This window comes from Streptomyces sp. NPDC089919 (assembly GCF_040684615.1).
Lineage (GTDB): Bacteria > Actinomycetota > Actinomycetes > Streptomycetales > Streptomycetaceae > Streptomyces.
Genome location: NZ_JBFBGK010000079.1, coordinates 1 through 42,209, shown reverse-complemented (window position 1 = coordinate 42,209; position 42,209 = coordinate 1). Strand labels below are relative to the sequence as shown.

Here is a 42,209-nt window from a genome sequence, read left to right as displayed (position 1 = left end):
CAGCGGCCGGGCGCGGGCCCGGATGCCGCGCCTCAATCGCCGGCGGGGCTGGAATTGCCCGGCGGGGCCGCGGCAAAGGGTGGCCGGGCCCAGGTTTCGGGGCGCTGCCCCGGGCCCCGCGCCTCAATCGCCGGCGGGGCTGGATTTGCCTGGCGGGGCTGGAGTTGCCCGGCAGGGGTGGATGGGCGGGTCGCCGCTCGGGCGGATGCAGAGGACGGGCCGGGTCCAGGTTTCGGGGCGCTGCCCCGGACCCTGCGCCTCAAGCGCCGGCGAGGCTGGAATTGCCCGGCGGGGCTGGATTGGCCCGGCGGGGCGGAGTTCGGAGGGTGGGGGGCATCCGGTCAGCGGGAGGTGTCGAAGACTTCTTCTTGGGTGGTGGCTAGGGCCGTCTCCAGGGCACCTCGGAGGACGGGGCGGTCCAGGACCTCCGCGAGGACCAGCGGCGGCTGCGCCGCGGAGAGTTCGGCCAGCTCCGCCGCGAGCAGCGCCCGCAGCGGCTCGCCGCCGGCGGTGAGCAGGCCGCCCGCCAGGACCACCAGTTCGGGATCGAGCGTGGCGGCCACCGACGCCAGCCCCGTCGCCAGCGCGGTCGCGAAGCGTTCCAGGAGCAGTCGGTAGGGGCCCCCGCCGTGCGCCGCCGCACCCGCCCGCAGCAGCGCGGTGGCCACCTCGAGGACCGCCCCGTCCGCCTCGTCCGCCCCCCGCAGGTGCGCCAGCTCCGGCAGCTCGGACAGGTAGTCGATGCCCAGCGAACGGGCCAGCTCGGGCACCGCCTGACACCCCGCCAGCTGCTGGTAGCCGCCGGTCTGGGCCTCGTCGATGCCCCGGATCAGCTCGGTGCCCGGTACCGGCATGAAGCCGACCTCCCCGGCGCCCCCGGTGCGGCCCCGGAAGAGCCGGCCGCCGAACATCAGGGCCCCGCCGATCCCCTCCTCGTTCCAGAGCAGGAAGAAGTCGGAGAGCCCGCGGGCCGCGCCGAGCCGGTGCTCGGCCACCGCGACCAGGTTGACGTCGTTCTCGCACTCCACCGGCACCGGCAGCCCCGCCGTCAACTCCCGCAGCAGGTCGGGCGTCTGCCAGCCGACCAGATGGCTCGGGTACCGCAGCCGCCCCGCCCGCAGGTCGAAGGCGAGCGGCGCGCCGATGACCACCCGGTGCAGCCGGTCCGTGGTGAGTCCGGCCGCCGCGGTGGCGCCGTCGAGGACCGCGGTGACCTGCTGGAGCCCGGCCTCGGCCCCCGCGGCCGGCAGCGCCAGCTCGTAGCTGCCCAGGACGCCGCCGGTCAGGTCGGCCACCGCGGCGGTGATCAGCCCGGGGGTGACGTCCACCCCCGCCACGTACGCGGCGGCCGGGTTGACGGCGTACAGCTGCGCCCCCGGTCCCGGGCTGCCCTCGGAGGTGCCGCCGGCGATCACCAGGCCCGCCTCCTCCAGCCGCGCCAGCACCTGGGAGGCGGTGGGCTTGGAGAGGCCGGTGAGCTGCCCGATCCGGGCGCGCGAGAGCGGGCCGTGGGCCAGCAGGAGGTCCAGGGCGGCCCGGTCGTTCATGGTCCGCAGCACCCGGGGTGTCCCCGGAGTCGTTCCCCTGTTCACACCGACCCGAGCTTCCTTCCGGCAACGTTGCAGACAGGGTAACCGCCCGTGGCGCCGTGGTGACGGGCGGCCCGGTCGGAGGGAGTCGGGGCCCCGGCGTGCTCGAACCTGCGCGCAAGGAGCGTGTTTCGAGCATCTATTGACATGTCAGCGCCAGTTGCGCTGCACTGGTGCGCGCCCGGACCCAGGGGGAGGCTCAGATGCGCGTCCGCTCCGTGCTCGTCGCCGTGCTGTACGCACTCGGTGCCGCGGTCACCGCCGCACCGCCCGCCTCGGCGGCCGGCTCCGCCCACTACCTGGACTGCGCGGCCGGCAGCGACGCCGCCGCCGGCACCTCGCCGGGTACCGCCTGGCGCACCCTCGCCAAGGTCTCGGCCACCACCTTCCTGCCCGGCGACACGATCCTGCTCAAGCGCGGCACCACCTGCACCGGGACCCTCGCCCCCCAGGGGTCCGGCGTCGCCGGCGCCCCGATCGCCGTCGACGCGTACGGCACCGGCCCGGCGCCCCTGGTGGCCGGCGGCGGTGCGCCCCGCGCCGTGCTGCTGCGCAACCAGCAGCAGTGGGAGATCCGCAATCTGGAGATCACCAACACCGGGGGCGCCCGCGGCAACCGGCGGGGCGTCTCCATCGAGCTCGCCGACTTCGGCACCGCCCGCCACTTCGTGCTGGCCGGCCTGGACGTGCACGACGTCAACGGCGACGACACCAAGGACCTCGGCGGCAGCGGCGGGATCTACCTCACCGTCGACGGGGTGGCCGTGCCGACCGCCTTCGACGACGTGATCATCCGGGACAACTCCGTGCGGAGCGTGGACCGGGAGGGCGTCTTCTTCGTCTCCACCTGGAACCGCTCCGGCTTCGAGGCGCACAGCGCCGGCGCGTTCGTCCCCTGGACCGGGGTGGTGGTCTCCGGCAACCGGCTCGCCGACCTCGGCGGCGACGGCATCGTGGCGGGCAACACCGCCGGGGCGCTGGTCGAGCACAACACGGTGACCGGCTTCCAGCGCCGCTCGGCCGGCTACAACGCCGGTGTCTGGACCTACGACTCCGACGACGCGCTCTTCCAGTACAACGACGTCTCCGGCGGCGCGAGCACCCGCGACGGCATGGCCTACGACGTGGACCAGGGCACCGTCGGCACCGTCTTCCAGTACAACCACAGCCACGACAACGCCGGCGGCTTCCTGCTGCTGTGCAACGCCACCGGCATCCTGCGCGGCGCCGTGGTCCGGTACAACATCAGCGAGAACGACTCCTACCGCGGGGTCGAGAACTGCTCCGGGCCCATCGAGTCCGCGCTGGTCCACAACAACACCCTGTACATCGGCCCGGGCGTCAGCCAGTCGGTGGTCCAGGAGAACAACACCACCGCCCGGCACGTCGTCTTCCGCAACAACGCCGTGGTCAAGACCGGGACCGGCACCGCCTCGATGACCCTGCGCGGCGGCGGCTACCAGCTGGACCACAACGCCCTGGCCGGGGTGACCGGCGTGCCGGCCGGCGCCGGGACCACCGCCGACCCGCGGTTCGAGGCCCCCGGGACCGTCACCGGCTACCGGCTCTGCGCCGGCTCGCCCGCGCTGGGCGCCGGTACCCCGGTGCCGGACAACGGCGGCTCCGACTACTACGGCAACCCGGTCCCCGCCACCGGCGCCCCCGCCATCGGCGCGTACGAGGGCCCGGGCGTGGCCTGCGCCGCGCCGCCCGTGACCTCCGGCGGCACCTACGGCATCGGCCGGGCCGGCACCGCGCAGGCCGTGGACGTACCCGGGTCCGCGACCACCCCCGGCACCCAGCTCATCCAGTGGACCTGGCACGCCACCGACAACCAGCGCTGGACCCTCACCGCCACCGCCGACGGCTCCTACACCGCCCGCAACCTCCGCTCCGGCCTGTGCATGGACGTCAACGGCGGATCCACCGCCGCCGGCGCCGCGGTCATCCAGTGGACCTGCACCGGGAACGACAACCAGCGGTGGCGGATCGCCGCGGCGGCCGGCGGCGGCTGGACCCTCGCCTCGGCCCGCAGCGGCCTGCTGCTGACCGCCGCCGGCGCCGCCGACGGCGACCGGCTCGTCCAGCAGCCCGCCACCGGCGCGGCCGCCCAGCGCTGGACCTTCATCCTCGGCTGACCGGGGCGCCCGCTCCGGCCGGTCCACCGCTCCCGCCCCGCCGACCGCCCTCCCGATCCGTCTGGGGACCCCATGCGACCGATCAGGCTCCTGCTCGCCGCGGTGTGCACCGCCACCGCGCTCGCCCTGCCCGCCCAGGGCGCCGCCGCCCAGGCGGCACCGAGGGCCGCGCCCGCGGCCGTCGCGGCCGCCGCGCCGCAGACCGTGCCCGCGCTGCGGCAGTGGACCGCGGGCAGCGGCTCGTACGGCTTCGGCGCCGGCTCCCGCATCGTCGTGGACCCGGCGTACGCGGACCGGCTGACCGGCGAGGCCGCCACCTTCGCCGAGGACCTCGGCGCCCTGGCCGGCCGGACCGTGCCGGTGGTCACCGGTACCCCGGCCACCGGGGACATCGCCCTGACGCTCGGGGACGCGACCCTGCCCGCCGAGGGCTACCGGATGACCGTCGGCGGCGCGCTCACCGTGCAGGCCGGCACCCCCGCGGGCGCCTTCTACGGCACCCGGACCGTCCTCCAACTCCTGCACCAGTCCACCACGGTGCCCGCCGGCACCGCGGTGGACTGGCCCGCCAAGCCCGAACGCGGCCTGATGATCGACCAGGGCCGGAAGTTCTTCACGGTCGACTGGATCCGCAAGCACATCAAGGAACTGGCCTACCTCAAGCTCAACTACTTCCACTTCCACCTCTCGGACACCTTCGGCTTCCGCCTGGAGAGCAGCACCCACCCCGAGGTCGTCTCCACCGACCACTACTCCAAGCAGCAGATCGCCGACCTGGTCGCGCTGGCCGCCCGCTACCACGTCACCGTGGTCCCCGAGATCGACACCCCCGGCCACATGAACGCCGTGCTCGCCGCCCATCCCGAGCTCCGGCTCAAGAACAAGTCCGGCACCGCCAGCGCCGAGTTCGTCGACCTCGCGCTGCCCGGCACGTACACGCTGATCAAGGACCTGGTCACCGAGTACCTGCCGCTCTTCCCCGCCCCCTACTGGCACATCGGGGCCGACGAGTACGTCACCGACTACAGCCAGTACCCCCAACTCCTCAGCTACGCCCGCGCCCACTACGGCGCGAACGCCACCGCCAAGGACACCTACTACGGCTTCGTCAACTGGGCCGACTCCCTGGTCACCGCGGCCGGCAAGACCACCCGCATGTGGAACGACGGCATCAAGTCCGGCGACGGCACCCTCGCCCCGAACCCGGACATCCTCGTCGAGTACTGGTACAACTACGGCCTCACCCCGCAGCAGTTGACCGCCGCCGGGCACACCGTCGCCAACGAGTCCTGGACCCCGACCTACTACGTGCTGGGCGGCGCCAAGCCCGACACCAAGTGGATGTACGAGTCCTGGAACCCGGACCTCTTCCAGGGCGGCACCACCCTCACCGACCCCTCGCGCAACCGCGGTTCGCTGATCCACGTCTGGTGCGACAACCCGGCCGCCGAGACCGAGGACCAGATCGCGGCCGGCATCATGTACCCGCTGCGCGGACTGGCCCAGCAGACCTGGGGCTCGCCCAAGCCGGCGGCCACGTACGCCGCCTTCACCCCGATCGTCACCGCGGTGGGCCACAACCCGGCCTGGCCCGGCGGCGGCACCGCCGGCGACCTGGCGCAGAACCGCCCCACCACCGCCTCCAGCACCGAGACCGCCGACTTCCCGGCCGCCGCGGCCACCGACGGCGACCCGGGCACCCGCTGGTCCAGCGGCTACGCCGACCCGCAGTGGCTCCAGGTGGACCTCGGCACCGCCCGGGCCGTCAGCCGGGTGGTGCTCCGCTGGGAGGCCGCGTACGGCAGGGCGTACCAGATCCAGCTCTCGGACGACGGGGCCGCCTGGCGCGCCGTCCGGTCCGTCACGGCCGGCACCGGCGGCACCGAGACGCTGACCGGCCTGGCCGGCTCCGGCCGGTACGTGCGCCTGTACGGCACCCAGCGCGGCACGAGCTACGGCTACTCGCTCTACGCCTTCGAGGTCTACGGCGACCAGCTCGGCGGCCCGCACACGCTGACCGCCGCCGGCAAGGCCCTGGATGACCCGGGCAGTTCGCGCACCGCCGGCACCCAGCTCATCACCTGGACCCCGCACGGCGGCGCCAACCAGCAGTGGACCCTGGGCGCCAACGCCGACGGCAGCTACACCCTGACCAACGGCGTCTCGGGGCTGTGCGCCGACGTCTCCGGCGGCTCCACGGCCGCCGGCGCCGCGGTGGTCCAGTGGACCTGCACCGGCGGCGCCAACCAGCGCTGGCTGCTGACCCGGCTGGCCGGCGGGGACTACACCCTCGCCGCCCAGGGCAGCGGCCTGCTGCTCACCACCGCCTCGGCCCAGGACGGCGCCCAGGTCACCCAGCAGCCCGACACCGGCTCGGCGCTCCAGCACTGGCAGCTCGGCTAGCCACCCGCGGCCCGCGCCTCAGCCCAGCGCGCGGGCCGTGCGCAGCAGACCGGCGCGCAGCCGGTCGACGCCCAGCTCCGGGAGGAGTGCGGCGACGTGGTCGGCGGCCAGGCCCGCGAGCAGCGCATGGGCGGCCTGGTCGGGATCGGGGGTCCCGGCGAGCTGGAGGGCCACGTGCCGGTGCCAGAAGCGGTAGGCGCCGATCCGGTACCGGGCGCCGGGCGTGGCCGTCTCCGACATCCGCACCACCGGCAGGTGCGCCAGCAGGTAGTCGAGGTACGCCTCGAGGAAGGCGGCCAGCCGCTCGGCGGGCGGGACGCCCGGGCCCAGCGGCGGCGGCCCGTGCAGCACGGCCTCCTGGAGCAGCCGCTCGCGGGCGTCCAGCAGGGCGGCGGCCAGCCCCGCCTTGTCGCCGAAGCGGCGGAAGAGCGTGCCCTTGCCGACCCCGGCGGCCGCGGCCACCTGGTCCATGGACACCGCCTCGACACCGTGCTCGGCGAACAGGGCGGCAGCGGCCTCCAGTACCGCGGCCCGGTTGCGGGCCGCGTCCGCGCGCTCCTTGGGCGGCGGCGTACGAAGGATCTCCAAGGTCTCCACGGCTTCCGACGGCACCGGGGGCGCCGACGGCGTTGCGAAACCGGACTGCGGTCCGTTAATGTCCTGAGCCATAAGTGGACTCTAGTCCGTTTCTCTGGTTCGGAGGTAGTGGCATGACCCTACTCATCACCCGCGACGAGCTGGCCTCGGCGATCGAAGCCGGCGCCGTCACCGTCCTGGACACCCTCGGCGGCGCGTACTACGCGCAGCAGCACCTGCCCGGCGCCCTGGAGCTGGTCCGCGCCGACGTGGACGCCCTGGCACCGGCGCTGCTGCCGGACCGGGAGGCCGCGATCGTCACCTACTGCTCCAACCCCGCCTGCCCCAACAGCGGACAGGTCGCCGACCGGCTGACCGCCCTGGGCTACACCGACGTGCGCAAGTACCGCGAGGGCATCCAGGACTGGGTCGAGGCGGGCCTGCCCGTCGAGACCGGGGCGACCGCCCCGGCCGTCTGACCCCGGAGCCCGGGGGTCCCGCACGGCCCGGGGCCCGGCCGGTGCGGGACCCCGCGCCGGTCAGGCCCCGGCCCGCCAGACGGTGGTGATGTTGCAGAACTCGCGGATCCCGTGGCCCGACAGCTCCCGCCCGTAGCCCGAGCGCTTCACCCCGCCGAAGGGCAGCGCCGGATGGGAGGCGGTCATGCCGTTGAAGAAGATCCCGCCGGCCTCCAGGTCCCGGACGAAACGCTCCACCTCCGCTTCGTCCCGCGTCCACACGTTGGAACTGAGCCCGAAGGGCGTGTGGTTAGCCCGCCGCACCGCCTCGTCCAGGTCCGCCACCCGGTACAGCGTGGCCACCGGGCCGAAGGCCTCCTCCTGGTCGATCCGCATCCGGTCGGTCAGCCCGGCCAGCACCGTCGGCTCGTAGAACCAGCCGCGCTCCAGCCCGGGGGGCCGCCGGCCGCCGCACCGCACCTCGGCGCCCTGCGCCACCGCGTCGTCGACCAGCTCCTCCAGGTCCGCCCGGCCCTGCTCGGTGGCGAGCGGCCCCACGTCGGTGTCCGCCAGCATCGGGTCGCCCACCCGCAGCGCCGCCATGCCCTCGGTGAACGCGCGGGCGAACTCCTCGTACACGTCGGTGTGGACGATGAACCGCTTGGCCGCGATGCAGGACTGCCCGTTGTTCTGCACGCGCGCGGTGACCGCGGTCCGCGCGGCCTGCGCCAGGTCGGCCGAGGGCATCACCACGAAGGGGTCGCTGCCGCCCAGCTCCAGCACCGTCTTCTTGACCTCGTCGCCCGCGGCCGCGGCCACCGCCCGCCCGGCCGGCTCGCTGCCGGTCAGCGTCGCCGCCGCCACCCGCGGGTCCCGCAGCACCGCCTCCACCGCCCCGGAGCCGATCAGCAGGGTCTGGAAGCAGCCCCGCGGGAAGCCCGCCCGGTGGAAGAGCTCGCCCAGGTACAGGGCGGTCTGCGGGACGTTGGACGCGTGCTTGAGCAGGCCCGTGTTGCCCGCCATCAGCGCGGGCGCGGCGAACCGCACCACCTGCCACAGCGGGAAGTTCCACGGCATCACCGCGAGCACCACGCCCAGCGGCCGGTAGCGGACCCGCACGCCCGCCGCACCGCTGTCCCGCACGTCCGCCTCGGCCGGGTGCTCGTCCGCCAGCAGGGACTCGGCCCGCTCCGCGTACCAGCGCATCGCCTTCACGCACTTCAGCGCCTCGGCCCGGGCCGCCGCCAGGGGCTTGCCCATCTCCAGGGTCATGGTCCGCGCGATGTCCTCGGCATCGGCCTCCAGCAGCTCCGCGGCCCGCAGCAGCAGCCGGGACCGCTCGGCGAAGCCGGTGGTGCGGTAGTCGGCGAAGGTCTCCGCCGCCTCCGCCAGGCAGCGCTCCACCGCCTCCGGGCCCATCGCGTCGAAGGTGCGGACGGTCTCTCCCGTCGCGGGATTCACCGTGGCCAGGGACATGGTCTCGCCTCCAGGGGGAGTCGGACACCGGAATTCGGACACCGTCTCGAGCCTGCGCCCCCGGGCCGCCCCGCGCAAACGCGGACCGGCCGGCCGCGGGGGGACGCGGCCGGCCGGTGGGTGGGGGGCGGGGGAGCGGCTACCAGGTGCCCGCCGGGGCGGTCCAGCTCTTGATGACGCTGTCCTTGCTGTACTTGCCGTTCGCGCCGGCCAGGAAGGTGAAGGTGGCGTAGGAGCCGTTGCCGTAGTCGTAGACCGTGGACATGTCGGCCCGGCCGTCGCCGTTCTCGTCACCGCTGACCGGCCAGGCGGCGTTGACGTCCCAGGCGCCGTAGCCGGTGTCGACCGTCATCTCGGGGGTGCCCATGCTGCCGTCGGCGCCTCCGGGGAACTGGTAGACCCCCATCCGGCCGCTCTGGTACCGGTACTGGGCGGTCAGGTCCACCCGGCCGTCGCCGTTGGTGTCGCCCGCGGTGAGCTTGACCGGGTCGAGCTGCCAGGAGCCGGCCGGCGCCGACCAGCCGGACTGGTTGAAGCCCGGGTGGCTGCCGTCGGGCCGGGCCATACCGGTGAAGACCCGCACCGAGTTGTCGCCGTACACGTACAGGGCGATGATGTCGGTCCGGCCGTCGCCGTTGACGTCCCCCGCCGCGTACTTGGCGTTCTCGTACCACCACCAGCCCGGGTGGGTCTCCTCGAAGCCCTTGACCGGGGCGTCGAAGCCGGTGGCGTCGCGGAACTTCCAGGTGTAGTTCGCCATCCGGCCGTCGCCGTAGCCGTAGACGCCGATCAGCTCGGCGCGGTGGTCGCCGTCGGTGTCACCGGCCATCAAGGTGGTGCGGCCCCAGTCCCAGTTCGCGGCCTGGGACCAGCCCTCCGGAGCCGCCGCGAAGCCGCCGTCGGGCCGGGCCAGCCACTCCATCACCTTCACGGACTGGTCGGCGTACACGTAGAGCGCGGCGATGTCGGTGCGGCCGTCGCCGTTGAAGTCGCCCGCGGCGTACTTCGCCCGGGTCACGCACCACCAGCCCTGCGGGACGCGGCCGGACTCGAAGGGCGCGGCCAGCCCGGCGTTGCGGGAGCCGAGGTGGGTCCACCAGGCCGCGCCGCAGCTGCCGTAGTCCACGATGGTGGCCAGGTCCGAGAGCCCGTCGCCGTTGAAGTCGCCGGCCAGCGAGACGCGCGCGGTGCCCTCGCCCTGGCCGTACGGGTAGTCGGCGATCTTGTAGTCGGTGCTGCTCCAGCGGATGTACCCGCCCTCGAAGTCGGAGCGGGCGCCGTTGGTCTGCCCGTACTCGTCGGAGGACGGGAAGCCCAGGTAGCCGTTCTCCCAGCCCATGCCGGCCCACTTGGTGCGGATCGCGCCCCACACCACGTGCGCTCCGGTGTCCGGGCTCCAGTAGATCGAGGAGTAGCTGTCCTGCCCGGGGACCTTGAAGTGGCCGTACCAGCCGTAGCGGTCGGGGGTCGGGGTGGTGTCGGTGGACGGGTAGCCCAGGTCGGTGCCGCCGACCGAGAGGTACTTGGCCAGGATCGGCCCGCAGACCTTGTGGGCGCCGGTGTCGGCGTGGGTGAAGGTCCGGCAGGTGTTCCAGTCGGTGGTGGAGGCGTCGCGCAGGACCTTGGCCGGGCCGAAGCGCATCCCCTCGGCGTCGGCGGCCTTGCCGTCCCAGGTGGTGATCCGGCCGTCGTTGCCGAGGCTCCAGAGGTCCGGCCTGCCGTCGCCGTTGCCGTCGCCGTCACTGGAGACCCGGTGGTGCCGGGCGTCGGTCAGACCGGTCTGGATCGCAGTGCCGGAACGGGACCCGTACGCCTCGAACACCGGCTTGCCGTCCCCGTCGCGCCGGGACAGGTACTGGTAGAGGCGGCCGTCGCGGCTGTCGCGGACCCACAGGTCGGGCAGCCCGTCGGCCGGTCCGGCCACGCTGCCGGTGTCTCCGGGGGCGGCCAGCGTCACGCCCGTCCAGCCGCCCTTGCCGATCAGGCGCGGCGAGGCGAGCGCACCGGTGCCGGGCGTGCCCTTGAAGAGCCACAGGTTCGCGCTGCCGGCGCCGTCGTCCTCGACGGTGAGCAGGTCGTAGCGGGGGGTGCCCGGGGTGGTGCCGTCCACGTCGCCGATCGCGAGCACCTGGCGGACCTTGGACCAGTCGTCGGCGTACGAGGCGCCGCAGGTCTGGTCGACGGTGTTGAAGGGGTCGGTGCAGCTCGCGGCGGACGGCCGGGTCGCCGAGTAGCGCTGGGAGCCGGCCGGCGTGAAGAACTGGCCGTCGTTGGCCGTCGGCCCGCCGTTGTTGGCGGTGTTCATGTACAGGTACAGCTCGGCGGCCCCGGACCGGTGGGCCCAGAGGTCGTCCGCGTACGAGCCGTTGCCGCCGCGGTGGGTGGTGTCGACGTCGGTCCAGCCGCCGCCGGGGCCGTTGGCCGCGTCGGAGGCGAGCACACCGCCCAGAGCCGGGTCGTTCTTCTTCGAGTACAGCCGCAGGTTCCCGGTCGCGTCCGGCACCAGCAGGTCGGGGTAGCCGTCCTTGTCGATGTCGCCGAGGACGGTCTTGCGCTGCGGGTCGTCGGGCGCGTAGAAGACGTAGCTGTACTCGCGGGAGCGGTTGCCGGCCCGGTCCACGCCCCGGACGCGCAGGACGTTGGTGCCCCAGGCGTCCACCGGCAGGTTCAGGGTGGCGCCACCGGAGGCGTTGGCGGCGACGGTCTGCGCGCCGTTGGCGGGCAGCGGGCCGTTGAGGGACCACTCGAAGTTCAGCAGGCCCGAGGCGCCGGCGCCGCCCGGGTCGGTGGCGGAGAGGGCGAAGGCGCCGGTGGCGCCCACGGTCTTCTGACCGGCGCCGGTGGTACCGGTGGCCGGGAAGTCGGCGGAGGTCACGGACGGGGCGGACGGCGCCGTCAGGTCCACGGTGAAGCTGCAACCACGGGCCCAGCCACCGCTGGTGAGGCCGTCACCGGCCCGCACGTACCAGTCGTACTGGTGGCCGTCGATCAGGCTGCCGGCCGAGACGTCGATCTGCGAGCCGCCCGGGACCCGGGGGTTGGGCACCCAGCCCCATTCCCTCAGCGTGGTGCCCGCGGTGATGTCCCACAGGTTGAAGTCGGCGTCCAGGCTGTCCCCGGCGTCCGGGTCGGTGACCGTGGCGTGCAGCCCGACGCCGCCGGTGGCGCCGTTGGTCTGGCCGATCCAGCCGCAGTCGCCCTTGGTCGGGTTCTTGGGGGCGGGGGTCACGTAGGCGTTGCCCGGGATGTTCGGGGCGGTGTTGTACTCGATGTACACGAAGGGCAGTTGGTGCGGGGCGGGGCTGGTCTTGCGCGTGTAGCGCTTGAAGCCGTTGCTGGTGCCGCTGGTCTCGGTGCCGCCGTACATGCCGAAGGTGAGGTTCGGGGCCGTGCCGATGTCGCGGATCGTCTGGGTGATGTCCCAGCCGATCTGGTTGGTGCCGCCGGAACAGCCCGCGCCACCGGCGCTGTTGGAGGAGGACCGGCCCAGGCTGCGGACGTTGCCCGGCTGGTTGGTCCAGTTGGTGCCGCTGTTGATGACGGCCGTCCAGTACAGGTCCACCGGGTGCGTGTTGGCGCAGGTGTTGTCCGCTGCGTAGGACTGGATGGCGTTGAAGCTCGCGTAGTTGACCGTCTTGCCGGTCATGTCGAAGCCCGCGGTCTGCACGAAGGTGTGTTCCCGGCCCCGGCAGTTGGTGGCCCAGCGCTGGTTGCCCACGCCCATGTCGTACTGGCCGGCGTAGTCGTTCCAGTGGGTGGCGCCGGGGCAGCCCTCCTGGACCCAGGTCCACCCCTCGGTGCCCTTGCGGTCCGGCTTCCAGGCCGGGTCGATGAAGACCGGGAACACCGTCTTGGGATCGGTCAGCAGGCGGGTGTCGGCCGCGATCGTGAGCCGGTCGCCGGACGGGGTGGCGGCGACCTTCGCGGTGCGCGCCGCGGCGCCGGGGCCCTCGGTGTCCGAGGCCACCCGCACCAGGCCGGCGGGCGGGGCGTCCGCCGCGCGGACGCCGGCCTTGGGGGCCGCGGGCCGGGAGGAGTCCCACATCGTCGCGGCGGGGGCGGAGAAGACCCGGCGGCCCTTGGCGTCGGTGGCGGCCAGCGTGCCGTCCTTGCGGGCCCGGACGGTGACGCCGGTGGCGGACATCCGCAGCCGGTAGCGGGCGACGGCCGGGTTCTTCGCGGCCTCGCGGGTCTTGACGACCAGGACCTGCGTGAACCCGCCGTCCACCACGGCCGTCACGGCCAGGTCGACGCCCGGCAGCACCTCGCGGTACGTGGCGGTGGCCCCGCGGACCACCGGGCGGGGCAGGGCGGTGGGCCAGCTCAGCGCCAGCCGGCCGCCCCCGCGGGCCGTCATCCGCGCCATCGGCGCCGTGCCGCCGGGGGACAGCGCCAGCCCGGCGAGCGCGGCCCGGGGGGCCCAGGTGCCGTCGGCGGCCCGGACCAGCGTCGCGTCCAGCGGGACCCACCGGCCGTGCTGCTTGACGCGCACCGGTCCGGCGCTGCGGGTCAGCGCGTACCCGCCGGCCGGCCGGGCCACGACCGTGTCGGTCTCGGTCGTCAGGGACGGGATCGGCACCGGCTTGCCGGTCCGTCGTGCCTCGGCCGCGGCGGCCTCCTCCGCGGAGGGCGCCTTGCGGGAGCGGGTCGGCTTGACGTGCTGGGACGTCGGGGCCGTCAGCTTCGACGCCTTCGACGGCGTGGGCGGGGCGGGCCGCCCGGCGGCGCCGGCGGGCGGCGCGGCCGGCAGTGCCACGGCCAGCGCCAGGCCGGCCGTGGCGGCCCACCGGACGGCCCGGCGCGCGGTGAGGGCTCTCATACGGGGTCTCTCCAGCAGGAAGACGGTGTGGCGGCGGGGCCGTGACACACCCCCGATGCCAGGACGGCTGGAGTGTCACACGGAGCCCCACCGTCCAGGCGCCCGCACGAGCCCGCACCGGCGGCGGCCCAGTCGGGCGTCTAGCCCGGCTTGAGGGGGGTGTGCGGTGGGGTGGGCTCGCGCCACGTCGAGGGAACTGCCCCACCCGCACGTGCCTTTGGCTGATGATGGAGACGAGATCGGGAGCTGGGGGACGCCCAGGTCTCCTGCACGGGGGAGGGTTTCGGTGACTGCTCGGCCACGGCGGTTCATCTGGTTGTGCGTTGCCGCCGGAGCATGTGCGGTCGGGCTGCTGACCAGTTCACTCATAGGCCTGGTGGTGGATCCCGACGGGCCTCCGCTCGCCGTCAGCGACGTGGCAGGGGTCTGGTCGGCCGCAGACGGCGGGCGTCTGACGGTTCGGGCGGACGGGTCCGCGGAGCTGAAGGAAGTGCCTGCGCCAGGCGCGGGCTGCGGACGGACGGACGCCGGCGTGCACACCGGTCCGGCAACCTGGGTCTTCGACACCTTCCCCGACGAGTCACCGGGTATCAGGCTCGACTACCACGGTGCCGCCACCGGCGCGATGTGCAGCGTGTACCTCGCCGTCTTCATCTCTGACGAGCACGACGCCGAGGGGTTCCTCACTCACCGGGAGAACCCTTGGTACGTACGCGAGACCGGGTACCGGGGCTGACCGAGACGGGGGGCTCGACGGTTTCGGCGGCGTCGGAGAAGACGACTAGGGGTCGGCGGGGGCGTAGGTGGGCGGCTGCGGGGGCCGTCCGTGGTGTGTGGGGCCCCTCGCCCCTTGAGGGGGTGCGGCTGTCAGGCCCTGCGGCAGGCCCAACCCGGGGACGAGCGGGCTTCGCCCGTGACCTTCGGTCATCCCCGGCCCGGGCCTGCCTCCGGACCAGCCTGCCACACCCCCTCAAGGGGCTGCCCCACACACCACGGACGGCCTCGGGGGGGTGTACGAGGTGGGGCTCGGGGTCGGCGGGAGTAGGGTCCGGGGGTGTGATGGGTGAGGGTTTGGCGCCGGTGTTGCTGATCGTGGACGGCGCGAACGTGGTCGGGTCGGTGCCGGACGGGTGGTGGCGCGATCGGCGGGGCGCGGCCGAGCGGCTGCGGGACTCGCTCGCGGGCCGCGGCCGGGGCGAGGAGATCGTGCTGGTCGTCGAGGGCGCGGCCCGGGACGTGGCCTCCTTGCCCGGGGTCCGGGTGGAGGCGGCGGACGGCAGCGGGGACGACCGGATCGTCGAGCTCGTGGCGGGACTGGCCGGCCGTCCCTGCACCGTGGTCACCGCCGACCGGGAACTGCGCACCCGGGTCCGCGCGTACGGCGCCGACTGCGCCGGCCCCCGCAGCGTGCGGGCGCCCTGACCGCCCGCGACCGTGACATTCGTACTGGTCGAGACCGTACGGGCGGATCTGCCGGTCGCCCCGTCGCACTCCGTAGCGTGAGTCGTGCGACGCTGACGCGGACGAGACGAGGAGTACGGGGACATGGGGAACAGGATCGCCCAGTGGCGGGCGGCACGCCGGGAGTGGAAGGCCCAGTGGCCGGCGCAGAAGGCCGAGTGGCGGGCCTCCGAGGCCGCGCGCAAGAAGCGCGGCGAGCCGCGGGAGGTGCTGGGGCCGCCCAACGGCTTCGCCCTGCTGCCCTGGCTCCTGATGGGCATGGGCGCGGTGTCCAACCTCTTCCAGGGGGACACGCCCAACCCGTGGATCGGCGGCATCGGCGTGCTGGTCTTCAACTCCCTCTACGTCTCGGTGGTCTTCCGGGCCTTCGACGCGCGGTCCCGGCAGTCGGCCGGCACCCGCTGGTCGTTGGTGGCGCTGGGCGCGGTGACCTGCGCCTTGGCCGTCGGCTACGGCGGCAGCTGGCTGCTCTTCTTCCCGCTGCTGGCGCTGGCCACCGGGTCCGTGGTGCGGGGCCGGGCCCTGGGGCCGGTGATCGGCGGGCTGAGCGTGCTGGCCGGCGCGGTGAGCATCTGGAAGCAGGGCTGGGACGGCATCGGCATCGGCTACGGCACCTTCGTCTCCGGCATGGTCACCGCGGCCATCCTCGCCCTCTCCGAGACGGTCCGCGAACTGCGCGAGACCCGGCAGGAGTTGGCCCGTACCGCGGTGGAGCGGGAACGCCTGCGGTTCTCGCGGGACCTGCACGACCTGCTCGGGCACACGCTGTCCGTGATCGTGGTGAAGTCCGAGGCGGCCCGCCGGCTGGCCCCCCGGGACCTGGACGCCGCGCTGGCCCAGGTCGGCGACATCGAGTCGGTGGGCCGCCAGGCCCTCACCGAGATCCGCGAGGCCGTCACCGGCTACCGCGAGGGCAGCCTCGGTACCGAACTGGAGCGGGCCCGGGACCTGTTGGCCGCGGCCGGCATCGAGGCGGTGGTACGCCGCTCCGGGCCGCCGCTGCCCTCCCAGGCCGAGGCGCTGCTGGGCTGGGTGGTCCGGGAGTCGGTGACCAACGCCGTCCGGCACAGCCGGGCCCGGCAGTGCGAGATCACCGTGGACGGCACGGCCGAACGCGCCCGCCTGGTGATCACGGACGACGGCGTCGGCGTAGGCTCGGCGGCGGACGATCACGTCCCGGGCAGCGGCCTGGCCGGCCTCACCGAACGCCTCGCAGCCTTCGGCGGCACCCTGACCAGCGGTCCCGTCGCCACCGGAGGCTTCCGCGTCACCGCCGAGGTACCGGTGGAAGCGGACCTGCCGGCCACCGCGGACCGGTGACCGGGGACAGGAGCGAAGGGGAGAAGATGATCAGGCTGTTGCTCGCGGAGGACCAGGGGATGATGCGGGGGGCGCTCGCCCTGCTGCTCGGGCTGGAGCCGGACATCGAGGTCGTCGCGCAGGTCGGGGCGGGGGACGAGATCCTGCCGGCGGCGCTGGCCGCCGGGCCGGACGTGGCCCTGCTCGACATCGAACTCCCCGGCCGCAGCGGCCTGGACGCGGCCGCCGAACTGCGCGAGCGGTGCCCCGGCTGCAAGGTGCTGATCCTCACCACCTTCGGCCGGCCCGGCTACCTGCGCCGGGCCATGGAGGCGGGGGCGGCCGGCTTCCTCGTCAAGGACGGCCCGGTGGAGGAGCTGGCCGCCGCGGTCCGGCGGGTGCTGGCCGGCGAGACCGTGATCGACCCGGCGCTGGCCGCGGCGGCGCTCAGCGCCGGCCCCAGCCCGCTGACCGCCCGCGAGCGCGACGCGCTGACCGCCGCCGCCGACGGCGCCACCGTGGCGGACATCGCGGCCCGGCTGCACCTGTCCGAGTCCACGGTGCGCAACTACCTCTCGGCGGCCATCGGCAAGACCGGCACCCGCAACCGCATGGAAGCCGTCCGCGCCGCCCGGCAGCAGGGCTGGCTGTAGGGCCTGCCTTCCGGATCAGGTCGGATCAGCCCGCGGCGTCCGGTGCCGGGCGTCAGGCCCGTACGCCGGTGTGGACGGTGGTGGCGGAGAGCAGGAAGGCGTCGGGGCGGTGCAGGATGCCCTCCGGCGCCTGCGGATCGGTGAGCAGCGCCATGGTGGCCATGTCCGCCTCGTCGAGCTCCCCGCTGAGCCGGTCCCGCAGCCGCGTCAGGTAGTCGAGCAGGAAGGCCCGGGCGTCCCCGCCGAGCGGGGCGGGCAGGTCGAGCAGGGCCGTGAAGGCGCCCACCGGGCCGAGGCCGGCGGCGCCGAGCATGCCCGTCCAGTCCTCGAGCACCGGGGTGCTGCCGGGCAGCGAGGTCCGCATGGCCTCGAACCACTCCTCGTAGACGGCGTCCAGCCGGGACTGGAGCCCGGGCCGGCCGTGCCGCAGGTCGCGGGGCAGGTAGCGCATCGGCAGCCCGGTCTCGGCCACCGCGAGCACTCCGCCGGGCCGCAGCAGCGCCGCCAGCGCGTCGAGGGCGCCCTGCTGGTCGCCCACGTGGTGCACCGCCTTGCTGCTCCAGATCAGGTCGGCCCCGCCGAGCGCGGCCAGGTCCCCGGGCAGCTCCGCCTGCCGGACCCGCACCCGGTCGCCCAGACCCAGCTCCGCCGCCCGTTCCAGGGCGTGCTCCAGCAGGGCGGGGGTGCCGTCCACCGCGACCACCTCGGCGCCGGGGAAGGCTTCGGCCAGCACGCAGGTCATCACCCCGGGCCCGCTGCCCACGTCCAGGATGCGCACCGGCCCGGTGCGCGGGCCGAGCAGGTCGCGCAGCCGCTCCGCGGCGCTGCGCAGCACCGGCAGCTGGAGTTCGCCGTTGGCCACCAGCTGGCCGGCCAGCGCGGCCCAGTCGATGTCGGTGTCGAGGTGTTCGTGCCCGTGGCCGGTGCCCGTTCCGTGCCCGTGCCCGTGCCCGCTGCCGGTGCCGTGGCCGTGTCCCGCCGGGCCGTGTCCGGTGTGCGGGGTGTGTGCCGGGTGCGTGGTCTGAGCCGTGTCTGCGTCCATGCCCAGGAGGGTGCGGCCGCCGGGGCCCGGACGGCAAACTTTGTTGCCGTTTCCGGGACGGCGAGGTGCAATGCACCCATGCACCCGCACGACCGTGACGACGCCCCCGCCCCCGCCGCCGCGCCGGACGGCACCGCCCCCGACCCGCTGCGCGGCGTCCTCGACGAGGTCGGCCCCCGGCTGCGCCGGCTGCGCGAGGAGCGCGGGCTCACCCTGGCCCGGCTCGCCGAGGAGACCGGCATCTCCAAGAGCACCCTGTCCCGTCTGGAGTCCGGCCAGCGGCGGCCCAGCCTGGAGCTGCTGCTCCCGCTGGCGGGCGCCTACCGGGTGCCACTGGACGACCTGGTGGGCGCGCCCGAGGTGGGCGACCCGCGGATCCGGCTGACCCCGCGGGCCCACCACGACGGCGGGACGTACGTGCCGCTGACCCGCAGCCCGGGACCCCTCCAGGCGTACAAACTCGTCATCGCCGACCGGGGGAGCGAGCCGGACCTGCGCACCCATGAGGGCTACGAGTGGCTGTACGTGCTCGACGGGCGGCTGCGGCTGGTGATCGGCACGCACGACCTGGTCCTCGGCCCGGGCGAGGCGGCCGAGTTCGACACCCGGGTGCCGCATTGGTTCAGCAGCGCCGACGGACGGCCCGTCGAACTGCTCAGCCTCTTCGGGCGCCAGGGCGAGCGCATGCACGTCCGGGCCAAGCCGCGCGCCTGAGCGCTGAACGCCCGGTGAACGTCCGGGCGACGCCGGAACAATCGTTCGCGAGGGGCGCTCCCGCGGGGTCCGATCGACCGGGCCGGGCCCTACATTGCGCGGTGCGGGCGCAGGGGCGCCCGCGGGACGCCGCCCCCGTGGCGGTCGCGTGCGGGGAGACGTACATGACCAGCGCAGCAGAGCCGCCGAGAACCAGATGCGTCGTGGACCGGGTCCGCGGCGGTGCCTACCAGTGGCGGCTGACCGCCCAGAACGGCCGGGTGGTGGCCGTCTCCGCCGCCCTGCACCCCGACGCCGAGGCCGCGGCCCGCGCCTACGACCTGCTGCTCGCCGGCTCCGCGGCGCTGACCGGCACGGTCCTGCACGCCACCGCCCCGGGCGCCGGCTGGGTCTGGGGGGCCCGCGGCGCCGACGGAGCCCTGCAGGCCGTCTCCTTCCGTTCGTACCAGCGGTACGCCACCTGCCGGGCCGCCTTCGACCGCTTCCGGCTGCTGCTGCGCGAGAGCACTCCCGCACCGGCCGCCCCCTGAGCAAACCCGGCCCGGGCCGACGCCCCTCGAAGTTCCCCCTCGGGGGGCCCTCGTTCACCTGCCGTGCAGCGCGCGGCGACCCGTCCGCCGGAACCTGCCCAGGACATCGAACGCACGGCCGGGGGGATTCGAAGAGTGAGCACCGTGAGCGAGGCCCGGCGGCTGTTCGCCGACTCCGGGCCCGCCGACCGGCTGTTCCGGGGCGGCCTGCGCTCCGGCGGCGCGCTGGTCCTGGCCATCATGTCCCTGGTCGGTGGATTCCTGCTGTACCGCGCCTGGCAGGCGCTGAGTTCGGCCGGGCCGAAGTTCCTGACCACCGCCGCCTGGGAGCCGGACACCGGCCACTTCGGCATCGCGGCGGTGCTCACCGGCACCGTCCTGATCGCCACCGTCGCCGTCTCGCTGGCCGTGCCGCTGGCCCTGGGCACCGCGCTCTACATCGTCGAGTACGCCCCGGCCCGGATCCGGCCCACCCTGGTCAGCCTGGTCGACCTGATGGCGGCGGTCCCCTCGGTGGTCTACGGCCTGTGGGGGCTGTTCTTCCTCCAGGGCAAGGTGATCCCGCTGGCCCGCTGGCTCTCCACGTACGCCGGCTGGTTCCCGCCCTTCAAGGTCACCGGGGCCGACCCGCGGGACCCGCTGGCCACCGACACCGTCTACACCGCCTCCACCTTCATCGCCGGGATCGTGGTGGCCATGATGGTGGCCCCCATCATCTGCTCGGTGGTGCGCGAGGTGCTGTCGCAGACCCCGGTCGGCGAGCGGGAGGGCGCCTACGCGCTGGGCGCCACGCGCTGGGGCATGGTCCGCTCGGTGGTCCTGCCGTTCGGCAAGGGCGGCATGATCGGCGGCACCATGCTGGGCCTGGGCCGGGCGCTGGGCGAGACCATCGGCGTCTACCTCGTCATCTCGCCCGTCTTCGCGGTGCAGGCGCACATCCTGCAGAGCGGCACCAGCTCCGTCTCCTCGCTGATCGCCCTGCGCTACGGCGAGGCCAGCAAGTTCGGCATGTCCGCCCTGATGGCGGCGGGACTCGCGCTCTTCCTGATGACCCTGGTCGTCAACTTCGCCGCCTCCTCGATCGTGGCCCGGAGCCGTTCGGGCGCCACCAGTGACTCCTGAACAGGGGGGCTCCGCGCCCATGACCACCCATGCCCCCGAGGAGCGCCGCAGTACCGGCACCCTGCGGGCCACGGACGTGTACGCCGCCCTCGGCGCGGCCGTCGCGGCACTGAGCACCACCGGTCTGCTCTACACCGAACTCACCGGGTTCTCCGGCACGTTGGGCTTCCTGGTCATCGCCTACCTGCTCTTCCTCGGGCTGTACGCGCTGCTGGTCTCCTTCGACGAGTCGGGCCCGATGGTCCGCGACCGGATCGCCTCGGTGGCCGTGCACAGCATGGCCGTGCTGATGCTGACCGCCCTGGTCTTCGTCGTGGTGTACACGCTGTGGGAGGGCAAGACGGCCCTGCCGCACCTCAACTTCTTCACCCAGGACATGGCCAAGGCCGGGCCGCTGGACCCGCTGTCCGTCGGCGGCATCCGGCACGCGGTGCTGGGCACCCTGATCCAGATCGGGGTGGCGCTGCTGATCACCGTCCCGGCGGGCCTGCTCTGCGCCGTCTTCCTCAACGAAGTCCCGGGCCGCTACGGCCGGTTCGTGCGCACCATCGTCGAGGCGATGACCGCGCTGCCCTCGATCGTGGCGGGCCTGTTCGTCTACGCCACCGCGATCCTGGCGCTGGGCGTGGAGAAGTCCGGCCTGGCCGCCTCGCTCGCCATCTCCGTCATGATGCTGCCGATCGTGATCCGCGCCTCCGACGTGGTCGTCCGGCTGGTGCCGGGCACCCTGCGGGAGGCCTCGTACGCGCTGGGAGCGCCCCGCTGGCGCACCGTGTGGCACGTGGTCCTGCCCACCGCGCGCTCGGGCCTGACCACCGCCGTGATCCTCGGCACCGCCCGCGGCGTGGGGGAGACCTCGCCCGTGCTGCTCACCGCCGGCTTCAGCGCGGTGACCAACCTGGACCCGTCCTCGGGGGCGATGGTCTCCCTTCCGCTGGCCACCTTCGAGTTCGTCAAGTCCCCCGAACCCGCCATGATCGCCCGGGGGTTCGGCACCGCGGCCACACTGATGGCCCTGGTGCTGCTGCTCTTCGTCGCGGCCCGGTTCGTCGGCGGACGCGGCCCCGGACACCTCTCCAAGCGCGGCCGGCGTCGCCGTGACGCGGCCTCCGCCCGGGACCTGCGGCGCATCGAGGCCCTGCACGAGAGCGCCGCCGCCCCCGAGGGCGTCCTGCCGCCACCCCATCCGACGGCCGGGCCCGCGCCCGCCGTCGCCACCCCGCACCAGTCCGAGTCACCGAGGAGCACCCCGTGAGGCCCACCCCGCCGCGCTCGCCACTGGCAAGGGCGTCGTCGCTGACGGCGGCCCTGCTGATGGTGGTCACCGCCCTGCTGACCGGGCACGCCACCCCGGCCCACGCCGACTCGTACTCGCGGATCTCCGGCGCCGGCTCCACCTGGAGCCAGAACGCCCTGGACCAGTGGCGCCGCAACGTCACCCAGTACGGCATGACCGTCAACTACGCGGGCACCGGCTCCTCCGACGGCCGCGAGCAGTTCCGCAGCGGCACCGTGGACTTCGCCGTCTCCGAAGTCCCCTACGGCCTGACCGAGTTCGGCCGCACCGACTACCCGCCGGAGCGCGGCTACGCGTACATGCCGATCGTCGCGGGCGGCACCTCCTTCATGTACAACCTCAAGATCGGCGGGCGGAAGGTCACCAACCTGCGGCTCTCCGGCGAGGTGCTGACCAAGATCTTCACCGGCAGGATCACCCGCTGGAACGACCCCGCCGTCAAGGCCGACAACCCGGGCCTGGACCTGCCGGCCCGCAAGGTCGTGCCCGTGGTCCGCTCCGACGGCTCGGGCACCACCGCGCAGTTCAGCACCTGGATGTCCAAGGAGCACGGGGCGCTCTGGAACGACTACTGCCGCCGGGCCGGCAAGCCCACCCCCTGCGGCGTCACCTCCTACTTCCCGGTCGTCCCCGGCTCCGGCTTCATCGCCCAGTCCGGCTCGCTGGGCGTCTCCGGTTACGTGCGCCAGGGCTACGCCGAGGGCGCCATCACCTACGTCGAGTATTCCTACGCGCTGTCCACCGGCTTCCCGGTCGCCAAGGTGCTCAACTCCAGCGGCTACTACGTCGAGCCCACCGCCCAGTCGGTCGCGGTCGGCCTGCTCAAGGCGCGGATCAACGAGGACACCCGCTCCTCGGCGTACCTCACCCAGATCCTCGACGGCGTCTACCGCAACCCGGACCGTCGCACCTACCCGCTCTCCAGCTACAGCTACATGATCATCCCGACCAAGCTGGAGCGCCCGCTCACCGCCGACAAGGGCAAGACCCTCGGCGCCTTCGCCTACTACTTCCTCTGCGAGGGCCAGCAGCAGGCCCAGTCGCTGGGCTACTCGCCGCTGCCGATCAACCTGGTCAAGGCCGGACTCTCGCAGGTCCGCCGGGTGCCCGGGGTGGACGCGAAGAACATCGACATCAAGACCTGCCACAACCCGACCTTCTCCCCGGACGGCACCAACACCCTGGCGAAGAGCGCCCCCTACCCCAAGGACTGCGACAAGAAGGGCACCACCCAGTGCGGTGACGGCACGGCCGGCGCACGGCGCCAGCCCACCCCCGTCAAGCCCGGCCACAGCAGCGGCGGTTCGAGCACCGCGGGCGGCACCGCCGCCACCGGCGGAACCGCGGGTGCGGCGGCGGCCGGCGGGACCGCGACCACCGGCGGCGCCACCGCGGCGGGCGGCACGGCCGGCGGGGCGGACCTCGACGGCGGAGCCACCGGCGGCGCCACGGGCGGTGCGCTCGGCGGCGAGCAGGTCGCCGCGACCGCGGTCGAGATCGGCCCCGAACAGACCTGGGGGATGCGCACCCTGCTGATGCTGCTGGCCGCCGGCCTGCTGATCGGCGTGGTCGTGGCCCCGCCACTGCTCGGCCGGGCCCTGGCCGCCGGCCGCCGGCCGCGCGGAGGTGCCGATGTCTAGGCCGGCCCGGCCGACGGCCGCCCGCTTCGGCGGACACCTCGCGATGCGGCTGGGCTGCGCCCTGGCCGCGGCCCTGGCCGGCGCGGGCCTGCTCCTGCTGCCCCCGGCCGCCGGTGCCGGGCCCGCCCTCGCCGACGGGACGTACGCGCCCGTGGCGCAGGCCGGGGATCAGGACTCGGCGGTCACCGTCACCGGCCGCAAGGGCCGCTACGACGACTTCTCCCGCCTCAAGGTCACCGTGCACCAGACCCGAAACCTGCGGGCCCAGGGCATCCGGGTCACCTGGACCGGCGCCAAGCCCACCAGCAGCACCAACTTCGAGCACGACTACCTCCAGCTCATGCAGTGCTGGGGCGACGAGAAGAAGGGCCCCGAGCGCGAGCAGTGCCAGTTCGGCGGCTCCGAGGTGCACGCCGTCGGCGGCCTCTTCTCCGGCAGCAACCTGGTCGGGATGCCCGAGGGCGCCGAGGAGCACGATCCCAAGGAACGCACCTACCGCTACGACGACGAGAAGGGCGCCGGCTGGGTCCCCTTCCGGCCGGTCCGGGGCAAGCCCACCACCACCCCGACCGACCAGACGTACTTCACCAAGTTCACCACCAACGAACAGCCCTACGCCCGCACCGGATCCGACGGCCGGGGCGGCACCGTCTTCGAGACCCAGACCGGCGTCGAGTCCCCGCACCTGGGCTGCGGCGAACCGGCCAAGGGCGGCAAGGCCCGCCCCTGCTGGCTGGTGATCGTGCCGCGCGGCGAGCACGAGCCGGCCGGCGGCAGCGGCAGCGACGGCCGCCTCGGCAGCTCCCCGCTGTCCGCCTCCAACTGGGCGCTGCGCCTCCAGGTCCGCCTGGACTTCCTCCCCATCGGCCGGTACTGCCCCATCGGCCAGGCCGAACGCGCCACCCTCGGCTCCGAGTTGATCTCCGACGCGATGACCTCCTGGCAGCCGGCGCTGTGCACCACCGGCAAGGTCACCTACGGCTACCAGCAGGCGGCCGACGCCTTCGCCCGCAGCCAGATCGCCAACCCGCTGCCCGGCTCCCCGGGGCTGGCCTTCACCTCCGCCCCGATCGCCGCCCCGGACGGCGCGCCGCCCGTGGTGCACGCACCCGTCGCCGTCTCCGGACTGGGCGTGGCGTACTTCATCGAGGACCCGCAGGGCGCCCAGGTCACCCGGCTGCGGCTGGTGCCCCGGCTGATCGCCAAGCTGCTCACCAGCTCGTACCAGCGGGACGTGCCCGACGGCACCACCCAGCCGCACCTCAAGGGAAATCCGGAGAGCCTGGTATCCGACCCGGAATTCGTGAAACTGAACCCGCAATTCCGTGAATGGTCGCCGAGCTCTTTTCCCCAGGGTCTGATTTCCCCCCAGGGCGACGCGGATTCCTACCGGCTGCTGTGGAAATGGATCCAGAGCGACCGGGACGCCCGCACATTCCTGCACGGCGCAGCAGATCCGTGGGGCATGAAACTCAACAAGTTCTTCAAGCCGCTGGGACTGGACCGGGACAAGGAGATCAACACCTTCCCCAAGGCCGACCCCTCCAAGGGCAACGCCACCCCGCCCCCGGACCCGGTCACCTACGGCGTGATCGACCTGCGCCCGTACGTGAACTCGCTGCACGACGGCGCCCTGCACACCCGCAAGGGAGACTCCGGGCAGCGCAACGTCTGGGACGCCACCAGCACCCCGCCCAAGTTCACCGGCTCCCTCCAGCCGCCCGGCAAGCGCTTCCAGCTGGCCCTGGTCGACGCCGCCTCCGCCGCCCGCTACGGGCTGCCCACGGCCGAGCTGCGCAATGCCTCCGGCCGCTGGGTCACGCCCACCGAGGACGCCCTGGTCGCCGGGGTCGCCACCATGAAGCAGGGGCCGGTGGCCGGGGTGCTCGAACCCGACCCGGCCAAGGCCGGCGGCCGCGCCTACCCGCTCACCGAGGTCGCGTACGCCGCCGCCTCCACCGGACTGCCCGAGCGGAACCGGCGGGACTACGCCGCCCTGATGCGGTACGCCGCCGACGCCGGACAGCGGCCGGGCATCGGGCCGGGGCTGCTGCCGCCCGGATACGCGCCCCTGACCCCGGCCCTGCGCAAACAGGCCACGGCCGCCGCCGCCGAGCTCGCGGCCGGCGCCGGCAAGGGCAGCGCCGGCGGGGCCTCCGGAGGGGCCGCCACCGGAGGCACCGCCACCGGCGGGACCACGGGCGCCACCGGCGGCACCACCACCACGGGCGGCGCCACCGGCGCCACGACCACCGGCGGAGCCGCGACCGGCGGTGCGGCGGCCGCCACCGGAGGGACCACCGCCGGCACCACGGCCGGCCCCCAGGGCCAGGCCGCCGCGGTCAGCACCCCCGGTCTGGCCGCCGGGCCGGTGCGCTGGGTGCTGCTCGGGGTGGTGGTCGTCGGTACCGCCGGGGCGCTGGCCGGACCCCTGCTCCTGCACCGCAGCGGACGCCCCGCGGGCGGTCCGCCCGGGCGGCTGCGCACCCTGCTCGGCGGGGCCCTGCGCAAGACGAATGCCGCGCCCCCGAAGGGGAAATAGTTCCGCATTTCCCGGGGGTTCTCGTTCACCATTCGCACGCACACCGTTCGCTTGCGGTGCGGGCGGCCCCCGGGAATATTTCTCGATGTTCGGTTCGACGGGCTAAACGCCACCATCGGAGGAAATACTGTGAGGGTCAATTCCATGCGCCGGGCCGCAGTCATCGTCGCGGGCACCGCCCTGCTGGGCGCGACCGCCCTCAGCAACACCGCGCTGGCCGACCCGGCCAAGGGCGAGTACCGCCAGCTGGTCGGCGTCGGATCCGACACCACGCAGGACGTGACGAACAAGCTCGGCCGCCTGAGCGTCGACAGCAACGGCAGCCCGGACAAGCAGCTGATCGCCTCCTACGACGCGACCGGCACCGCCACGATCAAGACCCGCAAGACCGGCTGCGCCGACATCGCGCGCCCCAACGGCTCCTCGGCCGGCATCACCGCGCTGATCAACGACATCGCCGCGAAGGCCAAGTGCGTGGACTTCGCCCGCTCCTCGCGCGGCCCCCAGGACACCACCACCATGGACCTGACCTGGATCCCGTTCGCCAAGGACGGCGTCACCTTCGCCGTGCGCTCCGACAGCGCGCTGCCCAAGAGCCTCACCAAGACCCAGCTCATCAAGATCTACAACTGCCAGACCCGCAAGCTCAACGGCGTCACCATCACGCCGCTGATCCCGCAGGCCGGCTCCGGCACCCGCTCCTTCTGGCTCAAGCAGATGGGCCTGGTCGAGGGCTCCCTGCCGTCCTGCGTCACCGACCGCGGCGGCGCCGTCGAGGAGCACGACGGCCGCGCGCTGACCGGCAAGGGCGACATCATGCCCTTCTCCATCCCGCAGTACATCTCCCAGCAGAACACCGCCAAGACCAAGGTCACCGACCGCCGCGGCAAGGCCGTCCTCGGCGAGCTCGACGGCCACGTCCCGACCTTCAACGGGTCGCTGAACCTCAAGTTCCCGATCACCCGCGACGTCTACAACGTCGTCAAGACCAGCCGCCTGACCAGCACGGTCATCAAGAGCGCGTTCATCGGCAAGAACTCGCAGATCTGCGTCAACGTCCTGAAGGCCGAGGTGCGCGAGTTCGGCTTCGGCAAGGCCGCCAACTGCGGCACCACCGTCCTCAAGGGCAAGAGCTGACCTTTCCGGACCTCCCCGGCGCGGCCGGCCGGGCACCCCAGGGGTGTCCGGCCGGCCCGCATGCCCGATCCCACTCCGAGGAGCCTTCGTTGACGGTCCTGTCGACACCCCCCGAGCGGCCGGCGGCCACCGGACCGGACACCACCGGGACCGCCGCCGGGGCCGACGCGGCCGCACCCGGGCCCGGGACCGCCACCGCGCCCGCCGGCCGGCCCGGTGCGCCCGCCGCACCGGCCACCACCCTCGGCGCCGCGGCCCGGCCCCCGGCCCCCGGCGCGGCCGACCCGACGGGCGGGCCCGCACCGGCCGCCCCGGCGTCCCGACTGGCCGTCCCCGGTGCCGCGTTGACGGTCCTGGCCGCCCTGCTCCTCGGCTTCGCCGCCCACCTCACCCTGGTCGGCCACCTCAAGCACGCCCGCGAACAGCGCATCGGATACGCCGACCTGCGGGCCCAACTCGCCCTGGGCACCGCCCCGGTCGGCCAGACCGGCGCGGACGGCACGTTGCTCGCCCCCGGCACCCCGGTCGCCCTGCTGCGGATCCCCGCCCTGAAACTGCGCGAGGTGGTCTTCGAGGGCACCTCCGGCGGGGTGCTCGTGGGCGGCCCCGGCCACCGCCGGGACACCGCACTGCCCGGCCAGGCCGGCACCGCCGTGGTGATGGGCCGTCAGTGGGGGTACGGCAGCCCCTTCCACGCGCTCGACAAGCTCCGGCCCGGCCTGGAGATCCAGGTCACCACCGGCCAGGGCAAGCACCTGTACCGGATCTCCGGGCTGCGCCGGGCCGGCGACCCGGTGCCGGCTCCGCTGGCCGAGGGCAAGGGCCGGCTCACCCTGTTGACCGCCACCGGCTCCCCGTACACCCCCTCCGGGGTGCTGCGGGTCGACGCCGACCTGGTCAGCCCGGTGCAGCCGAGCCCGGCCCGGCCGCTGCCGCCCGGCTCGGTCACCGCCGCCGAACGCCCGCTGGGCAGTGACGACACCGCCTGGCTGCCGCTGGTCCTGTGGAGCCAGCTGCTGCTGGCCGGCGCGGCCGGCACCGTCTGGGCCCGCCGTCGGTGGGGCCGCTGGCAGTCCTGGACCGTGGGTGTCCCGGTGCTGGCCGCGGTGGGCACCGGCGTCGCCGAGGCCGCCGCCCGGCTGCTGCCCAACCTCCTCTAGGACCCCCCGCCGGGCCCCGACGGGACGGGCCCGGTCCGAACGTGACGAAGCGAGTTGAGCCGATGACCCTCCCCGCGCAGAGCGCCGCCCCCGCCGCCGACCCGGCCGCCCCCGGGCCCGGTACGACCGTCCCCGACGGCGTGGCGGACACCGCCGTGCTGCCCGTGGTCCGCGAGGGGGACGCCGCGCCCGCCGCGCTGGAGGCCCGCGACGTGTCGGCCTGGTTCGGCGACCACCAGGTGCTCCGGCAGGTGTCGCTGACCATGCCGGCCCGCCGGGTCACCGCCCTGATCGGGCCGTCCGGCTGCGGCAAGTCCACCTTCCTGCGGATCCTCAACCGCATGCACGAGCTGACGGCCTCCGCCGGCCTGGCGGGCTCGGTGCTGCTCGACGGCGAGGACATCTACGACCGGGGGCGCCGGATCACGCAGGCGCGCCGGCAGATCGGCATGGTCTTCCAGAAGCCCAACCCCTTCCCGGCGATGTCCATCTACGACAACGTCCTCGCGGGCCTGAAGATGAACGGCATCCGTGCCGGCCGGGCCGAGCGGGACGCGCTGGTGGAGGAGTGCCTGACCAAGGCGGGCCTGTGGAAGGAGGTCCGGGACCGGCTGCGGCAGCCCGGCGGCGCCCTCTCCGGCGGCCAGCAGCAGCGCCTGTGCATCGGCCGCTCGCTCGCGGTGCGCCCGCGGGTCCTGCTGATGGACGAGCCCTGCTCCGCCCTCGACCCCACCTCGACGCGACGCATCGAGCAGACCATCGGCGAGCTGTCGTCCGAGGTCACGATCGTCATCGTCACCCACAACATGCAGCAGGCCCAACGCGTCTCCGACCAGTGCGCCTTCTTCCTGGCGGAACAGGGCGTCCCCGGCGGCATCGTCGAACACGGCCCGACGGAGGCCATGTTCACCTCCCCCCAGGACCCCCGCACCTCCGACTACGTCAACGGCCGCTTCGGGTGAGGGCGGGGCGGGCAGGGGACCGGCCCCGCAGGGCCCCCACCCGCCCCCGCGCGGACCCGCTCAGAACCAGTGCAGGCAGTGCGGCTCGCGCTCCGACCGGAAGACGGCATCGGCGAGCGCCGCCGCCCCCGCCCGGTGCTCCCGTACGTGTCCCGCCCGCACCAACGTGCTCGGCACGGTACCCCCCAGGTACAGCGATCCCAGGTCGCTGACGTCGAGCGACAGGTCGGGCGCGCGCTCGGTCAGACCGCACACCCCCTTACCGTCCCGGACCGACAGCAGGTACCGCCCCCGCTCCCCGAGGAACGGGTCGTCCACCTCGAGGACGAGCTCCCCGTCGGCGCCCCACCCGCGCGCGGACAGCGCGCCCGCCACGTCCAGCAGCCGTACCCACAGCCAGTCCGTGTCCCCGGTGACCTCCCCGGCCCGGAAGTCCGTGAACTGCCAGCGCAGCGGGTGCCCGGTCGGCACGTGCCGGAACACCACCGTCTCGGCCAGGTCGTGGCCGAGCAGGAAGCGCGCCAGGTCCGTGTACACCGCGTCGGAGACGGCGACGACCTCGTCCACCGTCAGCTTCCGCGCGTCCATCAGGTACGTCGCGTACCCGTCCGGGACGCCGTCGGCGTCCCGGTGCAGGGCGACCAGCCGCGGTGCCCGCGAGACCGGCGGCTGCCCGGCGCCGGCGGCCCACCAGCGGTGCGGCCGGGACAGGGCGCCCGGCTGGGCGCGCCGGTAGCGGTCGTAGACCTCCTCGAGCGCGTCGACGCACTCGGCCCGCCGCCGGATCTCGACCGAGCCGGCGGGCGCCGTGCCCGGACCCCCGGCCCGCGGCGCGGCGAGCGCCTTCCGGTGCCCCGGCACCGTCAGCCGCGCCGTGTAGGTCGCCGGCCCGTAGCCGAACCGCCGGTAGATCACGGCCTCGGAGGCCAGCAGCACGGACAGCACCTCGCCGCGCTCCCGCAGCGACTCCAGCTGCCGCCGCATCATCGCGGTGAGCACGCCCCGGCGCCGGTGCGAGGCCAGCACGCCGACGCCGGTGACCCCGGGGGCCGGTACGACGGCCCCGCCGGGCAGGGTGAGTTCGAAGGAGTAGGCGCCGGCGGTGCCGACCGGCCGGCCGTCCTCCGCGACCGCGAGCAGGCCCCGGTCCATCTCGTACGCGGACCACAGGGCCCCGCCGCCGTCCTCGGCCGCGGTCCCCGGGGCCTCGCCGAACGCGGCGTAGAGCGTGTCGACGAAGGCTTCGAGGTCCGCGTCGGTGGTGGAACGGATTTCCATGGCTGGTGCTGCCTCCCGTGACGGCGGTACCGCGGTCACGGCACCCCGCCCACTCCAGCGGTACCGGATCACCGGGTCAAACGGATTACCGGCGGCGCCGGTTCACACCTCCAGCACCGTCAGCAGCGGTGGCGCCGGGGGCCAGGGGAGGGGCGCCGGACCGGCGCAGGCCGCGGCCAGCCGCAGGGCCCCCAGCAGGGGCGGGCCGTCCGGGGTGTGCCGGCGGTGCGAGGGCAGCCGGTCGTGCACCGCCTCCGGCAGTCCCGGGAGCCGGAACAGCCCACCGGTGAGGGCCACACGGGGGGAGTCCAGACCTGCCGCCGCGGCCGCCGCGGTGGCCGCGATCTCCTCGGCCGCCCCCTCCAGGACGGCCGCCGCCACCGGGTCGCCGGCCCCCGCGGCCCCGGCCACGTCCGGGGCGAAGCCGGCGAGCAGGGCTGCCCGGTCGGGGCGGCCGGTCAGGGCCGCCGGAAGCCCCTCGGGCGGGCCGAAGCGGGTGCGGGCCGCGGCCAGCAGCGCCGGCGAGCCGCCCGGCCGGCCGTCGTGGGCGCGCAGCGCCGCCTCCAGTCCGGCCCGGCCGATCCACGCCCCGCTGCCGCAGTCGCCGAGCAACTGGCCCCAGCCGTCGGCCCGGTGCCAGCCCCGCTCCGGGTGCACCCCCAGGGCGACCAGGCCGGTACCGCCGGCCACCGTCACCCCGGACCGGGTGCCCAGCGCCCCGATGTGCGCGGTGACCGCGTCACCGGCCAGGGCCAGCCGGCGGGCCCCGGTGGCCGCGGCGAGCGGCCCGGGGAGCTTCGCGGCGAGTTCGGCGCCGAGCAGGGCCATCCCGGCGGCCCCCACCGCCACGGCCGCCAACTGCCCGCCCGGCACCTGCCGCAACAGCTCCGCCAGGGCCGGCAGGGCGGCGGCCAGCACGCCGTCCGCATCCCGTCCGGCGGCGGTGACCCGCCCCGGTACGGCGAGTTCGACGCTGCGGGTGGTGGTGAGGACCGGCGTCGCGGCGGGCGCGAGGGCCAGCCGGACGCCGGTCCCCCCGACGTCGATTCCGGCGATCCAGGGCCCTTCGGGCATCGCGGCCCCTCCTTCGGTTTCCGGACAGCTTCGGGATGTGAGGGCGACCATAGCCCGGTCCACCGTTGCCGAAAATCTTTCGAATCTACGCGCGAAGCGCGAAAGATTTTCTGCCCACACCGCGGAATGAGACCCGTTCCGCAAGATCGACATTGTTGTTGCGGGGGCAACTTGTCGGGCCTTGTCCGGATCGCGGCCAACCTCCGCCCGCGGTTTTCCGGCCCGCCGCCGACCGCTGATAGGCATCGACCGGGCCGCGTGCGCAGTGATGTGCGCGGCACCTCCCACACCACCGTTTCCCAGGGGGGACACGTATGTCCGCACTCACCCGCCGCCGCGCACTCGGTCTGACCACCGGAGCCGCGGCCGCCGCCGTACTCGCCGGAGCCGCGGTCCGCGCCGCCGCCGACACCGGCACGGGCGCCGGTCCGATGGACCACGCCCACATGGACCACACCGGCATGGACCACACCGGCCACGGCGCCACCCTGCCCGCCGCCTTCGACGAGGTCTTCCAGGGCCGCCGCATCCAGGGCGGCCCGGCCGAGCACGGCAGCCACCACGCCGAGCACGGCGCCGGCTACCAGGTCCGCATCGACGGCCGCGAACTGCACATCATGCGCAACGCCGACGGCACCTGGATCAGCGTGGTCAACCACTACGAGACCTACCAGGACCCCCGTGCGCTGGCCCGCGCGGCCGTGGTCGACCTCCAGGGCGCCCAGCTCGTCCCGATGGGCTGACCGGCCGGCCGGAGCCCTGCCCACGGCACCCGCCCCCGGCGGTCCTGACCACCCGCCAGGGGTGTGCGCCCGCACCACCGCACCCGTACCACGCGCACGCAGAAAGAACCCCCGTGACCATACGCAAGAACCAGGCCACCCTGACCGCCGACGAGAAGAAGCGATTCGTCAATGCGGTGCTCGAACTGAAGCGAGCCGGGACCTACGACACCTTCGTCTCCACGCACAACTCCTTCATCATGAGCGACACCGACAGCGGCGACCGGGTCGGCCACCGCTCGCCGTCCTTCCTCCCCTGGCACCGCCGCTTCCTGCTCGAGTTCGAGCAGGCCCTGCAGGCCGTGGACTCCTCCGTCGCCCTCCCGTACTGGGACTGGAGCACGGACCGCGACGCCCGGGCCTCCCTGTGGGCCCCCGACTTCCTCGGCGGCAACGGCCGGTCCCGCGACGGCCAGGTCATGGACGGCCCCTTCGCCTACGCCGGCGGCAAGTGGAACATCAACGTGCGGGTGGACGGCCGGTCCTACCTCCGCCGGGAACTCGGCGCCGGTGTCGCCCAACTGCCCACCCGTGCCGAGGTGGAGAGCGTGCTCGCCATGGAGACGTACGACATGGCGCCGTGGAACAGCTCCTCCAACGGCTTCCGCAACCACCTCGAGGGCTGGCGCGGGGTCAACCTCCACAACCGCGTGCACGTCTGGGTCGGCGGCCTCATGTCCACCGGCGCCTCGCCCAACGACCCGGTCTTCTGGATGCACCACGCCTTCATCGACAAGCTCTGGGCCACCTGGCAGAAGCGCCACCCCAACTCGCCCTACCTGCCGGCCGCGGGCACCGTGAACGTCGTCGACCTGCGCGACACCATGCGGCCGTGGAACAACGTCACCCCCGCGGACATGCTCGACCACACCGCGCACTACACCTTCGACACCGCGCTCTGACCGGACCGTCGACCGGCCCCGGCCAACTGCCCCCGCCCCGACCGGATATCGCCATCCGGCCGGGGCGGGGCTGGTGCCCGCACGGCCCGGGCGATTGGATCGGGGCCCATGAGACGACAGAGGATCACGAGCCTGCTCGGCGGGCTCGCGCTCGTGGCGGGCGCCCTGCTCGCCGGGGCCGGACCGGCCACCGCCGGCGAGGCCCCGCCCGCGGAGTTCGGCACCGACTGGCACGACCCGGTCACCGCCGCCCCGCCGGTCCCGCACCCCGACACCCGCTCCTGCGAAGTCACCCTGGCCAAGGTGCAGTTCAAGGACTTCACGCCGTACCGCGGCGGGTACGAGCCGCCCGCGGACTGCGGGGCCGGCGACTGGAGCACCGTCGTCCTGCGGCTGGACGGCAAGGTCAAGGGCCGGCAGTTCGACCGGCTCGGCTACCTCAGCCTCGGCGGGGTGGAGATCCTGCGCACCTCCACCCCCGAGCCCTCGCCCGAGGGCATCGCCTGGTCCGTGGAGAAGGACGTCACCCGCTACCGCGACACCCTGCGGCGGCCGGGCCAGGTCGAGATGCTGATCGGGAACGTCGTCGACGACACGTACACCGGGGTGATCGAGGTCGAGGTCACCCTCACCTTCTACGCCGCCGACCACCGCGGACACCGGCCCGACACCCCCGACCGGGTGCTGCCGCTGACCGCCGGTACCGTCACCACGCCCCGCAACTCCGAACGCCTGCTGGCCGAGGTGTACGCCACCGGATCCGGCGGCGGCTGCGAGGAGTTCTGGTACCTGACCACCCCGGATGCCGCCCCGTACTCCTGCAAGGCCGAGGGCGGCCCGTACCGCGAGGTGCAGATCAGCGTGGACGGGCGACCCGCGGGCATCGCGGCGCCCTTCCCGCACGTGTGGACCGGCGGCTGGTCGAACCCGTTCCTCTGGTACGTGGTCCCCGGCCCGCACGCCTTCGACGTGCAGCCGGTCAGCTACGACCTGACGCCCTTCGCCGCGGTCCTCAACGACGGCCGCCCGCACGCCGTGACGGTCTCGGTGGCCGGTCTGCCGGCCGGCCAGTCGGGCTGGAGCACCCCCGCCAACCTGCTCGTCTGGCAGGACCACGGGCGGGCCGTGGTCACCGGGAAGCTCACCCGCGCGGACGCCGGAGAGCTGCGCAACTCACCGGTCTACACGCCTGGTTCGGGCACCGAGCGGCACCGCCTCGACACCGAGGGCGGCCACCGGCTGACCACCGCCGGCTATCTGGACACCTCGCACGGCCGGGTCGCCACCACCGTCACCAGGTCGCTGGCGAACACCTCCGCGCACCGCTGGACCGAGGGCGAGGACCAGGACGCGCTCACCGCCACCTGGACCGACGAGGAGACCGTCACCCGCGGCGGCACCACCACCCGGATCCGGCGCACGTACGCCATGGACGGCGAGATCACCCTCGACGCCGCCGACCGGCTGCGCACCGTCCTGACCCTGGCCGACCGCAGCGACACCACGGTGCTGGGCGCCGGCCGGGCCCCCTCCTGGACCCGTACCGAGGACACCTACACCGGCGACGCCGCCTACACGTCGGGCGTCCCGCGCGACCAGCGCCACGCGGTGGGCACCAGCTCGGAGCGGTACCGCGTCGTGGGGAGCACCGGCTGCTACGACCGTGAACTGCGCACCGAGCAGGGCGCTCTGACGGTGGATCGCCGGAGGTGCTGACGAGGGAGTCCCACCCCGTCGGGGGCACCTCCGAGCAGTAGCCGGGGGAGTGTGCGGCGGTCGCCCGGCCGTCAGGCCGGGTGGCCGCCGGTCCGGTCGAACTGTGTGCGGTGCAGCTCCTCGTAGCGGCCGCCGGCCGCCAGCAGCGACTCGTGCGTCCCCCGCTCCAGCACCCGCCCGTCCTCGATCACCAGGATCAGGTCCGCGGCCCGCACCGTCGACAGCCGGTGCGCGATCACCACGGCCGTGCGCCCCTCCAGGGCCTCCGCCAGCGCCTCCTGGACCGCCGCCTCCGAGGTCGAGTCCAGGTGCGCGGTGGCCTCGTCCAGGATCACCACCCGCTGCCGGGCCAGCAGCAGCCGGGCGATGGTCAGGCGCTGCCGCTCGCCGCCGGAGAGCCGGTAGCCGCGCTCGCCGACCACCGTGTCCAGCCCCTCCGGCATGGCGGCGATCAGGCCGTCCAGACGGGAGCGCCGCAGGACGTCCCAGAGGTCGTCGTCGCTCGCGCCCGGCCGGGCCAGCAGCAGGTTCGCCCGGACCGAGTCGTGGAAGAGGTGCCCGTCCTGGGTCACCATGCCCAGGGTCTCGCGGATGGAGTCGGCGCTCAGGTCGCGCACGTCCACCCCGCCGAGCCGGACCGCGCCCTCGTCGGCGTCGTACAGCCGCGGCAGCAGCTGGGCGATGGTGGACTTGCCGGCCCCGGAGGAGCCGACCAGGGCCACCATCTGGCCCGGTTCGGCGCGGAAGGAGACGCCGCGCAGCACCTCGGTGCCGCCCCGGCTGTCCAGGACCGCGGTCTCCTCGAGGGAGGCGAGGGAGACCTTGTCGGCGGCCGGGTAGCCGAAGCGCACCCCGTCGAACTCGACCGAGACCGGTCCGGCCGGCACGGCCCGGGCGTCCGGCCGCTGGGTGATCAGCGGTTCGAGGTCCAGCACCTCGAAGACCCGCTCGAAGCTGACCAGCGCGCTCATCACCTCGACCCGGGCTCCGGCCAGCGCCGTCAGCGGCGCGTAGAGCCGGGTCAGCAGCAGGGCCAGCGAGACCACCGCGCCGGGCTCCAGGGTGCCCCGGAGGGCGAAGTTCCCGCCCAGCCCGTAGACGAGCGCCAGGGCGAGGGCGGAGACCAGCGTGAGGGCGGTGATGAAGGCGGACTGGGACATGGCCGTGCGCACCCCGATGTCCCGCACCCGGCGGGCCCGGGCGGCGAACTCGGCGGACTCCTCCGCCGGCCGGCCGAACAGCTTGACGAGGGTCGCGCCGGGCGCGGAGAACCGCTCGGTCATCCGGGTGCCCATGGCGGCGTTGTGCTCGGCGGCCTCCCGCTGGAGCCGCGCCATCCGGCGGCCCATGCGGCGGGCCGGCAGCACGAACACCGGCAGCAGGACCAGTGCGAGCAGGGTGATCTGCCAGGAGATGCCGAGCATCACGGTCAGGGTCAGGACCAGTGTGACGAGGTTGCTGACCACCCCCGACAGGGTGTTGCTGAAGGCGCGCTGGGCGCCGATGACGTCGTTGTTGAGCCGGCTCACCAGCGCGCCGGTGCGGGTGCGGGTGAAGAAGGCCACCGGCATCTGCTGGACGTGGTCGAAGACGGCCGTGCGGAGATCGAGGATGAGCCCTTCGCCCAGGTTGGCCGAGAGCCAGCGGCCGTAGAGGCCGAGGGCCGCCTCGGCCAGCGCGATCCCGGCGATGAGCAGGGCGAGGGTGGTGACCGTCGAGGAGTCCCGGTGGTCGACGATGGCGTCCACCACCCGGCCCGCCAGCACCGGGGTGGCCACCGCCAGCAGCGCGATCGCGACGCTGATCAGCAGGTACGACCCGATGCGCCGGGTGTGCGGCCGGGCGAAGGCGCCGATCCGCCGCAGCGTCGCGCGGTCGAACGGCCGCCGGTCCGACTGCGCGTTGATGGCGCTGTGCAGCGAATGCCAGGCCGTGATCTCCATGTCCATGGCTTGAAAGTAAGACCTCAAGCGGCATTGAGGTCAAGGGCGGGGCCCGGGACCGGGGCTTCCGTGCGGAAGCCGGCCCGGGCCCGGGCCGCCGCTACGGCTTGATCGCGCCCATCGGGCTGCACTCTTGTTCCTTCGCGCTGGGGATCTTCCCGCAGATGGTGATGGTCTCCCAGGTCTCCTCGGGGGTGACGGCGAGCATCCGGGTGTAGGTGTCGTGCTCCATGCGGATCGAGGCCTCGTCGGTGAGGCCGCGCTTGTCGCGGATGCTGACGCCGTCGCCGATGTTGCCGCTCTCCACGCGGCCCCACACCGCTTGGCAGGCCTCGCTGTAGCGCAGCTGGATGCTCATCCCGCGCAGCCAGGTCTGGCGGACGGTCTTGGCGTCCCACTGGCAGTCCTCGGCCTGCGGCTCGCGCAGCAGGCAGGTGTCGCTCTTGCACCCGGGCTTGGCCGGGGCGGCGGCCTTGTTGACCGGGGTGGACCCGGTGTTCTGGGCGGCCGAGGACTTGCCCTTGGCCCCGGACTTCGCGGTGGCGTCGCCCGAGCCGCCGAACCCGCCGAGGGCCAGCACGGTGAAGAGGCTGCCCAGCAGCGCACCGGCCACCACGCAGGCCGCCAGCGGCAGGTACGAGCGCCAGCCGGGCGAGGCTGCGGGCGCGGCCGGTCCGGAGCCGGCGGCGGCCGGCTGCGCGGCGGTGTCGGCACCGGGCTCCGGGGCGGGCGCCTCGGGTACGGCCGGCACGGCGGCGAGCGGGACGGCGGCGGCCGGGGTCTCCTCGGCAGCGGGCGGGCTGTTCTGGGGAATCGTTTCCTCGGTGACGGGCTCGTCGGGAGCCGTCTCCTCCCGGACGGCCAGCTGCGCCAGCAGCGCGAGCAGCGGCTCCGGGTCGGCTCCGGCGGCGTTGGCGAACTCCTGCACGGCGACCCGGGTGGGTACCTGCTTCCCGTTCAGGAAGCGCTCCCAGGACGAGCGGCTGTAGTGCGTCTTGTCCGCGAGCCGGTTGTAGCTCAGCTGGGATGCGTCCTTGATCCGGCGCATCTCGGTGAAGAGGTCACCTCTCGGAGAGACGTCTCCGTCGGATATCCCTGCTCCCTGTGCCATCAGGCGGGCCCCCCTCAGTTTCTGCCGCGCGCGGTCGGCGTTGCACGTGGCGAGCCCCAATTATGAGCCAGCCGGGACGTGCTCGATCAAGAGCCCCCCGTACATCGCCGGCGGCCCTGGGACCAAACCGGTAGCCCTCATTCCGACACCCTTCCGACCAGGCCGGACCCCGTCCCACGGTCCCCGGCCCGCTCCCCGCCCCGTCCGGGACGACACGCCGGTCCGGGCCCGCCCCGACCGGCGTGATCCGGCCGCCCCGGGCTCGCCGGAGGAGCGGCCGATCCGGCCGCAAGGGGCCCCGGGGCAGGGCCGGGACGGGCGCGCCCGGCGGACCCGGCCGTCCCCGGCCCCGCGCCGGCCGCCCGCCGGGACGTCCCGCCGTGTCCCGGACCGCGTCGTGGGACATCACGGGACGTCCGGCCCCCGGACCGTGCGCCCCGGGGCCGGCCGGCCCGGCGGGACGCCGTGAGACGGCCGGGACGGCGGGACGCCCCCCGCCCCGGCCTACGCTTCGACCGACGGGGCCACCCCCCGATTTCCGCCCGTGCAACAGGAAGAACCGCCATGCACCGTCCCCGCCGCCCCTTCGCCCGGGCGCTGGCGGTACCGGCGACACTGGCGGCCCTGGCCGCGCTGGTCCTCGTCGCGGCCCTCGCCGCCTGTACCGCCCGGCCGCCCGACCGCGGCGCCGCCGGCTCCGGGGGCGCCGGACCGCGGGCCGTGGACGAGCACGGCGGCCGGGCCATGCTCGGCCGCCCCGCCGTGCCCGGCACCCCGCAGGCGCCGGACCCCGGCTTCCGCGAGCCCAGCGACCCCTCGCAGTGGACCCTGCCGCTGCTGGCCTACCGGCCGGGCGAGGAGCAGCGCCGCACCCTGGTCGGCGCGGAGCAGACGCTCGTCCGGTCCTGCATGCGCCGGTACGGCTTCGACTGGGCGCCGTCGGAGGAGATCCCCGCGCCGGGCCCCCGCAACGCCATGGACTGGCGGTACGGGATCCACGACGCCCGGCTGGCCGCGACCCGCGGCTACCAGCCCGACCAGGCGCAGCAGGAGCAGTACGACCGGGCCCGCCGCGCGGTCGCCGCCCGGCCGCCCCTGTCGGCCGAGGGCCGGGCCGTCCTCACCGGCGGTACGGGAGCCGGCCCCCACCGCGGCAAGGGGCCGGCCGTCCGGGCCCCGGTCCGCGCGGTGCCGCCCGGCGGCTGCCTCGGCGAGGCCCGCAGCCGGCTGGGCACCGCCAGCCACGGCAGCTCGCCCCTGGTCGAAGGTCTGCTCGCGGACGCCCTCCGGCAGGCGGCCCGGGAACCCGCCGTCCGGGCGGTCTTCCGGCTCTGGTCCCAGTGCATGCGGACGAGCGGCTACCGGTACGCCGACCCGCTCGCCCTGGCGGCCGACCCGCGCTTCGCCCGTACCCCGCACCCGGTCGGAGCGGTCGAGACCGGCACCGCGCTCGCGGACCTGCGCTGCCGGGGCCGGCTGCGGGTCACCGAGGTCTGGTACGGGGCCGAGGTCCGCGTACAGGAGCGCGCGGTCGCGGCGCACGCCGCCGAACTGGCCGCCGTACGGGAGGGGCTGGACGAGGTCTTCCGCAACGCCACCGAGGTGGTCGCCCAGTCCCGCGCCTTCATGGAGATCAAGGCCCCGGCCATCGGCTGACCGTCCGGCGACCCCGGCCGCCGGACGGATCCGGGCGGAGTCCTGCCGACGGCATCGTGTCCCGGCCACGCGGCTGCTACGTTCGAAGATCGGACACGAAGCTGACGAAGGCGGTTGTGCAGTGACGCATCACGTACGAGGAGTCATCGCGCGGGGCAAGGGCGCTCCGGTGGAGACCACCACCATCCTGGTCCCGGACCCCGGGCCCGGCGAGGCCCTCGTCCAGGTCAAGGCCTGCGGCGTCTGCCACACGGACCTGCACTACCGCGAGGGCGGCATCAACGACGACTTCCCCTTCCTCCTCGGCCACGAGGCCGCGGGCGTGGTCGAGGCGGTCGGACCGGACGTCACCTCCGTGGCCCCCGGTGACTTCGTCATCCTCAACTGGCGCGCGGTGTGCGGGAACTGCCGGGCCTGCCGGCGCGGCCGCCCCTGGTACTGCTTCGCCACGCACAACGCCGTCCAGCCCATGACCCTCGAGGACGGCACCCCCCTCGCCCCGGCCCTGGGCATCGGCGCCTTCGCCGAGAAGACCCTGGTCGCGGCCGGCCAGTGCACCAAGGTCGACCCGGCCGCCTCCCCGGCCGCGGCCGGGCTGCTGGGCTGCGGGGTGATGGCCGGCCTCGGCGCCGCCATCAACACCGGCGGCGTCGGTCGCGGCGACTCGGTGGCCGTCATCGGCTGCGGCGGCGTGGGCAACGCCGCCATCGCCGGCGCCCGCCTGGCCGGCGCCGGGAAGATCATCGCGGTGGACCTGGACGACCGGAAGCTGGAGCTGGCCCGGGGACTGGGCGCCACCCACACCGTCAACGGCCGCACCGACGAGGTCGTCAAGGCCATCCAGGCGCTGACCGAGGGCAACGGCGCCGACGTCGTCATCGACGCGGTCGGCCGCCCCGAGACCTACCGGCAGGCCTTCTACGCCCGGGACCTGGCCGGCACGGTCGTCCTGGTCGGCGTCCCCACCCCCGAGATGAAGCTCGAACTGCCCCTGCTCGACGTGTTCGGGCGCGGCGGCTCCCTCAAGTCCTCCTGGTACGGCGACTGCCTGCCCGAGCGGGACTTCCCGGTCCTGATCGACCTGTACCTCCAAGGCCGCCTGGACCTCGACGCGTTCGTCTCCGAGACCATCCCGCTCGACGGGGTCGAAGAGGCCTTCCACCGCATGGAGCGCGGCGAAGTGCTGCGCTCCGTCGTGGAGTTCTGACCGGCGGGCCTCCGCGCACCCGACCGGCCCCCCGTCCCGCCCCCGCACCACGCGCCACCGCACCACCGCACCATCCCAGGGAGCCCCTCCGTGAGCAGCAGTTACCGCCAGCCCGGTGTCGTCCTGACGGACCGCCACTTCACGGTCCCGCTGGACCACGACCACCCGGGCGGCGAGAGCATCGAGCTCTACGCCCGGGAGGTGGTGGCCGCCGGCAAGGACCCGGCGGACCTGCCCTGGCTGCTCTACCTGGAGGGCGGCCCCGGATTCGGCGCCCGGCGGTTCACGGGCCGGGGGGCCTGGCTCGGCCGCGCGGTCGAGGAGTACCGCATCCTGCTCCTCGACCAGCGCGGCACCGGCCGCTCCACCCCCGCCAACCGGCAGACCCTGCCGCTGCGCGGCACCCCGCAGCAACAAGCCGACTACCTCGCCCACTTCAGGGCCGACTCGATCGTCCGGGACTGCGAGGCGATCCGCCCCGGCCTCACCGGCGGCGCTCCCTGGACCGTGCTCGGCCAGAGCTTCGGCGGCTTCTGCGCCACCCACTACCTGAGCACCGCCCCCGAGGGCCTGGCCACCGTCCTGATCACCGGCGGGCTGCCCGCCCTGACGGCCGGCGCCGACGAGGTCTACCGGGCGGCCTTCCCCCGGATCCGGCGCAAGAACGAAGCCCACTACGCCCGTTACCCGATGGACGTGGCCCGCGCCCGGTCCGTCGCCGACTACCTCGCAGAACACCGCCCGGTGCTGCCCGGCGGGCTGCGGCTGACCCCGGAGGCCTTCCAGTCCCTCGGCCTGATGCTGGGCTCCGGCGACGGCAGCCACCAGCTGCACTACCTCCTGGAGGACCCCTTCGTCCTCACCGCGTCCGGGTACGAGCTGTCCGAGGCCTTCCAGGCCGGGGTCGAGGCGGCCCTCTCCTTCGCCGGACACCCGCTGTACGCCCTGCTGCACGAGGCCATCTACGGCCAGGACCCGGCTCAGCCCACCGGCTGGGCGGCCGAGCGGGTCCGGGCCGGCTTCCCCGAGTTCGCCGCCGACAAGCTCCTGGGCACCGACCGACCGCTGCTCTTCACGGGCGAGACCGTGCACCCCTGGCACTTCGAGACCGATCCGGTGCTGGCCCCCCTCAAGGAGACCGCGCACCTGCTCGCCGACCGCACCGGCTGGGGCCCGCTCTACGACCCGGCGCGGCTGGCGGCCAACGAGGTGCCGGTGGCCGCGGCGGTCTACCACGACGACATGTACGTCGACACCGCCCACTCGCTGGAGACGGCCCGCGCGATCCGGGGCCTGCGCACCTGGGTCACCGACGAGTTCGAGCACGACGGGCTGCGGGCGGGGGGCCCTCGGGTGCTGGACCGGTTGCTGGGGTTGGTTCGGGGGGAGGTCTGAGGGGGGCGGGGTCTGGGAGCCCGGAGGGGGTGGGGATGTGTGGGTCCCCGCGTCGCTTGACGGGGGCGGCCTGCAGGCCCTGCGGCAGGCCCACCCCTGGGACTTCGCGGCTTCGCCGTGCCCTTCG

The 42,209-nt window shown here is 74.4% G+C and carries 31 protein-coding genes; 22 read left to right on the top strand and 9 right to left on the bottom strand.

All coding sequences use genetic code 11. The features are described 5' to 3' along the window. Positions 1–341: 341 nt before the first annotated feature. Positions 342–1,547 (bottom strand): ROK family transcriptional regulator, encoded by a 1,206-nt coding sequence (locus AB0O40_RS26950; protein ID WP_365046877.1) that lies wholly within the window; start codon positions 1,545–1,547, stop codon positions 342–344. A gap of 245 nt (positions 1,548–1,792) precedes the next feature. On the opposite strand from AB0O40_RS26950, the gene AB0O40_RS26945 reads away from it, so the two are divergent. Continuing rightward, a complete protein-coding gene (locus tag AB0O40_RS26945; protein ID WP_365046875.1) occupies positions 1,793–3,727 on the top strand; it encodes an RICIN domain-containing protein in 1,935 nt (644 codons plus the stop codon). Positions 3,728–3,799: 72 nt separating this feature from the next. Further along, positions 3,800–6,130: a family 20 glycosylhydrolase gene (locus AB0O40_RS26940; RefSeq protein WP_365046872.1), complete on the top strand. Its 2,331-nt coding sequence runs from the start codon at positions 3,800–3,802 to the stop codon at positions 6,128–6,130. Between the two features lie 18 nt (positions 6,131–6,148). On the opposite strand, the gene AB0O40_RS26935 is transcribed toward AB0O40_RS26940, so the two are convergent. Continuing rightward, positions 6,149–6,799, bottom strand: coding sequence for a helix-turn-helix domain-containing protein (locus AB0O40_RS26935; protein ID WP_365046869.1), 651 nt, complete (start codon positions 6,797–6,799; stop codon positions 6,149–6,151). Between the two features lie 41 nt (positions 6,800–6,840). Here AB0O40_RS26935 and AB0O40_RS26930 point away from each other — a divergent pair, with 41 nt between their 5' ends. Beyond that, the gene (locus AB0O40_RS26930) at positions 6,841–7,185 is read left to right on the top strand and encodes a rhodanese-like domain-containing protein (RefSeq protein WP_365046866.1); all 345 of its coding nucleotides are present in this window, start codon (positions 6,841–6,843) and stop codon (positions 7,183–7,185) included. Between the two features lie 60 nt (positions 7,186–7,245). Here AB0O40_RS26930 and AB0O40_RS26925 read toward each other — a convergent pair whose 3' ends face one another. Together AB0O40_RS26925 and AB0O40_RS26920 are read right to left on the bottom strand one after the other, a co-directional pair. Beyond that, positions 7,246–8,640: an NADP-dependent succinic semialdehyde dehydrogenase gene (locus tag AB0O40_RS26925; RefSeq protein WP_365046863.1), complete on the bottom strand. Its 1,395-nt coding sequence runs from the start codon at positions 8,638–8,640 to the stop codon at positions 7,246–7,248. Between the two features lie 139 nt (positions 8,641–8,779). Then, positions 8,780–13,459 (bottom strand): FG-GAP-like repeat-containing protein, encoded by a 4,680-nt coding sequence (locus AB0O40_RS26920; protein ID WP_365046860.1) that lies wholly within the window; start codon positions 13,457–13,459, stop codon positions 8,780–8,782. A gap of 376 nt (positions 13,460–13,835) precedes the next feature. On the opposite strand from AB0O40_RS26920, the gene AB0O40_RS26915 reads away from it, so the two are divergent. The 4 genes from AB0O40_RS26915 (at position 13,836) to AB0O40_RS26900 (ending at position 16,872) form a co-directional block, all read left to right on the top strand. Continuing rightward, positions 13,836–14,195 (top strand): hypothetical protein, encoded by a 360-nt coding sequence (locus AB0O40_RS26915; protein WP_365046857.1) that lies wholly within the window; start codon positions 13,836–13,838, stop codon positions 14,193–14,195. A gap of 323 nt (positions 14,196–14,518) precedes the next feature. Next, a complete protein-coding gene (locus tag AB0O40_RS26910) occupies positions 14,519–14,881 on the top strand; it encodes an NTP pyrophosphohydrolase (RefSeq protein ID WP_365046854.1) in 363 nt (120 codons plus the stop codon). A 123-nt stretch (positions 14,882–15,004) separates the two neighbouring features. Beyond that, on the top strand, positions 15,005–16,240 hold the full coding sequence (locus tag AB0O40_RS26905; protein ID WP_365046851.1) for a sensor histidine kinase: 1,236 nt from the start codon (positions 15,005–15,007) through the stop codon (positions 16,238–16,240). Positions 16,241–16,266: 26 nt separating this feature from the next. Further along, complete coding sequence (locus tag AB0O40_RS26900; protein ID WP_365046848.1) at positions 16,267–16,872, top strand: response regulator transcription factor; 606 nt, start codon at positions 16,267–16,269, stop codon at positions 16,870–16,872. Between the two features lie 52 nt (positions 16,873–16,924). On the opposite strand, the gene AB0O40_RS26895 is transcribed toward AB0O40_RS26900, so the two are convergent. After that, positions 16,925–17,914 carry a class I SAM-dependent methyltransferase gene (locus AB0O40_RS26895; RefSeq protein ID WP_365046845.1) on the bottom strand — a complete coding sequence of 330 codons (990 nt, stop codon included), beginning with the start codon at positions 17,912–17,914 and terminating at the stop codon, positions 16,925–16,927. A gap of 78 nt (positions 17,915–17,992) precedes the next feature. On the opposite strand from AB0O40_RS26895, the gene AB0O40_RS26890 reads away from it, so the two are divergent. The 9 genes from AB0O40_RS26890 (at position 17,993) to AB0O40_RS26850 (ending at position 29,018) form a co-directional block, all read left to right on the top strand. Then, complete coding sequence (locus AB0O40_RS26890) at positions 17,993–18,628, top strand: XRE family transcriptional regulator (protein ID WP_365046843.1); 636 nt, start codon at positions 17,993–17,995, stop codon at positions 18,626–18,628. A 164-nt stretch (positions 18,629–18,792) separates the two neighbouring features. After that, positions 18,793–19,158 carry a hypothetical protein gene (locus AB0O40_RS26885; RefSeq protein WP_365046840.1) on the top strand — a complete coding sequence of 122 codons (366 nt, stop codon included), beginning with the start codon at positions 18,793–18,795 and terminating at the stop codon, positions 19,156–19,158. 135 nt (positions 19,159–19,293) lie between these two features. Then, the gene (gene pstC / locus AB0O40_RS26880; protein WP_365046837.1) at positions 19,294–20,280 is read left to right on the top strand and encodes a phosphate ABC transporter permease subunit PstC; all 987 of its coding nucleotides are present in this window, start codon (positions 19,294–19,296) and stop codon (positions 20,278–20,280) included. A 19-nt stretch (positions 20,281–20,299) separates the two neighbouring features. Continuing rightward, positions 20,300–21,535, top strand: coding sequence for a phosphate ABC transporter permease PstA (pstA, locus tag AB0O40_RS26875; protein ID WP_365046834.1), 1,236 nt, complete (start codon positions 20,300–20,302; stop codon positions 21,533–21,535). After that, entirely contained in the window at positions 21,532–23,217 is a 1,686-nt protein-coding gene (gene pstS / locus AB0O40_RS26870) for a phosphate ABC transporter substrate-binding protein PstS (protein WP_365046831.1), read from the top strand. The genes pstA and pstS overlap by 4 nt, the downstream gene beginning before the upstream one ends. Continuing rightward, positions 23,210–25,759, top strand: a complete 2,550-nt coding sequence (locus tag AB0O40_RS26865; RefSeq protein WP_365046828.1) for a hypothetical protein — start codon at positions 23,210–23,212, stop codon at positions 25,757–25,759. Before pstS ends, AB0O40_RS26865 begins: the two co-directional genes overlap by 8 nt. A gap of 144 nt (positions 25,760–25,903) precedes the next feature. Beyond that, the gene (locus AB0O40_RS26860; protein WP_365046825.1) at positions 25,904–26,896 is read left to right on the top strand and encodes a hypothetical protein; all 993 of its coding nucleotides are present in this window, start codon (positions 25,904–25,906) and stop codon (positions 26,894–26,896) included. An 89-nt stretch (positions 26,897–26,985) separates the two neighbouring features. Beyond that, positions 26,986–28,056, top strand: coding sequence for a class E sortase (locus tag AB0O40_RS26855; protein ID WP_365046822.1), 1,071 nt, complete (start codon positions 26,986–26,988; stop codon positions 28,054–28,056). 41 nt (positions 28,057–28,097) lie between these two features. Beyond that, entirely contained in the window at positions 28,098–29,018 is a 921-nt protein-coding gene (locus tag AB0O40_RS26850) for a phosphate ABC transporter ATP-binding protein (protein WP_365046819.1), read from the top strand. A gap of 60 nt (positions 29,019–29,078) precedes the next feature. On the opposite strand, the gene AB0O40_RS26845 is transcribed toward AB0O40_RS26850, so the two are convergent. Beyond that, complete coding sequence (locus AB0O40_RS26845; RefSeq protein ID WP_365046816.1) at positions 29,079–30,296, bottom strand: GNAT family N-acetyltransferase; 1,218 nt, start codon at positions 30,294–30,296, stop codon at positions 29,079–29,081. 102 nt (positions 30,297–30,398) lie between these two features. Continuing rightward, positions 30,399–31,370 (bottom strand): BadF/BadG/BcrA/BcrD ATPase family protein, encoded by a 972-nt coding sequence (locus tag AB0O40_RS26840; protein WP_365046815.1) that lies wholly within the window; start codon positions 31,368–31,370, stop codon positions 30,399–30,401. Positions 31,371–31,684: 314 nt separating this feature from the next. Here AB0O40_RS26840 and AB0O40_RS26835 point away from each other — a divergent pair, with 314 nt between their 5' ends. The 3 genes from AB0O40_RS26835 to AB0O40_RS26825 all read left to right on the top strand — a co-directional run bounded on the left by AB0O40_RS26835 (position 31,685) and on the right by AB0O40_RS26825 (position 34,770). Beyond that, positions 31,685–32,113, top strand: a complete 429-nt coding sequence (locus AB0O40_RS26835) for a tyrosinase cofactor (RefSeq protein ID WP_365046812.1) — start codon at positions 31,685–31,687, stop codon at positions 32,111–32,113. Positions 32,114–32,226: 113 nt separating this feature from the next. Further along, positions 32,227–33,054 carry a tyrosinase family protein gene (locus tag AB0O40_RS26830; RefSeq protein WP_365046809.1) on the top strand — a complete coding sequence of 276 codons (828 nt, stop codon included), beginning with the start codon at positions 32,227–32,229 and terminating at the stop codon, positions 33,052–33,054. A gap of 108 nt (positions 33,055–33,162) precedes the next feature. Further along, complete coding sequence (locus AB0O40_RS26825) at positions 33,163–34,770, top strand: peptide-N4-asparagine amidase (protein WP_365046806.1); 1,608 nt, start codon at positions 33,163–33,165, stop codon at positions 34,768–34,770. 71 nt (positions 34,771–34,841) lie between these two features. Here AB0O40_RS26825 and AB0O40_RS26820 read toward each other — a convergent pair whose 3' ends face one another. Both AB0O40_RS26820 and AB0O40_RS26815 read right to left on the bottom strand, forming a co-directional pair. Continuing rightward, complete coding sequence (locus AB0O40_RS26820) at positions 34,842–36,719, bottom strand: ABC transporter ATP-binding protein (protein WP_365046803.1); 1,878 nt, start codon at positions 36,717–36,719, stop codon at positions 34,842–34,844. A gap of 94 nt (positions 36,720–36,813) precedes the next feature. Further along, a complete protein-coding gene (locus AB0O40_RS26815) occupies positions 36,814–37,824 on the bottom strand; it encodes a DUF2690 domain-containing protein (RefSeq protein WP_365046801.1) in 1,011 nt (336 codons plus the stop codon). Between the two features lie 564 nt (positions 37,825–38,388). Between AB0O40_RS26815 and AB0O40_RS26810 the strand changes: the two genes are divergently transcribed. From AB0O40_RS26810 to AB0O40_RS26800, 3 genes are all read left to right on the top strand, one after another. Next, positions 38,389–39,480 (top strand): hypothetical protein, encoded by a 1,092-nt coding sequence (locus AB0O40_RS26810; protein WP_365046798.1) that lies wholly within the window; start codon positions 38,389–38,391, stop codon positions 39,478–39,480. 121 nt (positions 39,481–39,601) lie between these two features. Next, the gene (locus AB0O40_RS26805) at positions 39,602–40,687 is read left to right on the top strand and encodes an S-(hydroxymethyl)mycothiol dehydrogenase (protein ID WP_365046796.1); all 1,086 of its coding nucleotides are present in this window, start codon (positions 39,602–39,604) and stop codon (positions 40,685–40,687) included. Positions 40,688–40,777: 90 nt separating this feature from the next. Further along, a complete protein-coding gene (locus tag AB0O40_RS26800) occupies positions 40,778–42,082 on the top strand; it encodes an alpha/beta fold hydrolase (protein ID WP_365046793.1) in 1,305 nt (434 codons plus the stop codon). Positions 42,083–42,209: the final 127 nt, after the last annotated feature.

Coding starts and splice junctions, on each gene's coding strand:
- AB0O40_RS26825 (WP_365046806.1), top strand. CDS start 33,163: ATGAGACGACAGAGGATCACGAGCCTGCTCGGCGGGCTCGCGCTCGTG.
- AB0O40_RS26840 (WP_365046815.1), bottom strand. CDS start 31,370: ATGCCCGAAGGGCCCTGGATCGCCGGAATCGACGTCGGGGGGACCGGC.
- AB0O40_RS26890 (WP_365046843.1), top strand. CDS start 17,993: ATGCACCCGCACGACCGTGACGACGCCCCCGCCCCCGCCGCCGCGCCG.
- AB0O40_RS26860 (WP_365046825.1), top strand. CDS start 25,904: ATGCGCCGGGCCGCAGTCATCGTCGCGGGCACCGCCCTGCTGGGCGCG.
- pstA (WP_365046834.1), top strand. CDS start 20,300: ATGACCACCCATGCCCCCGAGGAGCGCCGCAGTACCGGCACCCTGCGG.
- AB0O40_RS26945 (WP_365046875.1), top strand. CDS start 1,793: ATGCGCGTCCGCTCCGTGCTCGTCGCCGTGCTGTACGCACTCGGTGCC.
- AB0O40_RS26920 (WP_365046860.1), bottom strand. CDS start 13,459: ATGAGAGCCCTCACCGCGCGCCGGGCCGTCCGGTGGGCCGCCACGGCC.
- AB0O40_RS26950 (WP_365046877.1), bottom strand. CDS start 1,547: ATGAACGACCGGGCCGCCCTGGACCTCCTGCTGGCCCACGGCCCGCTC.
- AB0O40_RS26810 (WP_365046798.1), top strand. CDS start 38,389: ATGCACCGTCCCCGCCGCCCCTTCGCCCGGGCGCTGGCGGTACCGGCG.
- AB0O40_RS26835 (WP_365046812.1), top strand. CDS start 31,685: ATGTCCGCACTCACCCGCCGCCGCGCACTCGGTCTGACCACCGGAGCC.
- AB0O40_RS26940 (WP_365046872.1), top strand. CDS start 3,800: ATGCGACCGATCAGGCTCCTGCTCGCCGCGGTGTGCACCGCCACCGCG.
- AB0O40_RS26895 (WP_365046845.1), bottom strand. CDS start 17,914: ATGGACGCAGACACGGCTCAGACCACGCACCCGGCACACACCCCGCAC.
- AB0O40_RS26900 (WP_365046848.1), top strand. CDS start 16,267: ATGATCAGGCTGTTGCTCGCGGAGGACCAGGGGATGATGCGGGGGGCG.
- AB0O40_RS26885 (WP_365046840.1), top strand. CDS start 18,793: ATGACCAGCGCAGCAGAGCCGCCGAGAACCAGATGCGTCGTGGACCGG.
- AB0O40_RS26845 (WP_365046816.1), bottom strand. CDS start 30,296: ATGGAAATCCGTTCCACCACCGACGCGGACCTCGAAGCCTTCGTCGAC.
- AB0O40_RS26935 (WP_365046869.1), bottom strand. CDS start 6,799: ATGGCTCAGGACATTAACGGACCGCAGTCCGGTTTCGCAACGCCGTCG.
- AB0O40_RS26930 (WP_365046866.1), top strand. CDS start 6,841: ATGACCCTACTCATCACCCGCGACGAGCTGGCCTCGGCGATCGAAGCC.
- AB0O40_RS26905 (WP_365046851.1), top strand. CDS start 15,005: ATGGGGAACAGGATCGCCCAGTGGCGGGCGGCACGCCGGGAGTGGAAG.
- AB0O40_RS26910 (WP_365046854.1), top strand. CDS start 14,519: ATGGGTGAGGGTTTGGCGCCGGTGTTGCTGATCGTGGACGGCGCGAAC.
- AB0O40_RS26815 (WP_365046801.1), bottom strand. CDS start 37,824: ATGGCACAGGGAGCAGGGATATCCGACGGAGACGTCTCTCCGAGAGGT.
- AB0O40_RS26865 (WP_365046828.1), top strand. CDS start 23,210: ATGTCTAGGCCGGCCCGGCCGACGGCCGCCCGCTTCGGCGGACACCTC.
- AB0O40_RS26925 (WP_365046863.1), bottom strand. CDS start 8,640: ATGTCCCTGGCCACGGTGAATCCCGCGACGGGAGAGACCGTCCGCACC.
- AB0O40_RS26820 (WP_365046803.1), bottom strand. CDS start 36,719: ATGGACATGGAGATCACGGCCTGGCATTCGCTGCACAGCGCCATCAAC.